The organism is Polaromonas sp. P2_G11 (genome assembly GCF_056403595.1).
Map to the genome: position 1 here is coordinate 1,232,182 of NZ_JBFUFE010000001.1, position 55,603 is coordinate 1,287,784.

Here is a 55,603-nt window from a genome sequence, read left to right on the forward strand (position 1 = left end):
GTTTAAGCCGTAAACAGGTTGTCAGTGGACGCGCGTGTCGAAGACCTGTTTGAGGGCCGCATGGTCAAGGATGCGGATGTGGCGCTTGTCGACTTCAAGGATGCCCTGTTGCTGGAAAGCGGAAAAGGTGCGGCTCACGGTCTCCAGTTTCATGCCCAGGTAGCTGCCGATTTCGGCACGCGACATGCGCAGGTGAAACTCGCTGGCCGAGTAGCCGCGTAACTTGAGCCGCTGCGACAGGTTAAGCAGGAAGGCGGCCAGCCGCTCTTCGGCGTTCATGCTGCCCAGCAGCATCATCAGGCTGTGTTCCTTGACGATCTCCCGGCTCATCAGCCGGCCGACGGCCTGCTGCATGTCGGCACTGGTCGCGGCCAGGCCGCTGATCTGGTCGTAGGGAATGGTGCAGACTTCAGTGTCTTCGAGCGCGGTGGAGTTGCTGGCATACGCGCCGTTGGCAATACCGTCCAGGCCCATCAGCTCACCGGCCATCTGGAAGCCGCTGACCTGCTCACGGCCGTCCGCGAGCGTGAGGCTGGATTTGAAGGTGCCGATGCGCACCGCATAAATGTTGCGGAAAGCCTGGCCCTCATGGTAGAGCGTCTGCCCCGCCTTGACCTTGATCCGGCTGAAGTGGAGATCGTCCAGTCCCCCCACATCGGCGGGCTTCATGCCGCAGGGCAGGCAAAGGTCGCGCAGATTGCAGTTCGAGCAGGGAGTCTTCAGCGGCAGGATGGCGGCGGAAGAAATGCCGCCGACGGATGAAGTGCCGCTGGTGGATGAACAGGCTACAGGCATGATGACTCCTTGGATTGGGAGGAAGAAACGGATTGATCCACACGCCGCGGCTGCGCAAGCATTGCCACGGTGTCCCCGAGTTGGTAAAACTCGGCGTGTTTATCGAGGAAGCAGGCAGCACCCGCAGCCAGGTAGCGCGCACGGTAGGCGGCCTCGGCATGGTTGCTGAGGATGATGAAAGGAATGTCTTGCGTGGTTTTGAGGATGGACTGCAGCACCTGCATGCCCGTGCCCTTCTCGAATTGCACGTCAAGCACCACCACATCGGGCTGCGTCGCCAGGATGCCCGAGACCGCAGACTCCGGCGTATCGGCCTGGCCCGCGACCACCACGCCCCGGGCGGTAAGCATTTCGGCAACGCTGCGGCGGCTCAGCGCGGAGTCGTCGGCCAGAAAGACCCGGGTGGGTGAAGCGGTGTGTTGCATGCCTCTACTGTCGCGCAGGCGGCGCGGCAGGGACATCGTCTTTTGCTGAAAGGCCGGCTCGGATAAGGCTGGTTCGCCGGCACCGGCGCTCCGATCCAGACTCGGAAATTTCCGAGCCTGTACCGACCAGCGCGCCCGCTTAATGCGCCATCAAAACCGGCAGCGTCATGCTTTTGAGGACGGTCCGGGATGCGCCGCCCAATACCCATTCATAGGCGCGGGCGCGGCCATAGCAGCCCATCACCAGCAAGTCCGCCTGCAGATCGAACGCGCGCGACAGCAGCAGGTCGCCCAGGTTCCCGGGTTCCGCGCCTTCCACATTTTCCCGGTGCCAGCTGGCCTGGACACCGTGGATCTTCAGGTAAGAGACGATATTCGGACCTGCGCCCGTAGCCGCCACGGCATCAACGCCCCAGCTCAGGATATGCACCGAGTTTGCGTTGCGCAGGATGGGCAGGGCCGCGGTCACCGCGCGTGCGGCTCCGCGGGTGGGCTTCCAGGCGATCACCACATTGCCCGGCAAACCCGGTTTTGCCGACGTGTAGGGCAGCACCAGTGCCGGCCGCCCGCTCAGGGCGATCACGGCCTCCGGAAAATCCGCCGGCATCAGTGTGGACCAGCCCTCGCCCGGGCCGTGCTGGCCCAGCACCAGCAAGTCGGCATAAAGCGCCTGTTCGGCAAAGGCCGACACCAGCGGAAATTCATGAACTTCAGCCCAGGTGGCCGACAACCCCGCGGGCCTGAGCTGCTCGAACACCGAACGTGCCCGCGCCAGTTCGGTGTCCTGCACGTTCTCCCGCCTCACGGCCAGGCCGACGCCGATGCCGGAGGCGACGGGAAGCGCCTCCGAGGCCGAAGGCGATGCATACAGCGCCGTGATGCCGGCGCCATGCTGCGCGGCAAGCCGGCAGGCAAATTCAAGGCGTTGCGCGAATTGCGGCGAGGCATCGGCGTGGACCAGCAGCTGTTTCAGTTCATTGCCCATGGAACACCTCCCGGTGCAGAGTTTGGATACCCTGACTGTAGGCAGATGCACCCAAGGCCGTATTGACCCTCGTCAACACCATGCTCTTTGCGCGGCCGCTTTCAGCGTTCAGCTGTCCAGCGGTTCGGCCAGCCCGTGCTTGATGGCGTAGCGGATCAGTTCGCTCTGGTTTTGCAGTCCCATTTTTTGCATGAGGTTGGTCTTGTGGGTGCTGACGGTCTTGACCGACAGGTTCAGCCGCGTGCCAATGTCCGTGAGAGAGACGCCGGCCACCAGCAGCTGCAGCACCTCGAACTCGCGGTTGGAAAGGCTCTCGTGCGGAACCGCCTGGCTACCGGGCATCGCGCCCAACGCAAGCTGTTCCGCCACCTCGGCGCTGATGAAGGCGCCGCCCGAAGCGACCTTGCGTATGGCCTGCTCCAGCTGGTCCGGTGCGCTCTCTTTGGTCAGGTAGCCGCTGGCGCCGTTCTTGATCGCGCGCACGGCGTACTGCAGCTCCTGGTGCATGCTCAGGACCAGGATGCGCAGCTGCGGTTTTTCGCCGCGAATCAGCTTGATGAGCTCCATGCCGCTGCGCCCCGGCATGGAGAGGTCCAGCACCAGCACGTCGAAGGCCAGCTCGCGCACGCGCTGCATGACTTCCGTTCCGTTGCCGGCCTCGCCGGCGACCTCCATGTCCTCGATGGAGGACACGATGCGCTTGAGCCCCTCCCGCACGATTGAATGGTCGTCGGCAATCACAATCCTGATCACGTGATGTCTCCTGTTTCGGGCACCGGGATGCTAACCCGTATGCGGGTGCCCTGGCCCGGCGCGGTGTCTATGTCCACCGTTCCCTGCAGCAAGCGGGCCCGCTCGTGCAGGCCCATCAGGCCCAGCGAACTGGGCTTGCGCGGCGCGTCCAGGGCGAATCCGGCACCGTCGTCGACCACTTCGAGAACCACGGCCGCGTCAGTCCTCGCGATGCGCACCTCGACTTGCGACGCACCCGCGTGCTTGGCCACGTTTACAAGCGACTCCTGCACGATGCGGAATACCGCCGTGGCATACGGTTCGGCCAGTTCAACGTCCTCGTCCAGCGACAGTTTGCATGCCACGGCATGGCGCTGGGTGAAGTTGTGGGTGAGCCATTGGATGGCCGGCACCAGGCCCAGGTCGTCCAGCAGCAGCGGCCGCAAATCCGACGCGATGCGGCGCGTGGCGGCCACCGTGGTGTCCAGCAAGCCAAGCATGTCGTCGAGTTTGGCCCGCACGGCACCCGCATCCGGGGACAAGGCTTCCCGAATCCAGGTGGCGTCCATTTTGATCGCTGTCAGTGACTGCGCGAGTTCGTCATGCAGCTCGCGCGCGATCCGTGTTTTCTCGCTCTCGCGGATGGCGTGGGCCGCCGAGGCGAAGGCGCTCAGTTCCTCGCTGGCGCGCACGCGCTCGGTCACGTCGCGCAGGATCACGGTGTAAAGCTTGCCGTGCGCGGTATCGAGCTGCGAGATCGAGGCTTCCAGGGGAAACTCTTCGCCGCTGGCCCTGAGCCCGTAAAGCACCGTGCCGTCTCCCATGCGCCGCGAGGTCGTGCCGGTCTGGCCGAAACGCCTGAGCTGCTCGCCGTGCGCGCCCTGGTGCCGCTGCGGGATCAGGCGCGTGAGAGGCTGGCCCAGCATCTCGCGCGTGGGCCAGCCGAATATTTTCTCGGCGGCCTTGTTGTAGAGGATCACGTGCTGTTCTTTGTCCACAGTGATGATGGCGTCCATGGCTGAATCCAGCAGGCCGGCCAGCCTCGCGTCCGCGCCCTCCAGCGCTTGCTTGCCGATACGGTCTCGCGCCGCGTCACGCCCGGCCAGCAGCCAGGCGATGCCGCAAGTGGCGGCGGCCAGCGCCGTAACCAGCGGCAGGCCCGGCAGCGACTGCGGGCTGGATGCCAGATGGACGGCGGCCAGCAGCGTAAGGGTTGCCATCACGGCCAGCGTGACGGCCATGGAACGCCGGCGCTTCGGCACTGCGTCACCTATGTGGGGGAACAAGGACATGGGGCAGCTTCGGGAGTGGAACCCGATCTTACCGCCCGGCCCTTTCTGCGGAAGCCGGCACAGGCCCCATCAGCAGCACCGTCAAGGCGCTGGAGGCCGCGCAAGCAAGCCAGAATACAAAAAAGGCGGCGGTCTGCAGCGCCAGCCGGGACAGCCCCGCGGGTTGCCCGTAACGCAGCATTTCCTCAGGGTCGAACAGTCCGAAGAGCAGCAGTTCCAGCAGGCAGGCCGACAGAAAGGCCGGCCAGGCGATGCCCAGTATCTTGTTGGCTGAAATCATGGTGTCTCCTCTTTGTGTTGCAGGCGATCAGGGGCGAGCCGTTTTGTCGGGTGTGGCCGCGTGGTTGCGCCCCTCCAGGGCAGGCGCCAGCGCCTTGGGTTGATGCAGCGCATTGGTTCGCGAGGCCCGCGCCGGCTCCTGTCCGCCTATCACGGCATCCGGATACTTGACGGCCAGAAAGGCTGTCACCACGCCTGCCACGACCACGGCGGCGGGCCCGGAAATCACCAGCCAGACATGGCCGTGCTTCCACCAGGGGGAGGCTTGGGTGGGAATGGTATTCATGAAAGGCCTTTCATCGCGGAACCAGGAACACGGACTTTTCTTCGACGTGGGCGCGCCCGCTCTCATCGCCGACACGGAACACGATGGCGTGCGAGCCGGCCGGCGCCGAGCCGTAGGGAATCTGCAGCCGCACCGCGACCCAGCGGGATTCGGTGGGTCCCACGCTGACCTCGGCCTCGGAGGCGACCGTCAGGCCCTCCAGTCCGGCAGCCGCAATCGTGTAGCGCTGCGGCTGCTCGGTGGCGTTCATGATCTGCAGGCGGTACACGTTTTCCAGCCGCCCACCGGCAACGATGCGCGACAGCGCCGCGCGGTCGCGCACCACGTCAACCTTCAGCGGCATGCGCGCCACCAGGCTCCACAGCAGCGCCAGGCACAGCACGCCCAGAAGCGTGGTGTAGACCAGCACGCGCGGCCGCAGCACCCGGCGCAGCATGCGCGAAGCGCTCCATTTCCCGGCCAGCGCGTTCTGGGTCGTGAAGCGGATCAGGCCTCGTGCATAACCCATCTTGTCCATCACGCCGTCACACACGTCCACGCAGGCGGCGCAGCCTATGCACTCATACTGCAGGCCCTCGCGAATGTCTATGCCCGTTGGACAGACCTGCACGCACAGGGTGCAATCGACGCATGCGCCCAGAGACAATGCCGAGGCGTCGGCGTGGCGCGACCTGGCGCCGCGCGGTTCACCCCGCGCGGGGTCGTAACTCACGATCAGCGTGTCCTTGTCGAACATCGCGCTCTGAAAACGCGCATAGGGGCACATGTATTTGCACACCTGCTCGCGCAGGAAACCGGCATTGCCGTAAGTGGCGAAACCGTAAAACAGGACCCAGAAGATTTCCCAGCCACCCATTTTGGTCTGCAGGAACTGCAGGATCAGCTCGCGGGCCGGCACGAAATAAGCGACAAAGGTAAAGCCGGTCCACATCGCCACACCTATCCAGAGGATGTGCTTGAACCACTTCTTGACCAGTTTTTCCAGGGAGAAAGGGGCGCCGTCCAGCCGCAACCTGGCCGTGCGGTCGCCCTCCACCTTGCGCTCTATCCAGAGGAAGATTTCGGTATAGACCGTCTGCGGGCAGGCAAAGCCGCACCACAGGCGGCCCGCCACCGCCGTGAACAGGAACAGCGACAAAGCGCTGGCGACCAGCAGGCCGGTCAGGTAGATGAAGTCCTGCGGGTACAGCACATAACCGAATAGATAAAAGCGCCGCGCCTCCAGGTCGAACAGCACCGCCTGGCGCTGCCCCCACTGTAGCCACGGCAAGCCGTAGAAAAACAGCTGGGTCAAGATGACGAATGCCCAGCGCCAGCGCGCGAAAAGCCCGCTCACGGAGCGCGGGTAGATTTTCTTTTGCGCCTCGTACAGCGACTCCCCTGCCGGCTCCGCCGCCGGCACGATGGGAATGATTTTTCGCAGTGGCAGCTGGGTCACTGTCGCCTCAAAGTTTTGCCGCAGCGGCTTTGTTGGAGAGTCCCCAGATGTAAGCTGTCAACACATGGATCTGCGCTTCCGTGAGCTTGCCGGCCTGCGCAGGCATCTCGTTGGTTTTGCCTTTGTTAACAATGTCAACGATGGCCTGCTCTCCCCAGCCGTGCAGCCAGATGTCGTCGGCAAGGTTGGGCGCGCCTATCGCGGTATTGCCCTTGCCGTCCATGCCGTGGCAGGCCGCGCAGGCGGTGAATTTGGATTTGCCGAGCTGCGCGCGCAGTGAATCGTGGGGACCACCGGAAAGGCTCAGCACATAATTCGCCACGTTCTTGACATCATCAGGCGTTCCTACAGCGGCCGCCATGGGCGGCATCTGACCCTTGCGACCCAAGGTCAAGGTTTCCCTGATTTTTTCGGTTGAGCCGCCGTGCAGCCAGTCGTTGTCAGCGAGGTTGGGAAAACCCTTGCTGCCGCGTGCGTCCGAGCCGTGGCACTGGGCGCAGTTGTTCATGAAGAGGCGCTCGCCCACCGCCATGGCATTGGCATCACCCGCGAGTTCGTCCGCGCCTTTGGCAGTGAAGCCGGCATACAGCGGCGCAAGTTCCTTGTTTGCGTTTTCCATCGCGGTGTTGTATTCGCCACGCGTGCTCCAGCCCATTTCGCCCGGGTAAGCACCAAGGCCCGGGTAGGCGACCAGGTAGAGCAAGGAATAGATCACGCTGATCACGAACAGCCACATCCACCAGCGCGGCATCGGGTTGTTGGACTCGCGCAGGTCTTCATCCCAGACGTGACCCGTCGTGTTGTCGCTGCGCTCGGGCATCTTTTTGCGGGCCGTGGCCCACAGCAGGACCAAGGCGCCGAGGATGCCGACCAGGGTCAGCGCGGCCACATACCAGGACCAGAAGTTGTCAGTGAAATCGCTCATACGTCACACCTGATGAGTTGTGCGGTAAAGAAAAAACCGGTGAAGAGGGTTTGCATGGCGCGGTTCCCCTAGTCCTGCAGGAAGGGGATCTTTGCGTCCTCTTCAAAGCGTTTGTGGTTGCGGCTGGAATAGGCCCACACCAGCAAGCCGACGAAGGTGGCAAAACACAGCAGGGTTGCGATGATGCGCAGCGTGTTGACGTCCATGGTGCTCTCCTTTACTTCAGGGCCTTGCCCATAACTTGCAGATAGGCCACCAGGGCATCCATTTCCGTCTTGCCCTTCACCACACCGGCGGCCTCGGCGATTTCGGCGTCGGTATAAGGCACCCCCACCCTGCGCAGTGCTGTCATGCGGGGCGCCATGTCGGCGGGGTCGACGGGTTTCTTCTCCAGCCAGCTATAGGCCGGCATGTTGGATTCAGGGACCAGGTCGCGCGGATTGTTCAGGTGGATACGGTGCCATTCGTCGGTGTACTTGCCGCCCACGCGGTGCAGGTCGGGCCCGGTGCGCTTGCTGCCCCACTGGAAGGGATGGTCGTAGACAAATTCCCCGGCCACCGAATAGTGACCATAGCGCAGCGTCTCTGCGCGAAACGGGCGAATCATCTGCGAGTGGCAGTTATAGCAACCTTCCCTCAGGTAGATGTCGCGGCCGGCTAGTTGCAACGCTCCATAGGGCTTGACGCCTTCGAGCGGCGCGGTGGTCGACTTCTGGAAGAACAGCGGCACGATTTCCACCAGGCCGCCGACGGCGATCACCAGCAGGATCAGGATGATCATCAGGAAGTTGTTGGTTTCGATCTTCTCGTGCGAGAAGCCGGCCGCAGAGGGAGTTTCGTCTTTCATGGGATGTACTTTCTTCTCTTGTTATGCGTGGGCCAGTGCGGGCACCAGCACCCGGACGGGGCGACCCTTGGCCACCGTCATGCAGACGTTCCAGGCCATCAGCAGCATGCCGCCCAGGTACAGCAGCCCGCCGAAGAAGCGCACCACATAGAAGGGATAGGTGGCCTTGACCGCTTCGACAAAGGTGTAGGTCAGGGTTCCGTCGGCGTTGACGGCGCGCCACATCAGGCCCTGCATCACGCCGGCGATCCACATGGCGGCGATGTACAGCACGATGCCCACGGTGGCGGTCCAGAAATGCACCTCGATGGCGCGCATCGAATACATCTGCTTTTGCCCGAACAGGCGGGGGATCAGGTAATACAGCGTGCCCATGGAAATCAGCCCCACCCAGCCGAGCGCGCCCGAATGCACGTGGCCCACGGTCCAGTCCGTGTAGTGCGAGAGCGCATTGACGGTCTTGATGGACATCAGCGGGCCCTCGAAGGTACTCATGCCGTAGAAGGACAGCGACACGATCAGGAAGCGCAGGATGGGGTCGTCGCGCAGCTTGTGCCAGGCGCCGGACAGCGTCATCACGCCGTTGATCATCCCGCCCCAGCTGGGCGCCAGCAGGATCAGCGAGAACACCATGCCCACCGATTGCGTCCAGTCAGGCAAGGCCGTGTAGTGCAGGTGATGCGGGCCCGCCCACATATAGGTGAAGATCAGCGCCCAGAAGTGGACGATGGACAGGCGGTAGCTGTAGACCGGCCGCTCCGCCTGCTTGGGGATGAAGTAATACATCATGCCCAGGAAGCCCGCGGTGAGGAAGAAACCCACTGCGTTGTGGCCGTACCACCACTGCACCATCGCGTCCTGCACGCCTGCATAAGCGGAATAGGATTTCATCCAGCCGGCCGGAATCTCCGCGCTATTGACCACATGCAGTACCGCTACCGCCAGAATGAAGGCGCCGTAAAACCAGTTGGCCACGTAGATGTGCCGGACCTTGCGGATTCCCAGCGTGCCGAAAAAGACGATGGCATAGGACACCCAGACCAGGGTGATGAGGATGTCGATGGGCCATTCGAGTTCGGCGTATTCCTTGCCGGTGGTGTAGCCCAGCGGCAGGCTGATCGCGGCGCCCAGGATGACCAGCTGCCAGCCCCAGAAAGTAAAGGCGGCCAGCCGCGGTGCAAACAGCGGCACGCTGCTGGTGCGCTGGACCACGTAGTAGCTGCTGCCGATCAATGCGCAGCCGCCGAAGGCGAAGATGACGGCATTGGTGTGCAGCGGCCTGAGCCGGCCATAGCTGAGCCAGGGAACGCCGAAATTCAGTTCAGGCCATGCCAGTTGGGCGGCGATGAACAGGCCCACCCCCATGCCCACCACGCCCCAGAGCACCGCCGCCAGTGAAAACTGGCGAACCACCGTGTCGTGATAGGCGATCCCTCGTGTCGTTTCTTCGTTCATGAAGCACCTTTTGTCTTGATGCTTCAAAGTGTCGATGCGGCGTGGGTCGCGCCATTTGATGCAAGTCAATCAGTGTGAAGAATGCGCTCGGCTTCCTGCTCAAGCGCCTCGAATTGACCTCGCCATACCGCCCAGCCCAGCGCTCCGATGATGAGCAACGCCAGTACTACAGACAGCGGAATCAGTAAAAACAGGATGTCCATTCAGTGTTCCGACACGCCGCGCGCCAGCCTCGCGGAATTGACGACCACCAGCAAGGAGCTCGCCGCCATGCCGAAGCCGGCCAGCCAGATCGGCATATAGCCCAAGATCGCCAACGGTACGCAGACCGCGTTGTAAACCGCTGCCCACAACAGGTTCTGCCGCACTACCGCCCGGGTGCGCCGCGCCTGCGCGACAAGGGCTGGCACCGTGAGCAGCCGGTTGCCGGTCATGATGAAATCCGACCTGGCCTGGGCCACCGGCACGGCCTGGCCCATGGCGACGGACACATCAGCCACGGCCAGCACCGGCCCGTCGTTCATGCCGTCGCCCACCATCATGACGCGATGGCCCTCGCGCTGAAGGCGGCGCACATGTTCCAGTTTGACCTCCGGCGTGCATTCGCCAAAGCACCATTCGATGCCGGCCCGGCGCGCAAGGTGAGCCACTGCCTGGCCAGTATCGCCCGAAAGCAGCTGCACGCGGACACCGAGTTTGAGCAAGTCGCCCACGGCCTGGGCCGCGTCGGGCCGCATCGCTTCGTCAAGCTCGAAACCCGCGAGGTAATGGTCACCGTCGGACAGATGGGCCTGCAGCACCGGCACATCACGCCCCGGTACAGGCACGCGGCAAAAAAAGGCCGACCCCAGGTAGAGGTAGTGTGGCTCGCTGCCATCCAACCGGGCGACCTTGCCGCGCAGGCCGCGACCTGTGATCTCCTCCACTTCACTGGCCACCCAATCCGTCGCGGGAAAACGGGCAGCGATGGCGCGTGAGACCGGATGCAACGAATGCCTGGCCAGCGCACCCGCCCAGTCACAGGCCTCGTCGCGATTCCCACCGGCAGGCACATGGACCATGACGACCTGCATGCGGTCTTCCGTCAGTGTGCCGGTTTTGTCGAAGATCACGGTGTCGATGGCCGCGCAGCTTTCCAGCGCCTGCAGCTTGCGCACCAGCACGCCACGCCGTGCCAACGCGCCCGCACCGGCCAGCATGGCCGCCGGCGTGGCCAGCGACAGGGCACAAGGGCAGGTCACGATGAGCACCGCAACCGCGACCGCCATCGCATGCGCCTGACCAAAAGGCCACCACCACACGGCTGCGACGGCGCTCGCCATCAGCACAGCCACCAGAAAAGGGCTGGCGATGCGGTCCACCAACTGCACCAGGCCGGGTTTTTCGACCGAGGCCTGCTCCATCAGGGCGACGATTTCGGCGTAACGGGTTTGCGGCCCAACCCGCTCAACGCGCACCAGCAACACCCCCGTGAGATTATGGCTGCCGGCGATGACGCCGTTGCCCACCCGCCGCAGCAAGGGTTTGGATTCGCCCGTCAGCAGCGACTGGTCAACGCGGCTCTCGCCACCCTCCACCGCCCCATCCGCGGGAAAGGCCTGCCCCGGCAGCACGCGAACCAGGTCGCCCGGCACGAGGCGGCGGACGGCCACCGCGCGGAAACTGCCGTCGGCTTCCTGTCGGTCCACGCTGTCCGGCAGCCGCCGCATGAGCGCGTCCAGCGCACCGGCGGTGCGGTCCCGCAGGCGCTGCTCCAGCAGCCGGCCCGAGAGCAGGAAAAACACAAACATGGGCACCGAGTCATAGGAGGCATGCTCGCCCCAGGCGCTGGCCGGGTCAAAGGTCGCGGCCGTGCTGGCCCCGAAGGCAATCAGCACGCCCAGCGCCACCGGTACGTCCATGCCTATGCGCAGGTTCCGCAGGTCGCGCAGCGCCGCCGAGAAAAAAGGCCAGCAGGAAAACAGCAACACCGGCAAGGTCAGCACCCAGGAGGCCCATCCCAGAAGCGCCTGGATGTCGGGCGTGATCTCACCGGCCGGCGCAAGGTAGGCCGGCGCGGCATACATCATGACCTGCATCATGCAAAAGCCCGCCACCAGCCAGCGCCACAGCATCACGCGCTGGGCCTGTACCCTGCGGCCGGCCAGCAGCAGGTCGCCCGCCGGCAAGGCGCCGTAGCCAGCTTGGCGCAATGCCGCCATCCAGAGAGACGGGCGTGTGGCTTGCGGCCGCCATTGAAGCCGCGCCGTGGCATTAACACCGTTGACTTCGACCGTATCCACGCCGGGCAGCCTGCGGAGCACCTCCTCGATCGTGAGCGCGCAGGCCGCGCAGTGCATGCCCTCGATCACCAGGCAGGACTCCCACCAACCTTCACGCCCCGGCACCGGCCGGCTGAAGCCTTCCCATTCGGCCGGCTCGTCCAGCGCGCTCCACGCGGCGGCGTCAGGCATGGCGGGCTGCGCCGGGCCGGCGGTCAGGAAGGGTGCGGCTTGCATGACGACAGCTTAGCCAGCGCAGAGTGCCGCGCCCTTGATATGGATCAATCCAGGGTCGCAGCGGCGCTCCTAGACTGCGGCACATCAACACAGGAGAACCACCATGTACAAGCGCATTCTTGTTGCCACCGACGGCTCCACGCTTTCCAAAAAAGCGGTCAGGGACGCCATCGAACTTGCCGCGTCCCTGGGCGCCGGCCTTGTGGCGCTCAACGTCGTGCCGCGTTATCCCATGAGCTACTTCGAAGGCGGCGCCACCATCTCGCCACAGGAAGTCGGCCGCATCGAAAAGGAATGGGCCGACAAGGGTCAGGCCGTCGCCGACGCGGTGCAGAAGTCTGCGGAGGCCGCAGGTGTCAAGGCCAAGGCCGTGATCGCCAAATCCGACCTCGTCGCCACCGCCATCCTGGCCGCGGCCAGAAAGAACAAGTGCGACCTCATCGTCATGGCATCACACGGCCGTAAAGGTCTCTCGCGCATCCTGCTCGGAAGCGAGACCCAGCAGGTACTCACGCACAGCACCATTCCCGTGCTCGTCCTGCGTTGAATCGGCGCCGAATCCCCGCTGAAAAAGCACTTGGAGAACACCATGAAAGTCCTTCTGGCCGTTGACGGCAGCAAGTTCACAAAAAAGGCCCTCGCCTTTCTGGTCACTCACGAAACCCTGATGGGGCCCGAGGCAGAGTTGATTGTGCTCAATGTACAGATCGCTGTTCCTCCTCGCGTCAAGTCCATGGTGGGCGCCGCCACGGTACATGCCTACCACCGCGATGAAGCCCAGAAAGTGCTGGAGCCCATAGAACGCTTTCTCAAACGCCACGGCATTACTTTCCGGGCCTCCTGGGTCACCGGTACGCCGGCCACACAAATCGCGCAGGCGGTGAAGCGTGAAAAGGTGCACATGCTGGTCATGGGCACGCACGGCCACGGGTTGCTGGGCCGCGCCCTGCTCGGCAGCGTCGCCCAACGCGTGGTGGCAGACGTCGACGTGCCGGTGCTGCTGGTCAAGTAACCACTCATCTTTTACGGAAGGCATGCCATGAACACACTGTCAAATACCCGCTCCCCCGTGTCGCCGCCGCGGGCCATTCCCACCACACGGCAGGCGCAAGGCGGTTTGGGCCTGGGGCTGCTGGTCGCGCTGGTGACGGGCTCCATCATCGGCAGCGGCATTTTCGGTCTGCCGCAAAACATGGCGGCTGGCGCTGGCGCTGGCGCCATCCTGATAGGCTGGCTGGTCACGGGCGCGGGCATGCTGGTGCTGGCGCGTGTCTACCAGATGCTGGCCCTGCGAAAGCCAGAGCTGGACAACGGTGTCTACGCCTATGCGCGCGCGCTGTCGGGTGACTACATCGGCTTTAACTCGGCCTGGGGTTACTGGATCAGCGCGTGGATCGGCAATGTCGGTTACCTGGTGGCCGCCTTCGGCGCGCTCGGATATTTCTTTCCGGCTTTTGGCGAGGGCAACACGCCCGCAGCCGTGGCCGGAGCATCGATAGTCCTGTGGGTCGTGCATGCGCTGGTGCTGCGCGGCATCAACACCGCCGCCTGGGTCAACGCAATTGTCACAGTCGCCAAGGTCATTCCCTTGCTGCTGTTCATCGTGCTGGCTGCCGCCGCTTTCCAGGCACCCACCTTCAGCCTGGACTTCTGGGGCGGCGCCAAACTCGGCTCGGTGCTCGACCAGGTCAAGAGCACCATGCTGGTGACGGTGTGGGTGTTCATCGGGATTGAAGGCGCCAGCGTCTATTCGGCGCGCGCGCGGCAGCGCAAGGACGTCGGCAAGGCCACGGTGATTGGTTTTCTGATCTGCCTGGCACTGTTGATGGCCGTCTCGTTGCTGTCCCTGGGCATCTTCACGCAGCCCGAACTTGCCGGATTGAAGAATCCCTCCATGGCCAGCGTGCTTGAGAAAGCCGTGGGCACCTGGGGCGCTGTGCTGATTTATGTCGGCCTCATCGTTTCCGTCGGCGGTGGCTTCCTGGCCTGGACATTGCTCGCCGCGGAGTCGCTCTTCACACCGGCCAACAGCGGCGTGATGCCCGAATGGCTAGGCCGCCAAAGCGGCAAGGGCGTTCCGGCCAATGCCTTGTGGCTGAGCAGTGCCATGGTTCAGATCTTCCTTATTGTCACGCTGGTTTCCAAGGCTTCCTACCTGGCCCTGATCTCGCTGTCGACCGCGATGATTTTGCTGCCCTACCTCTTCAGCGCGCTTTACGGCCTGAAGGTGCTGCTGCGCGGTGAGGGCCCAACGAGGGAAGCCAACGCCGGCGGGTCCCTGGACCTGCCGGTGGCCGCGCTCGCGTCGGTGTACTGCCTGTGGCTGCTGTATGCCGCCGGCGCCAAATACCTGTTACTGAGCGCCCTGCTCTATGCCCCCGGCGCGGCCCTGTACTTCATCGCCAAACGGCAGAGCAACAAACAGCCCTTTACCGCTGGCGAGAAAGCCATGCTCGCAGCCGTGCTCGCGCTCGCAGTGGTGGCCGGCTGGATGCTCGCCACCGGTCAGTTGAGTCTGTGATGGCCGGCGTTCATTCAGAAACGGGCCGGCTGCGCAAGGTGCTGGTCTGCAGGCCGGGCCTGGCGCACATGCGGTTGACACCCGCGAACTGCCGGGACATGCTGTTTGACGACGTGATGTGGGTCGCCCAGGCCAAAAACGATCACTTTGCGTTCACCAGCGCCATGACAGAGCAAGGCGTGCAAGTGCTGGAACTGCATGACCTGTTGGCGGTCACGCTCGGCAACCCCTTGGCGCGCGATCGGCTGCTGGACCGCGAACTTGCCGGCACTGACTTTGAAGCTGCGGGGGTGCTGCGGCCCTGGCTGCAGGAACTACCACCGGCTCGCCTGGCCGAGTTCCTGATCGGCGGGCTGACGCCGGCGGACCTGCCTTTCAAGCTGCCCGGCCTCACGGCCGCCTGCGCCAGCCCATCGGACCTGCTGCTCCCCGCCCTTCCCAACACCCTTTTCACTCGCGACAGCAGTTGCTGGATTGGCGACGGTGTGGCGCTGGGATCCATGTACTGGCCCGCTCGCCGTCAGGAAAGCCTGCTCATGGCGGCGATCTTCCGCTTCCACCCTGCGTACGCCGGCAAGGTGACTGAATGGTGGGGCGACCCGGAGCAGCCGCATCCGCAGGCCACGCTGGAGGGAGGCGATGTGATGACCTTGGGCCAGGGCCTGGTGCTGATCGGCATGGGCGAGCGGACCTCGCCGCAGGCCGTGACCCAGCTCGCGCGCAACCTGTTTGCCCGCGGCGCCGCAACCCGCGTGCTGGCTGCCCAGTTGCCCAAATCACGCGGCGCGATGCACCTGGACACGGTGCTGACCTTTTGCGACCGGGATCTGGTGACTGTGTTCCCGGATATTGTGCAGGCCGTACGTGTGTTCAGCCTCAGACCCGGCGATGAACCAGGCTCACTCGACGTCAGGGCGGAAGCCGAACCATTTCTCGACGTCCTCGCACAAGCCCTGGGCCTGCCGAAGTTGCGGGTCGTCGCCACCGGCGGCAACGCCTACGAGGCGGAACGCGAACAGTGGGACGACGGCAATAACGTGCTGGCGCTGTCGCCCGGTGTGGTCATGGCCTACAACCGCAACACCCACACCAACACCTTGCTGCGCAAGGCCGGCGTCGAAGTCATCACCATCCCCAGCGGTGAGCTGGGGCGTGGCCGCGGCGGCAGCCACTGCATGTCCTGCCCGATTGAGCGCGACGCCGCCTGATCCTTTCCCGCCATTGAGGCATCCACGAAAGACGGCCATTCATGAGCTTCAATCTTCACAACCGCAGCCTGCTGGACCTCAAGGATTTCTCCCCGCGGGACATCCGTTTCCTGCTGGACCTGGCCGCCGAGCTCAAGCGCTCCAAATATGCAGGAAACGAGCTCGCCCGCCTCAAGGGCAAAAACATCGCGCTGATTTTCGAGAAAGCCTCCACCCGCACGCGCTGCGCCTTCGAAGTCGCAGTGCACGACCAGGGTGGCCATGTGACCTACATCGACCCGGTCAGTTCGCAGCTGGGGCACAAGGAGTCTCTCAAGGACACTGCCCGGGTGTTGGGCAGGCTATATGACGGCATCGAGTACCGCGGCTTTCACCAGACGGTGGTGGAAGAAATCGCGCGCTTCTCGCACGTCCCGGTCTGGAACGGGCTCACGGATGAGTCGCACCCGACCCAGGTGCTGGCAGACCTGCTGACGATGCAGGAGTTCGGCGAAAAGCCGCTGCACGAACTGTCCTTTTGCTACCTGGGCGACGCCCGCTTCAACATGGGCTGTTCGCTGCTGGTGGGCGGCACGCAGATGGGCATGGACGTGCGCATCGCCGCTCCCGCGGCACTGATGCCACCGCCCGAACTGGTGAGCGAAATGCGAGAACTGGCCAGGACAACAGGCGCGCGCATCACCCTCAGCAACGATCCAACCGAAGCGGTCAAGGGCGCGGACTTTCTCTACACCGACGTCTGGGTGTCCATGGGTGAGCCCGACGACACCTGGAAACTGCGCATCGAGCAACTACTGCCCTTCCAGGTCAACAGCGCCCTGATGAAGGCCACCGGCAAGCCGAGGACCCGCTTCATGCATTGCCTGCCGGCCTTTCACAACCTGGATACTGAAGTGGGACGTCAGATCCACGAGCGCTACGGCCTCAGCGAAATCGAGGTGACCGATGAGGTCTTTGAGTCCGATGCGTCCGTTGTGTTTACGCAGGCGGAAAACCGCATGCACACCATCAAGGCCGTACTCGTGGCCACCCTCGCATGAAGCTGGTCGTGGCGCTGGGCGGCAATGCCTTGCTGCGCCGGGGCCAGTCACTCAGCGCGCAGCACCTGCTGGAAAACATCCAGGGCGTGGCGGCCCAATTGGCCCGCGTCGCACTGCAGCATGAATTGGTGGTGACGCATGGCAACGGGCCGCAAATAGGCCTGCTGGCCCTGCAGAACTCGGCCTACGCGGCAGTGGCGCCCTATCCACTCGATATCCTGGGCGCGCAAACCGAAGGCATGATCGGCTACCTGCTGGAGCAGGAACTCGCCAACCATCTTCCACCCGGGCGCCCCGTGGTCACCCTGCTCACGCGCGTGGAAGTCGATCCAGCCGACCCGGCTTTCGGGAAACCCACCAAACCTATAGGGCCTGTCTATACGGAAGAAGAAGCAGGACGGCTTGCGCAAGCCATGCACTGGCATGTTGCGCCGGACGGGGCAGGCTTCAGGCGCGTCGTGGCTTCGCCTCTCCCAACATGTGTGCTGGGCATGGACCCGATCCGCTGGCTGCTGCAGCATGAGGCGGTGGTGATCGCCGCGGGTGGTGGCGGCATCCCGGTGGTGCGCGCTGCCGGCGGGCGTTCTCTTCAAGGCATCGACGCCGTGATCGACAAGGACCTGACAGGCGCCCTGCTCGCGCACGAACTGGGGGCCGACTGCCTGGTGATTGCCACTGACGTGGATGCGGTCTATCTTGACTGGGGAACGCCGTCGCAGCGCGCCGTTGGCAAGGTGAGGCCGCAGGAACTGCTAGACCATAGCTTCCCTGCAGGCTCCATGGGCCCCAAAGTGCAGGCCGCCACCGGTTTTGTGTCCAAGTCCGGCAAGAAGGCGCTCATAGGCTCACTGACCCAAATCGAGGAGATGCTGGCGGGCCGGGCCGGTACCGAGGTCAGCCCCCACGGAGACACCGCGGACTAAGACCCGGTTATTACAGCCAATGCGTGGAGCGCAGCAAATCGATTGGCCTGCGCCTGGAAGCCCCACCGTCCGTCGCGAATCCATCCACATTGACCCGCATCAACATGCGGCTCCCAAAAATCGCCACCATGGATGACGTTTCAACTCACATGAGGCATTCACCATGTTCAAGCGAATCCTGATTCCTGTGGATGGCAGCGACACTTCCAACAAGGCCCTTGTCGCCGGCCTGGCGATGGCGCGCGAGACCAGTGCCAGCGTACGGCTGCTGCACGCCTTCAATGAGGCAGCTTATCTGGGCGGAGTCGACCCCTATGGCACCTGGTCGGCTGATCTGGTTGGCATGATGCGCGAGAGCGGCGCCAAGGTCCTGACGGATGCCACGGCCATCGCCGAATCGGCCGGGGTCACGGCAAGCCAGGTGCTTTGTGATGAACCGGGCAAGCGCCTGGGAGAGTCGGTGGCAGAGGCGGCCAGGCTCTGGGGCGCCGATCTCATCGTGGTCGGCTCCCACGGCCGACGCGGCCTGGGGCGGGTGCTGCTGGGCAGTGGCGCCGAGCAGATCCTGAGGCTGGCGCCGGTGCCTGTTCTGGTCGTCCGCGATTCACCGTCAGCGCAGGCTTAAACGAAAAATAGCTGCAAGGCATGAAAAACGTGCGCGAATAGCTATCAAAACAATAGCACTCCTCGGAGCGGAATATCGTCGCCATGTCGACCACGCGCCAGGCCGGGCGTCAGCTTTCATTTGACGCGCTGGCGGCCTGCCGTTGTTGTTCTCTGTCTGCCAGCAAGTCGACAAAGGCACGGACCTTCGCGGGACGAAAGCGCGCGGCCGGAAACACGGCATGGATGCCGCCAGAAGGCAGGCGCCATTGCGGCAGGACCTGTATGAGACGGCCGGCCGCAAGATCACCCGCTACCGCATAGTCCGGCAGCACCGAAAGCCCCGCGCCGTGGAACACGGCTTCGCGCACGGCAAGCGTGGCGTCGAGAAAAATCGAGGCCTGCACGCTAACGGCCTGGCGCTCACCCTCGTTGAGCGAGAAATTCCATGTCAGGTGGTCGCGAAGAGCGGTGTTGGCGATGAAGGGAAGGCCGGCGATCTCTTGCGGGGCGGTCAGCCGCGCCAATTGCGGCTTCATGGCCGGCGACGCCACGAGCAGTTGCCGGAAAGAACCAATTTTTCGCGCCTGCAGGCTGGTTTCAGCAAGCCAGCCGACACGTATCGCCAGTTCGATGTTGCCCGACATGAGGTCCAGCGTCTGGTCGGTGAGGACGGCATCGACCTTGCACGCGGAGTAGCGCCGGGTAAAGGCGGCGATGGCAGGCACCACCACGCCGACACCATAGTCGAAAGGCGCGGTGAGCCGCAGCATGCCGGACGGCTCCGCCGAGGTTTCGGCAAGGTCGTCGAAGGCGTCCCCGGCCTCGCGCAGAATCAGTGCGCAACGCAGGTAGAAGGCTTGCCCCAGTTCGGTGGGCTGCACCTTGCGTGTGGTGCGGACGAGCAGCGATGTCCGGAATTCACGCTCCAGCCGCGCAACCTGCTGGCTGACCACGGCCTTGGTGATCCCCAAGCGATCCGCAGCCGCGGTGAAGGAGCCGGTTTCCACCACCGCCGCAAAGTAGGCCAGGCGCCTCAGGTTTCCCAGTCCGCCGAGGCCGCCCTCGTCTTGATTGTTTGCTTTAAACATACATTGTGTTTATCAGAGATGTATTTAACAGTCAATGGATAGTGCCTACGATCACAGCCAGTGAGCAAAAAACCCATGACCAAAACCCTCCATTACCTGTTCGACCCGCTGTGCGGCTGGTGCTACGGCGCCATGCCGGCGCTCTCCGCATTGGCTGAAACTCCCGCTGTCCGCATCGAACTGCTGCCGACCGGGCTGTTCGCGGGCGAGGGCGCACGGCCCATGAACAGTGACTTCGCCGCCTATGCCTGGTCCAACGACCAGCGCATCGAGCGCCTGACGGGGCAAGGCTTCAGCGAGCAGTATCGCGAGCGGGTTCTCGGTGACCACCAACGGCTGTTTGACAGCGGCCCCGCCACGCTGGCGCTCACGGCCGTGTCATTGACGGCACCGGCTCGGGAACTGGAAGCCCTCAAGGCGATCCAGACTGCACGCTATGTGGATGGCCAGGACACGACCTCGCTGGAAACGCTGGCCGCCCTTCTGCAAGGGCTGGGGCTTGAGCAGGCCGCCGCAATGGTGGACAAGCCTGATGAAGATCTTCTCTCGGCCAACCGGGCCCGCATGGATCGCGCCCAGGCCTTGATGCGGGAGTTCGGCGCACACGGCGTGCCTACGCTGGTAGCCGAATCCGGCGCGCAGCGCTGGGTCTTGAATAACGCCGATTTTTATTCCAACCCGAGCGCGCTGGCAGGCGAGCTCGAGGCTGCTTGAGCCCGGCACCGCCTCCACCCCCACAACCCATTTCAGTTAACTGTTCAAGAAGAAGGAAAAACCATGACAACACGAAGAGAAGCAATCAAAACTGTAGCCGGCGCGGCTGTCGCGACGGCCATCTTAGGAGTGAAAAGCGCTATGGCTGCAAATACCAACCTGACCTGGAAACACTTTCCCGCCGGCGAACACGGATTCTTCCGTGCCCCGGTGCTGATCTCCGGCGAACGCGAGGCTGTCCTCATCGACGGGGGCTTTACGCTTCCCGACGGCAAGGCATTGGCCGAGGCCATCAAGGCCACCGGCAAAAAGCTCACGACCATCTACATCAGCCAGAGCGATCCCGACTACTACTTCAGCCTGGCGCCCATCAAGGCGGCGTTTCCCGACGCCAAGGTGATTGCGGCACCGGCCACGATCACGGCCATCAAGGGCAACGTGGAAAAGAAACTGGCAACCTGGGGCCCCCAGCTCAAGGAGAACGGCCCACAGGCGCTGGCGGACATCGTGATGCCCGAAGCCTTCGACGGCCGGTCGCTCACGCTGGAAGGCCAGACCCTCGAAATCGCCGATGCCGATGGCTTGGCCAACCGCCGCTACATCTGGGTGCCTTCGCTGAACGCCATCTTCGGCGGCGTGCTGCTGTTCTCCGGTGTTCACGTGTGGACCGCCGACACGCAGGGCGCCGAGGGCCGTGCCACATGGGTGAAGGCGCTTGACGCCATGGCCGCGCGCAAACCCGCGGTGGTGGTCCCCGGCCACATGGCGGTCACGGCGGCGGTGGACGCAAGCGCGATCAAATACACGCGCGACTACCTCGTGGCTTTCGAGGAAGAGCTGGCCAAGGCCGCGGACAGCGCCGCCCTCATCGCGGCGATGACCAAGCGTTATCCGAATGCCGGCATGGGCGTGGCCCTGCAGATCGGCGCCAAAGTCGCCAAGGGCGAGATGAAGTGGGGTTGAGGCCATGATGTCGAATATCGACATCGTCCGTGCCCACTACGCGGCGTCGGCCCAGGGAAACATCCAGGAGATGATGGCCCATGTCTCGCCCCAGGTACGCTGGACCGAGATGGCAGGCTTCCCCTGCGCGGGCACCTGGGTCGGGCCTCAAGCGGTTGTCGACAACGTCTTTGCCGTGCTGGGCAGGGACTGGATCGGCTATCGCTTCGAACTGCAAAGCCTCATCGACGGTGGTGACCACATCCTCGGGGTGGGGACCTACCACGGCACTTACCGCGCCACGGGAAAGGACATGCAGGCCCGTGTGGCCCATGTCTGGCACCTGCGGGACGGGAAGGTCGTGGCCTTTGAGCAGTTCACGGACACGCTGCTAGTCCGTCAGGCGATGAGCTGATCATCCGGACGCCTGCAAACGAAAAGCCCACTCTCCTCTCGAAGAGTGGGCCTCCATCGACAAAGACTGTTCGTATTTAGAACGGGATATCGTCGTCCATGTCGTCAAAGCCGCTGGCGGCCTTGGCTGCCGGGGCGGGCCGCGGTGCGGCGGCCTGTGGACGTGCCGCAGGTGCGGACTGGCGCGGCGCTTCATAACCGCCGCCGTCATCACCGCCGGGGCCGCCCATGCCCTGACGGCTGCCCAGCATCTGCATCTGGTCGGCACGGATTTCGGTGGTGTACTTTTCCTGGCCGTCCTTGTCGGTCCACTTGCGCGTGCGCAGGCTGCCTTCGACATAGACCTGCGAGCCTTTGCGCAGGTACTGGCCAACGATTTCAGCCAGACGGCCGTTGAACACCACGCGGTGCCATTCGGTGGCCTCCTTCATTTCACCCGTCTGCTTGTCCTTCCACTTGTCAGTGGTGGCAATGGTGACGTTGGCGACCTGGTCACCGCTGGGGAAGCTGCGCATTTCGGGGTCCCGGCCCAGATTGCCGACGACGATAACTTTATTGACGGATGCCATGGGGTGTTCTCCTGATCTAACTTAGAGTTTAACTGGCTGGCCCGGTGCGGCGCCGTGGCCGCCTGTAACAGCGGCGGGCCCGTGCCGGCCAGGCGCTGTCATGGGCCAGGCGACCAATAGCCATAGCAGCATCAGGCCGCCGCACACCGCAAAAAGCCCCTCAGCCCCCTGCGTTTTTGTGATCCAGCCGCCGACGGCCCCGCCGGCAAAAAACCCCAGCGACTGCAAGGTGTTGTAAACCCCGAGCGCAGCGCCGCGGGCATGGGCTGGCGCCACCCGGGAGGCCAGGCTGGGCTGGGTGGCTTCGAGGACGTTGAAACCGCAAAAAAACAGGAACAGCAGCACGGCCAGAATGCCCAGACTGGCCGGCGCCGAGGTAGACGATGCCACCCAAAGCAAGCCCAGCTGAACCAGCAGGACCAGGCCGACAGCCCCCAGGAACACGGCACGCAGATAGCCCCGTTTTTCCAGCGGAAACAGCGTAGCTCCCATCACCCCAAAAGAGGCCAGCACCGCCGGCAGGTAGACCTGCCAATGCGCGGCCTTGTCGAGCCCGGCATTCACCAGCAAAGCCGGGATCGCCACCCACATGGCCAGCTGCACGGCATGCAGCACGAACACGCCGAAATTCAGCCGCAGCAGCGCGGTGTCCTTCAGCACCTCCGCCACGCTGCCGCGCGGCCGGTTGACGTGCTCCACCGGTTCGGGTGGCACCCACCAGACGACCACGGCAATGCCGCCCAGTGCCAGCGCGCCAGTCAGGGCAAACAGCCCGTGCAGGCCGATAGCGCCGGCGAGCAGGGGTGCGGCCAGCAGCGAAAGCGCAAACATCAGGGCAATGCTGCCGCCCACCAGCGCCATGGCCTTGGTACGCACTTCGTCGCGGGTGGAATCGGCCAGCAGCGCCGTAACGGCAGCCGAAATGGCCCCCGCCCCCTGCAACGACCGGCCGGCGATCAGCCAGTTCAGGTCGGGCGCCCAGGCGGCGATCAGGCTGCCAAGCGCAAAAATGACCAGGCCGGAAACAATGACACGCTTGCGCCCCCACCAGTCCGAAGCGATCCCAAAGGGAATTTGCAGGATGCCCTGCGTCAGGCCATAAATACCCATGGCCAGGCCAATCCGGGCCGGGTCATCGCCCCCCGGGTATTTGGCCGCCTCCAGCGCAAACACCGGCAGCACCAAAAAGAGGCCGAGCATGCGAAGCGCAAAGATCGACGCCAGCGAAACGCTGGCGCGCCGCTCGGTAGCGGTCATGGGAAACGACATGGGGGCTGTAGGCGCAGTCAAGGGGATTAAAAGGGCAAAAGCGGCCAAAAAATAGCTAGAAAAGCTCCAAAACAGGGCAATAACCCGGGATTGACCGACTGGGAGCGGCAAGCCCACGGCAGCCCGTGGCTTGCCCAGCCGGCTATTGTGCTTGAAACGGTGCTTCGGTCTATGATGGAGAGTTTTGCGGCTGCCACATCTTGAACTCTCCTGACGACAGCAAATACCTTGCCAAAGTGCTCGCGGCCCAGCGGATCAGCATCCGCGGCGCGCGCACGCACAACCTTAAAAATATCGATCTCGATATTCCGCGCAACCAGCTGGTGGTGATTACCGGCTTGAGCGGTTCGGGCAAGTCGTCTCTCGCCTTTGACACGCTGTACGCCGAAGGCCAGCGCCGCTACGTTGAGAGCCTCTCCACCTATGCGCGGCAGTTCCTGCAGCTCATGGACAAGCCCGACGTGGACATGATCGAAGGCCTGTCGCCTGCGATCTCCATCGAACAGAAGGCCACCTCGCACAACCCGCGCTCCACCGTGGGTACGGTCACTGAAATCCACGATTACCTGCGCCTGCTGTTTGCGCGGGCCGGCACGCCATATTGCCCAAACCACGACCTGCCGCTGCAGGCCCAAAGCGTCAGCGAAATGGTCGACACGGTGCTGGCCCTGCCCGAAGACACCAAGCTGATGATCCTGGCGCCGGTGGCGCGCGACCGCAAGGGCGAATTCGTGGACGTGTTTGCCGAGATGCAGTCGCAAGGCTATGTGCGCTTTCGCGTCGACGGCACGGCCTATGAGTTTGACGACCTGCCCAAGCTCAAAAAAACCGAGAAGCACAACATCGATGTGGTGATTGACCGCATCAAGGTTCGCGCGGACCTGCAGCAACGCCTGGCCGAAAGCTTTGAGGCCGCGCTTCGCCTGGCCGACGGCAAAGCGATTGCCATGGAAATGGACACCGCCAAAGAGCACCTCTTCAGCGCGAAGTTTTCCTGCCCGGTGTGCGACTACTCGCTAAGCGAAATGGAGCCACGGCTCTTCTCTTTCAACTCACCCGTCGGCGCCTGCCCCACCTGTGACGGCCTGGGCCATATGGAATTTTTCGACCCGGCGCGCGTGGTGGCCTTTCCGTCGCTGAGCCTGGCCAGCGGCGCCGTCAAGGGCTGGGACCGGCGCAATGGCTACTACTTCTCGATGCTTGAGAGCCTGGCAAAGCACTACAAATTCGACATCGACGCTGCCTTTGAGAACCTGCCCGACAACGTGCGGCAGGTTGTTCTGTACGGCTCGGGCGAGGAAGAAATCAAGTTCAGCTACGTGATGGATTCGGGCAACTTTGCCGGCAAGAAGATCGCAAAGAAGCATCCTTTCGAAGGCGTCATCACCAACTTCGAGCGGCGCTACCGCGAAACCGACTCTGCCGCCGTGCGCGAAGAACTGTCCCGCTATCGCAGTGTGCAGCCCTGCCCTGACTGCGAAGGGACGCGCCTGCGCACCGAGGCACGCCACGTGTACCTGGTGAGCGCGCCTGAAGACGGCGTTGACGCATCGGTGACCGATGGCACCAAGCCTGGGCGCAAGGCGATCTATGAAATCAGCCACTCAACGTTACGCGAGAGTTTCGGGTATTTCAACACGCTGAAAATGCAGGGCGCCAAGGCCGAAATTGCAGCCAAGGTAGTGCGCGAGATCGGCCTGCGCCTGAAGTTCCTCAACGACGTGGGCCTCAACTACCTCAGCCTGGATCGCAGCGCGGAGACACTGTCGGGTGGCGAGTCCCAGCGCATCCGCCTGGCCTCGCAGATCGGTTCGGGCCTGACCGGCGTGATGTACGTGCTCGACGAACCCAGCATCGGCCTGCACCAGCGCGACAACGACCGCCTGATCGGCACGCTCAAGCATTTGCGCGACATCGGCAACAGCGTGCTGGTGGTCGAGCACGACGAAGACATGATCCGCGCGGCCGACCATGTGATCGACATGGGACCGGGTGCCGGCATCCACGGCGGGCGCGTGATGGCGCAAGGCACATTTGACGAAGTCAAGAACAACCCCGACTCGCTCACGGGCCAGTACCTGGCGCAAACACTGAAGATCGCCGTACCCAAACGCCGCACGCCCTGGCTGCCGACGGTCAAGGCGGTGGAAGCGGCGGAGAAAAAGAAAGCCTCGCGCTTTCCGCAAAGCCCGGCGGCCGAGCGCCGCGCCGCGCGCGAAGCGATCCACCAGGCCACGCTGGGCGACATGCAGGCCTTGCGCGTCGTCAACGCCACCGGCCATAACCTCAAAGGCGTGAGCGTCGAATTCCCGGTGGGCCTGTTGACCTGCGTAACCGGTGTCTCCGGCTCTGGGAAGTCCACACTGGTCAACGACACGTTGTATGCGGCCGTGGCGCGCACGCTGTACCGCGCCCATGAAGAGCCTGCGCCGCACGAAGCGATAGAAGGCATCGAGCATTTCGACAAGGTCATCAACGTTGACCAGTCGCCCATCGGCCGCACGCCGCGCAGCAACCCGGCCACCTACACCGGCCTCTTCACACCGATCCGCGAGCTGATGGCCGAAATGAATACCGCGCGCGAGCGCGGCTACGGCGCCGGGCGATTCAGCTTCAACGTGGCCGGCGGCCGCTGCGAAGCCTGCCAGGGCGACGGCGTGGTCAAGGTCGAAATGCACTTCCTGCCCGACGTGTACGTGCCCTGCGATGTCTGCAAGGGCATGCGCTACAACCGCGAAACACTGGAAGTGCAATACAAGGGCAAGAACATCGCGCAGATCCTGGACCTGACCGTCGAGGTGGCCGCCGAGTTCTTCAAGGCGGTGCCGACGATTGCGCGCAAGCTGCACACCCTGCTCGACGTGGGCCTTTCCTACATCAAGCTGGGCCAGGCCGCGACCACGCTCTCGGGCGGCGAGGCACAGCGCGTCAAGCTTGCGCTGGAATTGAGCAAACGCGACACCGGCCGCACGCTGTACATCCTCGATGAACCGACGACCGGCCTGCACTTTGCCGACATCGATTTGCTGCTCAAGGTATTGCACCAGCTGCGCGACGCGGGCAACACGATTGTGGTGATCGAGCACAACCTGGATGTCATCAAGACGGCCGACTGGCTGATCGACATGGGCCCCGAGGGTGGCGCCGGCGGTGGCACGGTGGTGGGCGTGGGTACGCCGGAAGACATCGCTGCCAATTCGGCCAGCCATACCGGGCGGTACCTGGCGCGCCTGCTCTGAGTTTCCCTGCCACGTCCAGGTGCCTGCCGCGCCCGGACGCGGCCTTCTTTTCACGGAATCCCGGTTTGAACAGCTCCACCTTCTTCACCCAGCGCAAGGTCGTTTTTCTGCTGGCCTCCTTGTGCTGCCTGCTCTGGGGCAGCGCCTATCCGGCCATCAAGAACGGCTATGCGCTGTTTCATATTGCGGCCGACGACATTCCCTCCAAGCTGGTGTTTGCGGGCTGGCGCTTTATTTTTGCCGGCCTGGTGCTGCTGGTGTTTGCGGTCATCAGCAAGAAGCCGGTGTTCCAGCTGGACCGCCGCACCTTCGGCCAGGTGACGCTGGTGGGCCTCACGCAGACGAGCCTGCAGTATGTGTTCTTCTACATCGGCCTGGCGTACGCCACCGGCGTGAAGAGCTCGATCATGAATGCAACGGGCACCTTCTTCAGCGTGCTGCTGGCGCATTACATCTACAAGAATGACCGGCTCAGCTTCAACAAGGTGCTGGGCTGCATGGTGGGCTTTGCCGGCGTGATGGTGGTGAACTTCAGCGAAGGCCTATTGACCTTCGACTTCACGCTGCTGGGCGAAGGCTTTGTGGTGATCGCCGCTTTTGTGCTGTCGGCCGCCAGTATTTACGGCAAGAAGGTGTCGCAGCGCGTGGATTCGGTGGTACTGACAGGCTGGCAATTGGCCATAGGCGGCCTGGCGCTGCTGCTGATCGGTGTTGCTACCGGCGGAACATTGAGGGGTTTCACGCTTCAGTCCACCCTGTTGATGGTTTACCTCGTGGTGCTGTCGTCCGCGGCGTTCTCGCTGTGGACGATTTTGCTGAAGTACAACCGCGTGAGCATGATCACGGTGTTCAATTTCATGGTGCCGATTTTTGGGACACTGCTGTCGGCGGTGTTTCTGGATGAGCGCTTCCTGGAGTGGAAAAACGGCCTGGCCTTGTTGCTGGTTTGTTATGGGATCTGGCTGGTGACGAAAGAAGAGAAAGTTAGCGGCTGAGCCTGGGTTTTGCGCGCATGCGGCCCCCGGCAGCGATGGCGATGGCGATTGCGATGACAACCAGCACCGCCGCAACCGCGAACGTGACCTGCATGCCGGTGGCAACAGCCCCGGCACCCGCGGTCGTGATGTCCGGCGCTGAGGCAAACGCGAACACGGCCCCCATCGCGGAGGCCCCGGTCATGAGCCCCAGATTGCGCGACAGGTTGAGCATGCCGGAAATGACACCCCGCTGGTCCGAAGGAATATCCGTCATGACAGCGGTGTTGTTGGCGGCCTGGAACAGCTGATATCCCGGGGTCAGGATAAAGATGGCGGCCACGTAGCCCGCAACACCGAACATCGCTGGAAGCGCGGCCAGCGCCGCCGCGCCGGTGGCCACGGCGATGAGCCCGGCGACGGCCATGAACGGCGCACCCAGGCGGTCCACCATGCGGCCGGCCGGGACGCCGCTCAATGCTGAAATGACGGGGCCGACCGACATGACGATACCGACCAGCGCGGCGTTGAGCCCGAGACCACGGGACAGATAAAACGGCCCGACCACAAGCGTCGCCATCATCACGGTCGCAACGAGCGTGTTCATGGCGAGGCTTGCGCTCAAGCCTGGAGCGCGGAACGTCGCGAGCCGGACCAGAGGGGATTTCGCTCTCGATTCGACGAGCACGAAAAAGCTGGCGCCGATAACAGCCGCCAGCAGCAGCGCCATGTTGATCGGACCGAAATGGCCGCGCCCCGTTGTCATGGCCAAGGCGTAGGCCGCGAGTGTCAAGGCCAGCAGCAGTGTGCCCAGGCGATCAAAGCGGGGACGATCTGCCTTCCGCTCCTTGCGATCAACGGGCAAGTAGCGATGCACCAGGAAAAAAGTCAGGATTCCCAGCGGTACGTTGACGAAGAACAGGGCCTGCCAGCCCGATACAGCAATCAGGACACCGCCCAGCGATGGCCCCAGCGCGGTGCCGACCGCAGACATGGTGCCGAGCAGCCCCATGGCACTGCCGGTTCTGGCCTTAGGAACCGCCTCGCCGACAAACGCCATAGTGAGCGCCATCATCACGGCCGCCCCCAGGCCTTGCACAGCCCGGGCGGCAACCAGCAGCCAGAGCGTCGGCGCGATGCCGCACAGGACCGAGGCCACCGAGAACAGGAAGATGCCAGCCAGCAGCAACCGCCGGCGCCCCATCAGGTCCCCCAGCCGTCCGGCACTGACGATCAGGGCGGTGATGGACAGCAGGTAAGCCAGGACCACCCACTGCACTTCCTGAAAAGAGGCGTTGAACGCCTGGGCCAGCGCCGGCAAACCCACGTTGGCGATGCTGGTGCCGAGCGAGGACAGCAGCATGGACAGTGAAAGGCTGGCCAGCACCCATCGGACCGGCGGCGCCGGTTCCGCGTTGGCGTTTGTTGATGGAACAGTGGGTGCAATGGGAGTGGTCAAGATAGTCCAGTGGGCAAAGTGGGCAAGCGGGTAAACAGGTAGAGGGGGTCGTGGTTCCCCGAAATGGAGCTCTCTGGGAGCGTAGTTCTTTACCTGGCATGGCGGAAGACGCATCATTTGCACTTTATGAGTGCGTTTAACGCCATCTCATGGCCAAATTGCGCTATGGTCGATGCATGGCTGCGCCCGATTTCAACCTTCTTGTCACCCTGGATGTGCTGCTCGCGGAAGGCAGCGTGGCGGGCGCAGCCCGGCGCCTGCGGCTGAGCCCGTCAGCGATGAGCCGGGCGCTGGCCCGATTGCGCGAAACAACCGGCGACCCGCTGCTGGTCAGGGCTGGACGCGGCCTTGTTCCCACACCGCGGGCCGTCGAACTCCGTGAGCGCGTCAGTCAGCTTGTGCAAGACGCAGAAGCGGTGCTGCGCCCCGCCAAAAAGCTCAAGCTCAAACAGCTGGTCCGCACGTTCACGCTGCGCACGCGCGAAGGTTTTGTGGAGAACTTCGGGCCAGAGCTTATTGCACGCGTCGCGAATGAAGCACCCGGCGTACGGCTGTGCTTCGTACAGAAGCTCGACAAGGACAGCACACAGCTTCGCGACGGGACCGTCGACCTTGAAACCGGCGTGGTGGGAAAGACGGCGGCACCGGAGCTGCGGGTGCAGGCCTTGTTCCGGGACCGGTTCGTCGGCGTCGTGCGAATGGGACACCCGCTGGGCGAGGGAGAGATCACGCCCGCCCGCTACGCCGCCGGCAGGCATATCGACGTCTCGCGGCGGGGCCAGGGCAAGGGGCCGGTGGATGAAGCCTTGCACCCATTCGGGCTCGAAAGGGAGATCGCCACCATCGTCGGCGGCTTTGCGGCGGCACTGGCACTGGCCCGGTCTTCCGACTTGATCGCCACGGTTCCCGAACGGCATACCGGGAACCTGCGCGCCGGAATGCACAGTTTTGCGCTGCCGGTCTCCACGCCGGAGATCACGGTGTCATTGCTCTGGCATCCGCGGCTGGATGCGGATCCTGGGCATCGGTGGCTACGGGGGTGTGTTCGGGAGGTTTGTGTGAGGCGGCCCCTCGCCTGATCGAGCGGTTGGTGATGTTGTGGCCGAGCTCTTTGCTGAGTCTTGCTGGCCGGGGGTTGCCCGGCATGCAACTCACTTTCTTTTGCTTCGCCAAAAGAAAGTAAGCAAAGAAAAGGCGACCCTGGTTCCTGCGTCCCTTCGCTACGCTACGGGCAACCTGCGGTGCTCGGGCCAGCCGGGGTCAAAAACAACTCGCCTGCGGCTCAAACAAGTTTTTGCCCTGATCCGTCTGGACCTCCGCTCCTCGGTGCATCCACAAGGGGTAATCGGGAACGGGGACCGAATACCAAAGACAAATACCAACAAGGACTCGCCGTGGCGAGTCCTTGTTTCTTCAGGTATTCGGGTTCTTATCTTCGGCTGCTGGTATTCCTTCTCTTCACCCCTTCTGTATGCGCCGAGGAGCGCAGGGCCAGGCGGATCAGGGATCGCGATTGTCTGAGCGAAGCGAGTTCGAGCGAGACCCCGCCTGAACCGAGCACCGCAGGTTGCCCGTAGCGCAGCGGAGGGACGCAGACAGCAGGGTCGCCTTTTCTTTTGCTTACTTTGCTTTTGGCGAAGCAAAAGAAAAGTGAGTAGCTGCCGGGCTACCCCCGGCCAGCAGCTCTCAGCAAAGAGCACCCCGTCGGAACGGGAGCCGACCGCCCCGTCAAGCCCCTCCAGCCAGGAGCGCCGCATTCCCCCCCGCCGCCGTCGTATTCACAGTGACAGTCTGCTCAGCACAAAAGCGATACAGGTAATGCGGCCCACCCGCCTTGGGGCCCGTGCCGGACAGGCCTTCTCCGCCGAAAGGTTGCACCCCCACCACCGCACCGATCATGTTGCGGTTCACATAAATATTGCCTACGTGGGCGCTGGCCGCGAGTGCCTGTGCGCGCGAGTCGATGCGGGTCTGGATACCGAGCGTGAGGCCGTAGCCCAGTGCGTTGATCTGCGCGATCACGGCCTCCGGCGTGGCCAGCTCGCCGCTGCCCCAGCGCACGATCTGCAGCACGGGGCCGAAGATTTCGTCTTTCACTTCGGCCAGGCTGCGTACTTCAAAGGCTGCGGGGGGAATGACATTTGCTATCGAATCAGGAGCTGCTTGCGCTCGTCCTGCATGGCTTACAAGCATTTTTGACGTTGAATTCAGGCGCTGAAGATGCTTCTGGATGTTGTCAAAGGCTTCGCGGTCGATCACCGGACCGACATCCGTCGCCAGGTCGGCTGTCTCGCCCACCACCAGCTCCTGCGCGGCGCCCTTGATCATCTCGATCACGTGGTCGGCAATGCCCTCATGCACACACAGCAGGCGCAGCGCCGAGCAGCGCTGGCCGGCGGAGCGGAACGCACTCTGCACCACCGCGTCGGCCACCTGCTCGGGCAGGGCCGTGCTGTCCACCAGCATGGCGTTGATGCCGCCGGTCTCGGCAATCAGCGGGACGATGGGGCCGTCTTTGGCGGCCAGCGCGCGGTTGATGATCTTGGCGACCTGGGTGGAGCCGGTAAACACCACGCCGGCGACTTGCGGCGCTGCCACCAGCGCGGCGCCCACGGTTTCACCGGCGCCATGCGCCAGTTGCAGCGCGCCTTCGGGCACGCCGGCCTGGTGCAGCAACTTCACAGCCTCCCAAGCCACGCCGGGGGTTTGCTCGGCGGGCTTGGCCATTACAGCGTTGCCGGTGGCCAGTGCCGCCGCAACCTGGCCGGTGAAGATGGCCAGCGGGAAATTCCAGGGGCTGATGCAGACCCAGACGCCGCGCGCCGACAGGCGCAGCTCATTGGTTTCACCTGTGGGGCCGGGCAGCGCGACCGGCTGCATGATGCGTTCGGCCTCGCCCGCGTAGTAGCGCAGGAAGTCCACCGCCTCGCGCACTTCAGACACCGCATCGCCCCAGGTCTTGAAGGCCTCTTTCACCAGCAATGCGCAGAACTTCGGCATCTGCTGCTCCATCGCGGCGGCAGCGCGGCGCAAGATGGCCGCGCGCTCGGCAATGGGCACGTTGCTCCACTTTTGATAGCTGCTTGCGCACGTCGCTATTGCGCTGGCGGCCGATTTGGCATCAAACTCAGGCACGACGGGGACCGGGGTGGTGGCCAACGCGGCCAGCAGCGGTGCGCGCATGCTCTGGACCGTGAGGTCCAGCCCCAGGCTGTTGGGCCGGCCGGGGCCGTATAGGGCCGGCGGCAGCGGCAAAGACGATTCGGGCTCCAGGCGCATCGGTGAGGTCAGCAGCTCGCCCATGCCGACCGACTCGTCGGCCAGCTGGTGCACAAAGGACGAGTTGGCGCCGTTCTCAAGCAGGCGGCGCACCAGGTAAGCAAGCAGGTCGCGGTGGGCGCCCACGGGCGCGTACACGCGGCAGCTGATCAGCGGGTTCTTCAGCACCTCGCGGAAAACGCCCTCGCCCATGCCGTGCAGGCGCTGCAGCTCGAAGGGAACTGCGTTGCGCGACGCCATCTGCAAAATCGCGGCAATGGTGGCGGCGTTGTGGCCGGCAAACTGCGGGTAAATGGCGTCGGGCGCGGCCAGCAAAGCCTGCGCACAGGCCAGGTACGACACATCGGTGTGGTGCTTGTGCGTGAACACCGGGTAGTGCGGCAAGCCCATCTCTTGTGCGCGCTTGATTTCCGAATCCCAGTACGCACCCTTGACCAGGCGGCACATCAGGCGCAGCCTGTATTTGCGGGCGACGGTGGCGATGTGCTCAATCAACTCCAGCGCGCGGGTCTGGTAGGCCTGCATGGCCAAGCCAAAGCCCTGCCACTGCGGGTGGTGCTTTGCCACCAGCGCAGCCAGGGCTTCAAACACATCCAGCGAGAGCTCGAGCCTGTCGACCTCTTCGGCGTCGATGGTGAGGTTGATATTGGCCCGGGCCGACAGCTCGCACAGCCCCCAGACGCGCGGTACCAGCTCGGCCATCACGCGTTCGCGCTGGGCGTCTTCGTAGCGCGGGTGCAGCGCGCTGAGCTTGATGGATATACCGTCGTTTTGCTCGGTAGCACCCATTGGACGAGCGCCAGCAGCTATTGATTTGATAGCGTTTGTGTAACTGGCGAGATAGCGCAGCGCGTCGGCATCGGTACGCGCACCCTCGCCCAGCATGTCGTAGCTGAAACGCAGGTTGGGGATTTTTTTGCGGCTGTCATCGGCCTCGGCCATCGCATCGGCAATGGTTTGCCCGAGCACAAACTGCCGGCCGAGCAGCTGCACGGCACGCAAGGTCGCCGCCACCACCGTGCGCGCGCCCAGCTTGCTCATGATGTGGGCCTGGCCGCCTTCCGGCAGGAATTTCTTGGACATGGCGATGGCCGAGGCCGACAGGCGAGCCATTACACCGTCGCCAGCGCTGTCGAAATCGGCGCGGCCGAGCTGGTCAGCCGTCAGGGCAATCGCGGTTTCGGCGTCCGGCACACGCAACAAGGCTTCGGCCAGCCGCATCAGGGCCAAGCCCTCCGCGCTGGAGATCGGGTATTCCTTGAGCAGGCTTTCCATCGCCCAGAACGGCGGCGGGTTGTCACGCACGGCCTGCACCCAGGGCTGGGCGGAGTGCGCCGCAGCCGCCCAGTCGAGCGCCCCGGCGAAGCGCTGCAGGTGCGCCGCCACGATGTCGGCTTCGGGGCGGTACGGGAAGGGCAGGCGCGGAGATGCAGGCTTCAAGTGATTCATGGAGGTTTTCACGGTAAATGGCGGTTATTCAGTCAATACGATGATGTTCTGTTGAATTCAGCAGAATTTCCCGCTAAATTTGTGCAATTCACCGAATAATTCACTATCCATGTTTGAAGCCTCACCCGAAATTGACCGCATTGACCTGAAAATCCTGAATGTCCTGCAGCAGGACGGCCGGATTTCCAACCTCAAGCTCGCCGAGAGCGTGGCTCTGTCGCCCACGGCCGTGCTGGCCCGCGTGCAGCGTTTGAGCCGGGACGGCTACATCCTGGGTTATGAAGCCCTGCTCAATCCCCTCAAGCTGGGCGCCGGAATGATGGTGTTTGTCGAAGTGCTGCTGGACCGCACCACGCCCAACGTGTTTGAAGCCTTCAAGGCGGCCGTACAGGTCCACCCGGAAATCTCCGAATGCCACATGGTGGCCGGCGGCTTTGACTATCTGCTCAAAACCCGCATGGCCGACATGGTGGCCTACCGCTCTTTTGCCGGCACCGTGCTCTGGCAGCTGCCGGGTGTGCGCGAAACCCGCACTTACGCCGTAATGGAAGAGGTGAAAAATACCACCCGGCTGGCGCTGGGGGTCTAGGCCGGGCATCTGCTGCCCGCCTGAAAAGGCCGCGTTAGCGGCACTTTTCTCACGGATTCCCGCTCAAATCCAGTCGCACCCGGACTAACCGCGTTGCCAAGCCGTGCGCATTGGACTACCTTGCAGTGCACATATGCAAGAAGTTGCATATGCAGATGGTGAAAAAACCATTACCACGAAAAAAACGGAGGCCCCTGATGAAAAACAAGCCATGGTGGCGTTTGGCCGTGTTGGTGGGAGTGCTTGTCGCCGCGGCGGCGCAGTCGGCGGAAATCGGCGTGACGGATACCGAAATACGCGTCGGGCAATTCGCCGCCCAGACCGGCCCCGCCGCCGAGCTGGGCAAGCGCATGCAACTGGGCATATTGGCGCACTTCAATGCCGTCAACGCCGCCGGCGGCATCAACGGCCGCACCCTCAAGCTGGTTTCGCGGGACGACGGTTATGAACCTGAAAAGGCTGCTGCCGCGGTCAAGGCCCTGATCGAAGAAGACAGGGTGTTCGCGCTGATCGGTTCGGTCGGCACACCCACCACCCTGGCCGCGGTGCCGGCCATCAACGCGGCAGGCATACCGCTGATTGGCCCGTTCACAGGCGCGCAGGGCCTGCGCGAGCCTTTCAACCGAAACCTGTTCCACGTGCGCGCCAGTTACTTTGACGAGACCGAGCGCATCGTGCAGCACCTGAGCACCGTCGGCATCACCAAAATCGCCGTCTTCTACCAGAACGATTCTTACGGCAAGGCCGGGCTGGAAGGCGTGATGCGGGCGCTGACCCGGCGCAACCTCAAGCCGGCTGCCAGCGTCACGGTCGAGCGCAACAGCGTGGATGTTGCCGCACCGCTGGCAGAAATACTCAAGGTCACGCCTGAGGCTGTGATCCAGATCAGTGCCTACAAATCCTGCGCCGCGCTGATCAGGCAGGCACGGGCCAAGGCCTACGGTGGCCAGTTTTTCAATGTGAGCTTTGTCGGCTCGAAGGCGCTCGCTGAAGAGTTGGGCGACACCGGGGCGGGCGTGACGATTTCGCAGGTGATGCCCTTCCCTTACACACCCTCATCGGCCATCGTGCGTGAATACCAGCAACGCATGGCTGAGGGCGGCCACAAGGACTTTGACTTCTCCAGCATGGAAGGCTTTCTGGTGGCCAAGGTCTTTACCGAAGGCCTGCGCCGGGCTGCGGGGAAGAACCTGACCCGTGAGAGCCTGGTGACGGCGCTGGAGTCCATGCGCGACTACAACATGGGCGGCTTCACGGTGAACTACAGCCCCCAAAGTCACGAGGGCTCCCGCTTCACCGATCTCACCATCATCGGGCGCGGCGGAAAATTCATGCGCTGACGGCATCGAAACTTGCAAAACGGCCCATGCTGGCAATAATGCGGGCTCATCCCCTGTTTGCCATTCACCAGGAACACCCATGAAGCTTTCTACCCCCTTTCCAGCCGCCCTTGCCGCTTTCACGCTGGCCCTGTCCGCCGGGGTTTCTGCACAGACCACCAAACCGGGCCTGTGGGAAATGACGAGCAAAATGCAGTCAAGCTCCGGCGAGATGGAAAAAGCCATGGCCAACATGGAAAAGCAGCTGGCCAGCATGTCGCCCGAGCAGCGCAAGCAGATGCAGGACATGATGGGCAAACAGGGCATGTCCATGGGGCCCGGCGCCGGCGGTGGCATGACCATGAAGGTGTGCGTTACCAAGGAAATGGCCGAGCGCAACGAGCTGCCGCAGCAACAACAGGGCGACTGCAAGAGCACCCAGTCGCCGCGCAGCGGCAACACCATGAAGTTTGCCTACACCTGCACGCAGCCACCGTCCAGCGGCGAAGGCGTAATGACCTTCAACGGCGACACCGCCTACACGATGAAGATGAACACCACGACCACCGTCAAAGGCAAGCCCGAGAAGATGACCATGGATGCTGCAGGCAAATGGCTGTCGGCTGATTGCGGCAATATCAAACCCATCGCTCCTCCCAAGAAATAGAAACGCCCCCCGAAGCAGGGCATGTCTTCACCAGCAGGGGCCGCGGAACCGGCTTTGCCGGGCCGCAGGCGCAGCGGCCCCCTCGGGGGGCAGGAAGCTACACGGAGTGAGCGACCGTGGGGGCTATCTCCCCCCAAAAATCGCGGTGCCTACGCGCACCATGGTGCTGCCCGAATGGATCGCCGCCTCCAGGTCAGCGGTCATGCCCATTGACAAGGTATCCATGGGTGCAAGCAACGCACCTGACGCGTTGATTTCGTCAAAAATGGCTTTTGTCCGCGCGTGGACAGCGCAAGCAGCTACAAAATCGATAGCAGGCTCCGGTATCGCCATCAAGCCGCGCAAGGTGAGGTTCGGCAGCTGCACAACCGCCTGCGCCAGCGCCAGGACATCCTCAGGCGCCACGCCCGACTTGTTGGCGCCACCATCCACGTTGACCTGCAGGCAGATCTGGAGCGGCGGCAAATCGGGCGGTCGCTGCTCGCTCAGCCGCTGGGCGATTTTGGGGCGATCTACCGACTGCACCCAGTCAAAATGCTCAGCCACGAGACGGGTCTTGTTGCTCTGAACCGGGCCAATGCAATGCCACTCCAGCGTAATCCCAGGGCCCTGTGCCTCGGCGCCTTGCCAGGCGCGGAGGGCGGCAATTTTCTCTACGCCCTCAGTGATGTAGTTTTCGCCGAAGGCACGCTGCCCATCCGACGCGGCGTCGATCACGGCGTCCGCACCAAAGGTTTTGGAGACCGCCAGCAGCCGCACGCTCGCCGGATTGCGCCCGGCGGCTACGCAGGCCGTGGTTATCCGGTCACGGACAAGCTGGAGATTGCGCACAATCGTGGTCATAATCGAACTGTAAACTTAGTTTGAAAACCATTTTCAAAGGGTCCCGGGATGGATATCACGCAGTTGCTGGCTTTTAGTGTCAAGAACAAGGCGTCTGACTTGCATTTGTCGGCAGGCTTGCCGCCCATGATCCGGGTTCACGGCGACGTGCGGCGCATCAACATCGATCCGCTGGACCACAAGCAGGTGCATTCCATGGTGTATGACATCATGAACGACACCCAGCGCAAAACATATGAAGAATTCCTGGAGGTCGACTTCTCGTTCGAAATCGACGGCCTCGCCCGCTTTCGCGTCAATGCCTTCAACCAGAATCGCGGCGCCGGTGCGGTGCTGCGGACCATTCCATCCAAAATCCTGACACTGGAACAGCTCAACGCCCCCAAGATTTTTGGCGACCTGGCCATGAAACCGCGCGGCATGGTGCTGGTCACCGGCCCCACCGGCTCGGGCAAATCGACCACACTGGCCGCCATGGTCAACTACCTGAACGAAAACGAGTACGGCCACATCCTGACGGTGGAAGACCCGATCGAATTCGTGCACGAATCCAAAAAATGCCTGATCAACCAGCGCGAGGTCGGCCCACACACCCTGAGCTTTAACGCCGCGCTGAAATCGGCCCTGCGGGAAGATCCGGACGCCATCCTGGTGGGTGAAATGCGTGACCTGGAAACCATCCGGCTGGCCATGTCGGCCGCTGAAACGGGCCACCTTGTCTTCGGCACGCTGCATACTTCCAGCGCCGCGAAAACCATCGACCGGATCATCGACGTGTTTCCGGCCGAGGAAAAGGAAATGATCCGTTCCATGCTGTCCGAGTCGTTGCAGGCCGTGATTTCGCAAACACTGTGCAAAACCAAGGATGGTGCGGGCCGCGTGGCCGCACACGAGATCATGCTGGGCACCAGCGCCATCCGCAATTTGATCCGCGAGGCCAAGGTCGCCCAGATGTATTCATCCATCCAGACCGGCAACAGTGTGGGCATGCAGACGCTGGACCAGAACCTGACCGAGCTGGTGAAGCGCAATGTGATTTCTGCTGCCGAAGCCCGCGGCAAGGCAAAAATCCCGGAAAACTTCCCCGGCTAGAAGCTATGGCCCCCACGCTTGTCACTTCGAGCCTACGGCGCGCTGCCCCTTTCCTTACGTATGAGGCCGCTGCGCCTGCGGCCCGGCAAAGCCGGTTCCGCGGCCCCTGCTTGATTGAAGAGAGAACCACCGTCACCGATCCTGCCGAGTTTCCGGCAACGACAGAGTTTGTTTGAAAGGAGTCGCAAATGGAACGCGACCAGGCCAGTAAATTCATCAATGATCTGCTGAAACTCATGGTCAGCCGTAATGGCAGTGACCTGTTCATCACAGGCGACTTCCCACCGGCCATGAAAGTCGACGGCAAGGTGACCAAAGTGTCGCCGCAGCCGCTGAACGCCGGCCACACGCTCGCCCTTGCCCGTTCCATCATGAACGACAAGCAGGCCGCCGAATTCGAACGCACCAAGGAATGCAATTTCGCCATCTCGCCGCCCGGCGTGGGCCGCTTCCGTGTCAATGCGTTCATCCAGCAGGGCAAGGTCGGCATGGTGATGCGGACGATTCCCGCCGTGCTGCCCACCATCGACGGGCTGGGCGTGCCCCAGGTGCTCAAGGAAGTGGTGATGAGCAAGCGCGGCCTGACCATTTTGGTGGGCTCTACCGGTTCGGGTAAATCCACCACGCTGGCGGCCATGGTCGACTGGCGCAACGAGCAGTCGTTCGGCCACATCATCACGATTGAAGACCCGGTGGAATTTGTCCATGCGCACAAGAACTGCGTGATCACGCAACGTGAAGTGGGCCTGGACACCGACAGCTGGGAAGCGGCCCTCAAAAACACGTTGCGCCAGGCGCCCGACGTGATCCTGATGGGCGAGATCCGCGATCGCGAAACCATGGAACATGCCATCGCATTCGCGGAAACCGGCCACCTGTGCCTGGCCACCTTGCACGCCAACAGCGCCAACCAGGCGCTGGACCGCGTGATCAACTTTTTCCCCGAAGAGCGCCGCACCCAGTTGCTGATGGACCTCTCGCTCAACCTCAAGGCCATGATTTCGCAGCGGCTGGTGCCCAAGCAGGACGGCAAGGGCCGTTTTGCGGCGGTGGAGGTCATGCTCAACTCGCCGCTGATCTCCGATCTGATCTTCAAGGGCGAAGTCTCCGAAATCAAGGAGATCATGAAAAAAAGCCGCAACCTGGGCATGCAGACTTTCGACCAGGCGCTGTACGACGCCTTCGAGAGCCACTTCATCACCTACGAAGATGCCCTGCGCAACGCCGACTCGGTGAACGACCTGCGCCTGCAGATCAAGCTCAACTCGCAACGCGCCAAGTCCGTCGACCTGGCGGCCGGCACCGAAAACTTCGCTATCGTTTAAGCCGCTGAACTGCCGGCGTTGTTCCGGCCAAGGGCTGAGTTGGAAGGGCTAAAGGCCGCGAAGCAGGCCTGAAGGTAATCGATAGTGGCCCGGATTTTGGGAGCCCGATGGCGTTCGGCCAGAATCACCGCATCAATAGAATAGACATCGCTCACCGTGTGCCGGGCCAGCACGGGCTTTAACCGGCCTTGCGCCACCAGCTCGCGGCCGATAACGTCGTTGATCCGGGCAATGCCGGCTCCCGCCAAGGCAAGTGAAACCACCGCAGCGCTGCTATTGACGCGCAACTGCCCCTGCACCGCGAGTGGGGTGACGACCGCGTTTTCTTCGAAGGTCCATTGATTGTGGGTAATCGAAGTGGTATTTGATATCAGACTGTGCAATTGAAGATCTGCCGGCGCACGCGGAACGCCATGCTTCTTGAGATACACGGGTGAGGCGTACAAAGCACGCCCATGGCTTCCAAGATTACGGGCAATGGCCGTCTGCGCAGGTGCAACACCCGCCCTCACGACGATATCCATCGCCTCATCGGCCATGCTGACAAGGCGATCATCCAGATGCAGGTCCAGCTTCAATTCCGGGTGCAAGGCCCGCAGCTTGCCCAGCCGGGGAATCAGTACATATTCAGCAAGAATCTGGCTGATGCTCAAGCGCACCGTACCCACCACTGAGCGGCTTCTGCTGGCGAAGCTGTTTTGCAATTGCCTGTGTTCGGTAAGGATGCGCTGGGCATATTCGAGGAAGACCTCACCTTCGTCAGTGAGAGAGAGGCTGTGAGTGGTCCGGTGCATCAGCCGCAGGCCGCATTGAGCCTCCATGCGCGCGAGCGAACGCGACATATGGCTGGCCGCAACGTTGCGGTCCCTCGCTACTGTCGAGAGCGACTGGGCAGATGCAAGCTGCGCAAACAGCGAGAAGTCGTCAAGGCTGAGGTTTTTCATGCTTGTGCAGATTTGACACGAGCATTATGCATTCGGGGGGATTTCCAGCCGACGCCATCCTGGGCACAGTTCACTTCGCACGGACATGTTGCGCCGTCGCTCTTCAAAGGATTTTTATGCCCATCTCCATCCAGCTATCGCAGGGACTTTTAACGCCGGCCGGCGAGCGCGAGGTTTTCTCCAGAGTTGCAGGCGCCTTGCTGCAGGTACACGGCCTCAGCGGAAACGCCTTCATGACTCCCGCAGTCATTGGGCATGTCGACATTTACCCTGAAGAGCACAGCTATGCCGGCGGCAAACCCCAGTCGCTTGCGGTCATAGAGGTTAAGGTCCCTTCTGTCACCTTCCCCGATCAGTCGGTGAAAGACAACTTCGTCAAGGCGGCAACAGACATCATTGACGAGCTCAAGGCGGGAAAACACCCGAGAGCGCGCACCTTCGTCAACGTGACCTATGCGGTGGAGGGCGCCTGGGGAATTGCCGGCAAAGCCTATACCAACGCCGACCTGGGAATGGCCATTGGAGCTGCCGCGGGCTAGGCAAGCGCGGGAACTCACCCTGCCCCCATTCACCTCCGTCTCTCCGCACAGCACACCAACCGATTAAACCCACAGGAAACTTCATGCCTCTCGTACGAATTGACCTTCCTGACACCACGCCGGACGAAGAGCTTTCGGCCGTGTCGGGCCTTGTGCATCAAGCCCTGGTAGACACTTTCAATGTGCCGGGGCCGGATCGCTTCCAGACGCTCACGCGTCATGCACCGCGCCAGCTCATTTGCTCCGAAGAATTCCTTGGGGTCACGCACTCCGCCCACGTGGTTTTTATTCAAATATTCTGCGCCCCCGGCCGATCGCTGGACATGAAGAAGGCGCTCTTCTCGGAAATCGGAAAACAAATCTCGTCGAATTGCAGCTTTAGTCCGGCCGACGTCATCATCAATCTGGTTGAGACGTCGCGTGAGAACTGGTCTTTTGGAAACGGCATGATGCAATTCAGTTAAAAGGGGCAGGACAGCCTGTTTTGCACACCCCCCAACGCGCTGAGATGCGCCATGAATGTGAAGCTGCTCCTTCATGGGAAAACAGGGAGGTTCACTGGGCAAAGCGCGCAATCAAGCCATAATCATTGCTGCAAAACCCCCTTGCCCGACGGGCCTCAAGAGATTTAACTGTGTCATCAATTCACCCCAAAACCTACGAAACTTCCGATTCACGTACTGTCGCCTTCCTGGGCCTCGGTGTCATGGGCTTCCCGATGGCCGGGCACCTGGCGCTGGCGGGCCACGACGTCACGGTCTACAACCGCAGCGCCGCCAAGGCTGCCTCCTGGACGAGCGAGTTCAAGGGCCGTGCAGCCGCCACACCGCGCGAGGCGGCTGCAGGCGCAGACGTCATTTTCTGTTGCGTGGGCAATGATGCCGACCTGCGCAGCGTGGTACTGGGTAACGATGGAGCGCTGGCCGGCATGAAACCGGGCGCCATCTTCGTGGACCACACCACGGCCTCGGCCGATGTGGCGCGTGAACTCTCCGCCGCGGCCTCCAAGATCGACCTGCACTTCATAGATGCACCCGTCTCGGGTGGCCAGGCTGGTGCGCAAAATGGCGCGCTCACAGTGATGTGCGGCGGAGACGCCGCAGCATTTGAGGCCGTGAAACCAGTGGGCATGGCTTTTTCAAAAGCCTTCACGCTGATGGGCCCAAGCGGCGCGGGGCAACTTACCAAGATGGTCAACCAGATTTGCATTGCTGGCCTGGTACAGGGCCTGAGCGAAGCGGTGGCGTTTGGCCAGAAGGCCGGTCTGGATGTCAACCAGGTCCTGGACGTGATTGGCAAGGGCGCAGCGCAAAGCTGGCAGCTCGACAACCGCGGCAAAACCATGGTGGCCGACAAGTTTGACTTCGGGTTTGCCGTGGACTGGATGCGCAAGGACCTGGGCCTGGTACTGGACGAAGCCAAGCGCAACGGTGCGCGCCTGCCTGTGACGGCCCTGGTCGACCAGTTTTATGCCGACGTACAAGCCATGGGCGGCCAGCGCTGGGACACATCGAGCCTGATCAAGCGCCTGAAATAGAAACTGGGCCAACCGGAAAAATCGGGTGGAAAGCAGAGCGGCAATGCTGCCGAGGCCAGCACTGCCCGCCCCTAACTAACGTCAACTCCCGGCGGGTTTGGCGCCTGCGGGTGGCTCGACGGGTTTTGACGGCAGCATGCGTGCCAGCTCTTCCTCGCTGATGATTTCAAACATGCGGATGACTTTTTGCACACCCGGAGTGGAGCGGACCACTTCGGTGGCGCGATCCGCCTCGCGCTGTGTAACACGCCCCATCAGGTAGGTCGTACCACGCTCGGTCACCACCTTGAAGGCGTTCAACGACAGGTCACGGGCATCCACCAGCATCGCCTTGACACGGCCGGTGACGAGGGTGTCGGACGAGCGCTGTGTCAGGGTGGCGTTGCCCATCACGGCCAGTTCATTGACCACCGAGGTCACATTCTCCACACGCGAAACGATCTGCTCGACCAGCTGCTTGTCTTGCGCGCTGGGCACTTCACCCGTCAGCAACACCTGGCGGTTGTAGCTGGTCAAGTTGACATGCACACGGTCGCCCACGTTGCTGCGAATCCGGCTGGCCGCCCGCAATTCAATGCCCTCGTCTTCCAGCTGCGCACCCGACGTGCGGCGGTCGGTGGCAACAAGCGCCCCCCCGGCCATGCCACCTACCACCAAAGGAAAGCAGGCTGTCAGGGCACTGCCAAGCAAGACCGACGTACCAACGGCCAGAGTGAGTCGTTTCAACGGGGCATATGTCATACAGAGGTCTCCTGATCGCCAAGTAACTGGGTGTCCACACCATCGCAAATGCAATGGAGGACAAGAAGGTGCACTTCCTGGATACGCGCGGTCCGCTCATGCGGCACGCAGATATGCACATCGGTTTCGCGCAGGGCATGGGTCATCTTGCCGCCCCCGCGCCCCGTCAGCGCCACCACGGTCATCTCGCGCTCATGGGCGGCTTCGATGGCGGCCAGCACATTGGCCGAATTGCCGCTGGTGCTGATGGCCAGCAATACGTCGCCGGCGCCGCCCAGGGCACGCACTTGCTTCGAGAAGATGACCGTGAAGTCGTAGTCGTTGGCAATGGCGGTGAGGATGGAGCTGTCGGTCGTCAGCGCAATCGCACCCAGCTCCGGCCGCTCGCGCTCATAGCGCCCCACAAACTCCGCAGCGAAGTGCTGGGCATCCGCTGCCGAGCCACCATTGCCGCAGGCCAGGACTTTGCCGCCACTGGTGACGCTGGCCAGGATGGCCTGCACGGCGGCCGCAATCGGTTTGGACAGGACCTGTGCCGCCTGGTATTTCAGGTCGGCACTGTCAATGAACTGCTGTTCGATACGTTGTTCAAGCATGGGGTCAATGATAGCGGGTCGGACTGCTCCGCCGGTCCCGGAGGGGTTTGCGCAGGCTGGCAATGGATGGTTACAAATTCCGCCATTCCCGGCGTTCAGGACGCGTCGAAAGCCCCGGGCAGCCATTCAATGTCAGGGGCCGCCCCGTCGTCCTGCGGCCCGTTGACCAGGACCACGTCGAATCGACAAGGCGGTGGGCTGGCGAAACGCATGAGATAGTGCCTCGCGGCAAAGATGATTCGCTGTTGCTTGGCCGGGCTGATGCTGGCGCCGGCGCCGCCGTGCGAGACGCCCGTGCGCTGGCGCACTTCCACAAACACCAGAGTACCGTCAGGTGCGCGCATGACCAGGTCGATCTCGCCGCCGCCGCGGCCCGGCGTCCGATAATTGGTATCGACCAACACCAGTCCGGCCTTGGCGAGGTAGGCGCGCGCGGCAGCTTCCGCAGCATCACCCCTCGACTTGGTGGTAACCTGCCCAGGCGAGGCTGGGGCCTGAAGGGCCGTCGCTTTTGACGCCGTCCCGGCAACCTGTTTTCTGGAAAACCACATTGAACGCTTCCTTCGACCTGGCACTGAATGCGGCACGCGCCGCAGCAGGCATGCAGCATTATCCGGAAAGTGCGCTCTATGTGGTGGCGACCCCGATCGGGAACCTGGCCGACATCAGCCTGCGCGCCCTGCAAGTACTGCAGCTGGTAGACGCCATAGCCTGCGAAGACAAGCGGCATTCTCAACCCCTGCTGCGGCAGTACGGCATCGACAAACCCCTGCTGGCGGTGCACGAACACAATGAAGCTGAGGCCGCAGGTCTGGTGATCGAACGCCTGCAGCGGGGTGAGCGCGTGGCCTATATCAGCGACGCCGGCACGCCGGCCGTGAGCGATCCCGGCGCCCGCCTGGTCGCCGCCGTTCGTGCCGCTGGACTGGCCATCATGCCCCTGCCGGGTGCCAGCAGCGTCACTGCGGTGCTCAGCGTGGCCGGGCTGAGCAGCCCGGGCGGTGACACCGGGTTCGTATTCGCCGGTTTCCTGCCGAGCAAGGCCGGTGAACGCGACCAGGCCATCCAGCAGCTGCAAACCGATGCCCGGGCCATCGTGATTCTGGAGGCGCCACACCGCATCGAGGCGCTTGCGAAAGCACTGGCGGTGCTGCAAGGCCGCCTGGTCACCGTTGGCCGTGAGCTGACCAAGCAATTTGAGGAAATTGCGACCGTGCCGGCGCAGGATTTTTCCGGCTGGCTGGCCGCTGGCGCCCAGCGTACGCGCGGTGAATTTGCACTGGTACTGCATCCTTGCGCCGCTGCGGATAACCCCGAAGATGGCACACGGGTGCTGCAGTTGTTGCTGGCGGAGTTGCCGCTCAAGACTGCTGTAAAAGTCGCGGCAGAAATCACCGGCGTGGGACGTAACGAGCTCTATGACACCGCACTCAAGCTGAAAAAAGAATGAACCCCAACGCCGACGAACTCTGGCACGCACCACGCTGGGCGCTTGCCGCCTTGTTGGCTGTGCTCGGGATGCTCGGTCCGTTTTCCATCGACACCTACATTCCCGCCTTTTCCGGCATGGCGCAGTCGCTGGGAGCATCACCGGTAGAAATGCAACAGACGCTGTCGGCCTACCTGTTCGGTTTTGCTTTCATGAACTTGTTTCACGGTGCGCTGGCCGACAGTTTTGGCCGTCGGCCGGTGGTGTTGTGGGGAATCGCGCTATTCACTCTGGCGTCGGCCGGTTGCGCGCTTTCGCAAAGCATCGGGCAGCTGGTTTTTTTCCGGGCCATGCAGGGCTTGTCGACAGGTGCGGGCATTGTGGTGTCGCGCGCCGTCATACGCGACATGTACCCGCCGGCTCAGGCCCAACAGGTCATGAGCCAGGTCACCATCTATTTCGGAGTGGCCCCAGCCCTTGCGCCCATCGTCGGCGGCTGGCTTTTTGTGCATCTGGGCTGGCACAGCATCTTCTGGTTTCTGACGGGAGTGGGTGTGATCCTGTGGGCTACCAACTTCCGGTTCTTGCCCGAGACACTTCCGCCGCTGGAACGCCAGCCGTTTGAAGTCAGGCATCTGATGCGGGGCTACTGGCAGTTGGGTTCCAGCCCCCGCTTTTTATTGCTGGCGCTGGCCAGCGGCGTGCCATTCAACGGCATGTTTTTGTATGTGCTGTCAGCGCCCGCTTTTTTGGGGGAACACCTGGCACTGCAGCCTACCGAATTTTTCTGGTTTTTCATCCTGACAATCTCCGGCATCATGTCCGGCGCGTGGCTGAGCGGCCGCCTGGCAGGAAAAATCGCCCCCAAGCAGCAAATACGGCACGGCTTTGTCATCATGCTGGTCACCTCGGTGCTTAACCTGATTGCCAACATGCTGTTCGCCCCGCATGCTTCGTGGTCCCTCTTTCCGATCGCAGTGTTTGCATTCGGCTGGGCACTGATGGTGCCGGTTGTCACGCTGCTGGTGCTGGACCTTTATCCTGAACGGCGCGGCATGGCTTCTTCCCTTCAGGCCTTCGTGGGCTCAACCGCCAACGGCATTGTTGCCGGTGTCATCGCCCCGCTCACAATGCACTCCACCCGGGCATTGGCGGCAGTCTCGCTCGGGATGATGTGCATCGGGTTGGTTGCCTGGGTGTATCTGCATCACCGGTGGCCGGATATCGGCCGCTCCGCAACACCCGACTAGCGTGCAATACGCCTTTTAACGATCATTGACTCGCATGGGAAATTCCATGCCCTGCCCGATGCGTTGCACCACGTTGTTGCCGTCCAGATAAGCCCAGAAAAACATGGGCTGATCACTGTCTCGCCAGCGGTAAGTCATGATGTCGCCGGACCATGACGCTACACGGTCAATCTTTGCTGGCCGGCCAAATTCGCGTTCCATATCCGAGCGCATCCACTTGCCCGGCTGGATTCTTGAAAACTCTGCTGGCGTCAGGACCTCGCGGACGCTGATGACCCTGCCGGCGGCATCCAGATCTACCATCGTGGCGAACTGACCAAGCGGCTGGCCCGAATACTGCAGCCGGGTTCCCGCATCCAGCGGCACCACCCGGGACGGCGTTCCGCGAAGCGCGATGACGTTCTCGCGGGTCATGCCGGGCTTTATCGCTGTCAACGCGCAGCCGGCGGCACACAGCACCGCGACAACAAGACCGGAAACTAATTTAAATGCCCTCACGGTTACTCCTGCCTGAAATTTAATTGATTACGAGACTTGGGACTCAATCGCGGCCAGAACGTTCCCCGTGACACCTGCCCAACCGATCTTCCCTGCGCGGGCCGAATCACGGATTGTTGCATCATGCCGCACCCGCTGAAGGCGCCCGGACTGCCGCTGTCGTTGTTTCTGGCGCCCATGATGCAGGGCAACGGCTCGAAGCCGGGATTCAACGGATTGGACCAGGCCTCAAGCAAACTCGCCGACTCGTTTTGTACTGAGCCCGCCTGGGGGCCGAGGTGTTTGGTGTCCATGCACCCGCGCGCACTCAGGCTTTGTGCTGCCGCGCAAAAATTTTGGCCAGATCCAGGAAATTCTTTTCGGCCGGCGAATTACTGTCTTCCCGGCTCACCAGCGTGATAGGTGCCACCAGCGCGGGCCTGGCATTGGTGATACGGCAGTACACCACGCTCTCACGGTGAAAATCCTTCATGGATGCGGGAACCACGGAAACGCCCGCGCCCGCCGCGACCAGGCTGATATTGGTCAGCATGCGCTCCACCTCCAAGGCGATCCTGAGCGTGAAGCCCGCCTGTTCACAGGCTTCGATCAGATCCGAATACATGCCCGGTGCGCCGTGTCTGCGCACCAGAATGAACTGCTCATCAGCCAGGGATTTCAGATCAATGGCCGGCATCTTGCCCTTGGCGGCGCCCGCCACCAGCGCGTGACCCACCGGCAGAATCAGCAGCATCTCCTCTTCGAGCAAGGAAAAAAAGCTCACGCCACGCGGATGGCTTACGGGCGTGCGCAAAATCGCGACATTGACCTTGCCCCTGTCTATGCCCTCGGTCAGCTCGGCCGCATTGGCTTCCCTCAAATCCAGATGCACACCGGGATAAGCGCTGCGGTAGGCCCGGATAATCCCCGGAATAAGGGGATGGGCAGCGGCCGAACTGGTAAAGCCGATGGCCAGCGTGCCTTCAAAGCCCTGTGCGGCGCGCGCCGCGCGCGCCGATGCCTGCTCAACACTGCGCAGGATGGCCTGGGCTTCCTGCACAAATACGGCGCCCCCGGCCGTCAGCGCAGCGCCCTTGGGGTGGCGGCGGAACAATTCGAAACCCAGCTCTTCCTCCAGCAGCCGGATCTGGTGGCTCAAGGGCGGCTGCTGCATGTTCAAGCGCTCGGCGGCACGCGTGAAATGCTGCTCCTCGGCAACCATCAGGAAATAGCGCAGGTGTCTCAGCTCCATGGCGTCGGCCCATCTTTTTTAGGTATTGGAGGTCTTATTTCCGGATTTTATGCATATGCCCTCGACGGCGCGTGACGCCTTCGCGTCTTTACACGCGCCGTCCATCCGCAAAAAACAACCGTATGGCGCGGCTCCCGGGCTACGGTAGCCAAGCCGCCCGTAGACTGGGCGATAGATGATCAGAATTAGAAAAATACTTTGCCATCCCATTGCACAGATGGCTCTCGCCTTTGCCGCCGGCATGCTGTTGGGGAATTTTTTCCCCTCAGCCGGCGCGCTGATGAAGCCCCTAAGCGACGGCTTTCTGCGCCTGATCGGCATGCTGATCGGCGTGCTGATCTTTTGCCTGGTGGTGTCCGGTATCGCCAGCATGCGCAACCGGCTGCAGGCCACGCAGGTGGGCATCAAGGCCATCATCTACTTCGAGGCCATGACCTTGATCTCGCTGCTGGCGGGCATGCTGGGCGCCTTGCAGCTGGCGCCCGGGAAGGGTTTCGCGCCGGGTTTTACGGCTGACATCGCACAGCGCGTTGCACCTGCGCCGGCCACGGAAAGTACGACCGACTTTTTGCTCAACATCATCCCCCCGACATTTGCCAGCGCCTTCACCGGCAACAACAACCTGCAGATCCTGCTGCTGGCGCTCCTGTCGGGCATTGCACTGACGCGCGCGGGTGAACGCGGCCGCAGCCTGCTGGAGCTCATCGAAGCGACGCAACAGGTGTTGCAGGGCATGGTCGGCATGGTCCTGAAGCTGGCGCCACTTGCTGCCTTCGGTGCTGTGGCCTTCATGATAGGCCGTTACGGGACATCTTCGGTGCTACCGCTGCTGCAGTTTCTCGGCGCGATTTATCTCGTCAGCATCCTGTTTGTCTGCGTCGTGATGGGTCTACTGGCGCGCGCCGCTGGTTGCAACATCTTTCGCCTGGTCGCCTATGTGAAGGAAGAGCTGCTGCTGGTCTTCTTCACCGCTTCATCGATAGCCGCTTTGCCAGGCTTGGTCGGAAAAATGGAAAGAATGGGCTGCGCCAAATCGGTGGTGCGCTTGATGCTGCCGACCGGCTTCAGTTTCAACCTGAACGGCAGCAACATCTATATCGCCATGGCGGCGATCTTCCTGGCGCAGGTGGCGCATGTCGAACTGGGTTTCTGGCCGCTGCTGTCACTGCTGGGCATCGCGATGCTGACTTCCAAGAGCGCCGCCAGCGTCGCCGGTTCGGCCTTCGTCGCGCTGACAGCGACGTTGGCCAGCCAGAATCTCATTCCGGTCGCGGGCATAGTCTTGTTGCTGGGCATAGAGCGTTTGATGAAATGCCGCTCCCTCACCAACATGCTCGGCAATTGTGTGGCCTGCGTCGTTGTGTGCGCCTGGGAAAAAGCGCTGGACCGCCAAGCCATGCATCAGGCTCTGTCGGGCAGGGACCCCTCCTCGCCCGCCGTCGCCGACCAGATCTGATACAGGCGTTCGCCCAGGCATTCCGCGCGGCCTTCGAACAGGGCGTTCAGGCTCTCGGACCGCTCCAGCCTGCGGTATAGCGCGGCCCGCTCCGCATAGTCGTCGGCCATGCGGATGGCGGCGGCGACATAGTCCTCCACACTGGCGACAATGCTCCAGTCGGGCAGGCCCAAGCGCCGGAACAGCGCTTCATCAATGTGCTCGAACACCTCAGGCCCCGTCTTGCACACGCCGGGCAGGCCGACCGTCACCGCGTCGGTGATGCCGTTGGTATTGCCGAAAGGAAAGGGGCTCAGAAACATGTCGCAGCGATTGAAGATGGCGAGGTAATCCGGGTAGGGCTGGTGCGCGTAGATTTCGGCGTCCGGCAGGTAGCGGCGAATCACCCTTCGCACTTGCGGATAGATCAGGCCGGTTGCCTGTCCAATCAGGAAATGAAACCGTATCTGCTTGCGTGAGCCCGCGCGTATTTTCTGGCAGGTCACCAGGAATTTCGGATTGATCTTCATGGTGGTCGCGGCCACGGCGATGTTGACGACCACCGAGTCCTGCCGTTGTGGCCGTGCCAGCGAGACTTCGATGGCCGACGGGCGGTAAGGCTGCCCGTCCTTTGGCAAGCGCAACAGGGTTTCGCTGAAGCAGGCGGGGTCGCCGACAAAGTCTTCTTCCACGCTGATGTAATCGATACGGTCGGAATGCGTGGTGGCGGGATGGCCCAGCGCGGCCACCTGCACGGGCGCCAGGCGCTGATTGGCCGCGAACATGGTGATGGGAAACATGCCGACGCTGGGCATGTAAAACACGGCAGGCCTGAGGGAGCCGGCCAGCGCGTGCAGCTGGCGCAGACAGGCGATCATGTCATTGGGCGCAGCGAAATCAATCACCTCGTCAAACACCGCCCGGCCCAGTTCGTCGATGTTGCAGGGGTAAGCAATGGCCACCAGGCGAAAATGCCTGCGCGCGGCCTCCAAAGTCCGGGAATGCGTGCGGTAAATCGAATGCCCGCCGGAGAACCACTCGAGCAGTACCAGCATGATGGGCTTGTCCGCACTTTGCGCGGCGAGCGCGAGCGCGGGCGCAGCGCGCCCCAGGCCCAGCGCCTCGAGCTTCTTGCGAACCAGCCGGTTGATGGGGCGCTTGATCTCATGGCGGTCGGCCAGGTCGGCGTAGCTGCAGTGCATGTACACGTCATGCAGGATGCCTACCGGCAGGGTGTCCAGGCTTTCGATTTCTTCGAGGTGGGCAGGCAGCCAGGCCAGCAGCGCCTCCCGCTTGGAATGCGCGGCTGGCGAGCCGAGGAAGCGCGGCGACAACAGGGCCACGAACAGCGCGGCAGCCAGCTTTTTGTTCTGGCGCCACAGCAATTCCACATCCAGCGGGATTTCCGATTCGGGCGAATACAGGATGCAGAACTTCACGAGGTCCCGCTCGCTTACGTGGAACTCCGGCGCGCCGGAACCCAGATAGTTGAGCGACCTCAGGATGTGGTCGCAATGGACAAAGGCGCTGGCGGCGAACAGCGCCGACAACCAGCGCTGGAAGTTGATGAGCTGGCCGAAGCCGCCGGGCGAGACATGAAAGGTCGGATCGGAAAACAGGGCCGAGATGGCGCTGGTGAGGCGGGTCAGGCCGTGCGCGTCACGCTCCTGCGCACCTATGGCGGTCGACAGGCTGAGCGCGAAGTTGCCGTCCAGGTTGCCGTAGTTCCTGTCTATGAGCAGCAGCAGCTTGACCAGCTCTCGCGCAGCCGGCTCCTGCTGGCGGGAGTAGCACAGGTATTCGAAGTTCTCCAGCGAAAAAGTATCGTCAGCCATGGTGCCCTTGTCGATGGCCCCGTCAGGCCGACAGCGCCAGTATCGCCGCTGCCGCCGTGAAACTCATTGGACCAGCCCGGAAAAGGTGCGGTCCAGGTTGTACTGGGCACGCGCGAGCTTGTCCTGCTGCGCCTTGAGCCAGGCGGCGTCCTGCTCTAACCGGCTCTTCTCGGCCACCAGCATCCTGACCGTCTCCGTGCGCTGCGGGCCACCCAGGCCTTTGCTCGAGGCCAGCATGTTCTGCGCGGTCAACGACGTTCGATAGCGCTCCTGCGTCAGCGGGAATTCAGTCTGCGGGAAGCTAAAGGCTTTTACCGCCTCGGCATACAGTTGCTTGACGACGTCAAAGGGGATTTCGGCGGGTTTGAGCTTGTTGGCGCGGCCGTAGTTGACCAGATCCGAGGCGAAATGGTGGCCGACACGGAAAGGGACGTCGGCGTCGCGCTGCAGGATATCGGCCAGCTCGGTGGTGGTGGAGTACTCGGCGTCGACTTCCTGCAGCGCGCGGTTGCGATCAATGACGAGATTGTTCATCAGGTCGGCCAGCTTCACGAAGGCATTGGTCGTGAGGTCCAGGGTTTTCTCGACCTGATCGCGCTTGTAGTCGGGCATGCCGGGCGTGACGTTGTGCGCCTCCAGCTGGTAGGTGAAGGCGTTACCCACCACCTCGCTGGCCTGCAACCGCAGCCCGTTAAGAGCATAGGGATTGCGTTTTTGCGGCATGATGCTGCTGGTTCCGATGAGCCTCCCTTCCTGGATGGTGATCCAGGGAGCGGTCTGGTGGTACTGGGTGTGCATGTCCTGTACCAGCACGCCTATCATCAGCGCCGCGTTGCTGCACAGGCCCACCAATTCCACGCCCTGGTCGAGCGCGCCGAGCTGAGCCGCGTCGTAGGAATTTTCCACCGCACCGTCAAAACCCAGCAGCTCCGCCAGGCGTTGGCGATTCACCGGAAAGCTCGAGGTACCGAGCGCACCCGCGCCCAGCGGGCTCATATTGAGGCGCGCATAGGCTTCTTTCAGGCGCGCGCTGTCGCGCCCGAAGACCGAGGCAAAGGCCAGCAGGTAGTGCGCGTAAGTGGTGGGCTGGGCCTGCACGCCATTGGTATAGGCCGGAACGATGGTGTCCAGGTTCTTCTCCGCCACGGCCAGCAGCTGCGCCTTCGATTGGATCATCGCGTCCATCAGAGCCAGCGCGCGCTCCCGCTGCATCAGGCGCCGCGTGGTGGACAGAATGTCCTGGCGGCTGCGGCCGGAATGCATGCGCGAACCATCGGGGCCGGCCAACGCCAGGATCAGCGGCTCGTATTGCAGGTAATCCCCAGGGCGTTTCGCGCCCGGCTGGTTGCCGTCCCTGATCACTTGGTCGACCGCCCGCGCAATCTTTCTGCCGAGCTCTGGCGGGACGATTTTTGTCTCGACCACCATCACGGTTGAGGCCTTGTTCATCTCGCCGAGAAAATGGAAGTTGTCGTGCTCGGCTTGCCCGGCTTTCTTGTCGGCAGCGACAGCCAAAGCGGACAGCGATACCAGCAACAAAGGAACCAGCAACAGCCGACCGGCGCGGCGTGGAATGGAGCCAGTGAACGCCGCGAGGGACGCGGACTCAAGGCGTTGCATCTTCTTTGCCTGCAGCGGATGCATTGAGATTGGCATTGGACGACACCACGGAAATGGTGAGCCTGTCCGTTCCGCCGTTGGAGGTCGGGGATGCAGTGTCGCCGGCAAGGGGCGCCATCCAGTCGCTGCCAGTCATTTCCGATTGCAGCGCAGCGGTCGCCGCGGCCGAATCCGCGCTGGTCAGGCTGCTGACCATCTTGCCGCCGAGATTGCGCAGCACAACCCCGGAACCGGTGGCGGCAATTGTCGTAGCGTCCGAAGACTGGCTGAAGGGCTGCCCACTCGGCGCACTGGCGCTGATGAGCAGAACGCCGTTCTCCACCTGCAGCTTGTTGGTGCCGCCGTCTATGCGCACCCCGTAGCTGCCACCGGAGCCCGATACGAGCAGATTTCCATTACCACCCGTGCTGATGGTATTGAAGGCATTGGCGCTGCTGCCAACGATGGACAGCCCCTCGCCGGAGCCGGCTGTCGCAGCCTTGATGTCGATGTCACCGCTGCCCGACGTGATACTGACGCCGTTGGCAGCTCCCGAGGCCGCAGTGCGCAGGAGGACTGCCGGCGCCGCAGACGCCGCGCTGTTGCTGCCCGTGATCGAGAGCTTGCCCGACACCGTGGAAATGGCGGCGGAACTGGTCGCCGTCGACGGGTAAATGGTGACGCCGCTGCCATAGGTGGAGCTGCCAGCCACACTCACTGAACCGCCTCCAGTGGCGCGTATGACATTGTTACCAGTCAGCACGCCCACCCCGTCGCCATAAACACTGCTCCCGGTGATCGCGAGCGCGCCGTTCTCGACACTGACCAGGGCCTTTCCGCCACCATAGATGCTGACGCCATTGCCCTGGTCGGCTGCGCTGCCGACCAGCGTCACGTTGCCCGAACCGGTGGTCTGGATGCGATTGGCGACGTTCTGGATGGCGATACCGTGGTCGAGCTCCCCGGCGTTCGGCGAATGGAAGTTGCCGACCAGCGTGATGTTGCCGCCTTGCGAAGAGATGTTGTTGACCGAGTTGGTGCTGGATGCGCTACCGCCCAGGGAGATAGCGTCCGAGGTACCTATGGAATCGCCCCTGAAGGTGATGTCACCGCTCACGGTAGTGACGTTGACGCCGTTCGCGTTCCCGGTGGAGTTCAGGAAGATACCGTAGCCGCCGAAACTGCTCGTGCTGTTGCCGTTGACGGCAATAGCGCCGCTGCCGGTGGTAATGTTGATGGCCGCATTGGCACCGGACGGCGCGATGTCAACGCCACGCCCCGAATAGCTGGTGCCGTCGAGCGTCAGCGCGCCCGACTGCGTGCCCAGATTGATGCTGGCGTAGGCGCCGCTGGCGTCCAGCGACACGGCCTTGAATGAGCCGGTAGTGGGATTGACCACACTGTTGTTGGCCAGCAGCTTGAGTGCGCCGGCTGTGCTGTTGATGTTGATCTGCGAGGCGGTGGCCGCGCTCGTACCGACGCCGGAGCTTAGCAAACCCAGCGCCGGCGTCGTGCCGCCCGAAGTGTTGCCGGTCACCGTGATGTTGCCGTCCGAAAAGATGCTGATGGAAGATCCGGAACCCGTCGAGTTGAGCACCGTGCCGTAACTGCCGGTGCTGCTACCACGCAGCGTGATGGCACCGCTGGTCGTTGCATTGAGTACTACGGCGCCATTGCCGGAAGCCGCCAGGTAGACGCCGCGGCCGGCACCGGCAAAGCCGTTGTCATTGGCCTGGATAGTCAGATTGCCACTGCCGACGCTGAGTTTTTGGGTAGAGGTGCTGGCCGTCGAGCAGATCAGCACGCCAAAACCGGAGGTTGCGTTGCCGCTGATCGTCAAATTGCCGGAACCGCTTGCAGCCATGGTGTTGTTGGTGCTGAAAATACGCGTGCCGTTGCCGCTGCCCAGGTTGGTGCTGTCCACCGTGATGGAGCCAGCGCCGCTGGTCTGTACGTTACTGCCTCCCGTAAGCACAAAGGCGTCGCCGGTCCCGGTGGCACTGGCGACGTTGGCCAGGATGGAGATGTTGCCGCCGCCGGCATTGAGCGTGGAGCCGGATATATTCACCGCGCTGCTGCTGGAGCTTGTCGAGGTGGAGGCGCCGCGTATCGTGATGTTGCCGCCGCTGGTGCTCAGCGAAGCGCCGCTGGTGATCGCCACGCCCGAGGCGCTGCTCTGGTTGGTGCTGGCGTAGCCGGTCAGCGGGTTGCTGCCGCCGCTGATGGTGATGGCCCCGCCGTTGGTGGTAATGGTGCTACCCGTCAAGGCCACAGAGCCGTTGCCGGTGTCACCGTAATTGGAGACCAGCGAGACGTTGAGGCTTTTGCCGGTGCCGTTGGAAATGGTGCGGCCGCTGCCGATGATGATGTTGCGGTGCGCCTGCAGGGTCAGAGAGGCATTTCCCACACCCTTGACGTTGTCCAGCACGTTGATGTCGCCCGAGGTTCCGCCGACCGCAGAGGTTTGGACGATCACGTTGGCG

At 62.9% G+C, this 55,603-nt stretch carries 54 protein-coding genes (2 of these 54 running past the window's edge); 25 read left to right on the forward strand and 29 right to left on the reverse strand.

Features of this window, described 5'->3' with window-relative positions; translation table 11 throughout:
- On the forward strand, positions 1-6 hold the end of the coding sequence (locus AC1DWQ_RS05950) for a fatty acid desaturase (RefSeq protein ID WP_477668795.1). Its footprint begins 1,083 nt before the window's first position; 6 of the gene's 1,089 nt are visible here — the last part of the coding sequence; its start codon lies off the left edge, out of view; its stop codon occupies positions 4-6.
- Positions 7-21: 15 nt separating this feature from the next.
- Here AC1DWQ_RS05950 and AC1DWQ_RS05955 read toward each other — a convergent pair whose 3' ends face one another.
- From AC1DWQ_RS05955 to AC1DWQ_RS06020, 14 genes are all read right to left on the reverse strand, one after another.
- Complete coding sequence (locus AC1DWQ_RS05955) at positions 22-795, reverse strand: helix-turn-helix domain-containing protein (protein ID WP_477668796.1); 774 nt, start codon at positions 793-795, stop codon at positions 22-24.
- On the reverse strand, positions 786-1,220 hold the full coding sequence (locus AC1DWQ_RS05960) for a response regulator (protein WP_477668797.1): 435 nt from the start codon (positions 1,218-1,220) through the stop codon (positions 786-788). The genes AC1DWQ_RS05955 and AC1DWQ_RS05960 overlap by 10 nt, the downstream gene beginning before the upstream one ends.
- A gap of 139 nt (positions 1,221-1,359) precedes the next feature.
- Positions 1,360-2,205 carry a universal stress protein gene (locus tag AC1DWQ_RS05965; protein ID WP_477668798.1) on the reverse strand — a complete coding sequence of 282 codons (846 nt, stop codon included), beginning with the start codon at positions 2,203-2,205 and terminating at the stop codon, positions 1,360-1,362.
- 108 nt (positions 2,206-2,313) lie between these two features.
- Positions 2,314-2,958 carry a response regulator gene (locus AC1DWQ_RS05970; RefSeq protein ID WP_477668799.1) on the reverse strand — a complete coding sequence of 215 codons (645 nt, stop codon included), beginning with the start codon at positions 2,956-2,958 and terminating at the stop codon, positions 2,314-2,316.
- Positions 2,955-4,229 carry a PAS domain-containing sensor histidine kinase gene (locus AC1DWQ_RS05975; protein ID WP_477668800.1) on the reverse strand — a complete coding sequence of 425 codons (1,275 nt, stop codon included), beginning with the start codon at positions 4,227-4,229 and terminating at the stop codon, positions 2,955-2,957. The genes AC1DWQ_RS05970 and AC1DWQ_RS05975 overlap by 4 nt, the downstream gene beginning before the upstream one ends.
- A gap of 28 nt (positions 4,230-4,257) precedes the next feature.
- Positions 4,258-4,509, reverse strand: a complete 252-nt coding sequence (locus AC1DWQ_RS05980) for a hypothetical protein (RefSeq protein ID WP_457281521.1) — start codon at positions 4,507-4,509, stop codon at positions 4,258-4,260.
- A 27-nt stretch (positions 4,510-4,536) separates the two neighbouring features.
- Complete coding sequence (locus AC1DWQ_RS05985) at positions 4,537-4,794, reverse strand: nitrogen fixation protein FixH (RefSeq protein WP_477668801.1); 258 nt, start codon at positions 4,792-4,794, stop codon at positions 4,537-4,539.
- Between the two features lie 10 nt (positions 4,795-4,804).
- Positions 4,805-6,232 (reverse strand): cytochrome c oxidase accessory protein CcoG, encoded by a 1,428-nt coding sequence (ccoG, locus tag AC1DWQ_RS05990; protein WP_477668802.1) that lies wholly within the window; start codon positions 6,230-6,232, stop codon positions 4,805-4,807.
- 7 nt (positions 6,233-6,239) lie between these two features.
- Positions 6,240-7,157, reverse strand: coding sequence for a cytochrome-c oxidase, cbb3-type subunit III (ccoP, locus tag AC1DWQ_RS05995; RefSeq protein WP_477668803.1), 918 nt, complete (start codon positions 7,155-7,157; stop codon positions 6,240-6,242).
- A gap of 68 nt (positions 7,158-7,225) precedes the next feature.
- Positions 7,226-7,363 carry a cbb3-type cytochrome oxidase subunit 3 gene (locus tag AC1DWQ_RS06000; protein WP_477668804.1) on the reverse strand — a complete coding sequence of 46 codons (138 nt, stop codon included), beginning with the start codon at positions 7,361-7,363 and terminating at the stop codon, positions 7,226-7,228.
- Positions 7,364-7,374: 11 nt separating this feature from the next.
- Positions 7,375-8,004, reverse strand: a complete 630-nt coding sequence (gene ccoO / locus AC1DWQ_RS06005; RefSeq protein WP_457281526.1) for a cytochrome-c oxidase, cbb3-type subunit II — start codon at positions 8,002-8,004, stop codon at positions 7,375-7,377.
- A 21-nt stretch (positions 8,005-8,025) separates the two neighbouring features.
- Positions 8,026-9,459 carry a cytochrome-c oxidase, cbb3-type subunit I gene (ccoN, locus tag AC1DWQ_RS06010; RefSeq protein ID WP_477668805.1) on the reverse strand — a complete coding sequence of 478 codons (1,434 nt, stop codon included), beginning with the start codon at positions 9,457-9,459 and terminating at the stop codon, positions 8,026-8,028.
- A 65-nt stretch (positions 9,460-9,524) separates the two neighbouring features.
- Complete coding sequence (gene ccoS / locus AC1DWQ_RS06015) at positions 9,525-9,662, reverse strand: cbb3-type cytochrome oxidase assembly protein CcoS (RefSeq protein WP_431095040.1); 138 nt, start codon at positions 9,660-9,662, stop codon at positions 9,525-9,527.
- The gene (locus AC1DWQ_RS06020; protein ID WP_477668806.1) at positions 9,663-11,957 is read right to left on the reverse strand and encodes a heavy metal translocating P-type ATPase; all 2,295 of its coding nucleotides are present in this window, start codon (positions 11,955-11,957) and stop codon (positions 9,663-9,665) included. It lies immediately after the preceding gene.
- Between the two features lie 103 nt (positions 11,958-12,060).
- On the opposite strand from AC1DWQ_RS06020, the gene AC1DWQ_RS06025 reads away from it, so the two are divergent.
- The 7 genes from AC1DWQ_RS06025 (at position 12,061) to AC1DWQ_RS06055 (ending at position 18,274) form a co-directional block, all read left to right on the forward strand.
- Positions 12,061-12,504 (forward strand): universal stress protein, encoded by a 444-nt coding sequence (locus AC1DWQ_RS06025; RefSeq protein ID WP_477668807.1) that lies wholly within the window; start codon positions 12,061-12,063, stop codon positions 12,502-12,504.
- 42 nt (positions 12,505-12,546) lie between these two features.
- Positions 12,547-12,969, forward strand: a complete 423-nt coding sequence (locus tag AC1DWQ_RS06030; RefSeq protein WP_477668808.1) for a universal stress protein — start codon at positions 12,547-12,549, stop codon at positions 12,967-12,969.
- 27 nt (positions 12,970-12,996) lie between these two features.
- On the forward strand, positions 12,997-14,478 hold the full coding sequence (arcD, locus tag AC1DWQ_RS06035; RefSeq protein WP_477668809.1) for an arginine-ornithine antiporter: 1,482 nt from the start codon (positions 12,997-12,999) through the stop codon (positions 14,476-14,478).
- Positions 14,478-15,686, forward strand: a complete 1,209-nt coding sequence (locus AC1DWQ_RS06040) for an arginine deiminase (protein WP_477668810.1) — start codon at positions 14,478-14,480, stop codon at positions 15,684-15,686. The genes arcD and AC1DWQ_RS06040 overlap by 1 nt, the downstream gene beginning before the upstream one ends.
- A 41-nt stretch (positions 15,687-15,727) precedes the next feature.
- Complete coding sequence (gene argF / locus AC1DWQ_RS06045) at positions 15,728-16,726, forward strand: ornithine carbamoyltransferase (protein WP_477668811.1); 999 nt, start codon at positions 15,728-15,730, stop codon at positions 16,724-16,726.
- Complete coding sequence (gene arcC / locus AC1DWQ_RS06050) at positions 16,723-17,649, forward strand: carbamate kinase (RefSeq protein WP_477668812.1); 927 nt, start codon at positions 16,723-16,725, stop codon at positions 17,647-17,649. The genes argF and arcC overlap by 4 nt, the downstream gene beginning before the upstream one ends.
- A 163-nt stretch (positions 17,650-17,812) precedes the next feature.
- Positions 17,813-18,274 carry a universal stress protein gene (locus AC1DWQ_RS06055; RefSeq protein ID WP_477668813.1) on the forward strand — a complete coding sequence of 154 codons (462 nt, stop codon included), beginning with the start codon at positions 17,813-17,815 and terminating at the stop codon, positions 18,272-18,274.
- A gap of 109 nt (positions 18,275-18,383) precedes the next feature.
- Here the strand turns inward: AC1DWQ_RS06055 and AC1DWQ_RS06060 are convergent, their stop codons facing one another.
- Positions 18,384-19,343: a LysR family transcriptional regulator gene (locus AC1DWQ_RS06060; protein ID WP_477668814.1), complete on the reverse strand. Its 960-nt coding sequence runs from the start codon at positions 19,341-19,343 to the stop codon at positions 18,384-18,386.
- A 75-nt stretch (positions 19,344-19,418) separates the two neighbouring features.
- Here AC1DWQ_RS06060 and AC1DWQ_RS06065 point away from each other — a divergent pair, with 75 nt between their 5' ends.
- From AC1DWQ_RS06065 to AC1DWQ_RS06075, 3 genes are all read left to right on the forward strand, one after another.
- On the forward strand, positions 19,419-20,057 hold the full coding sequence (locus AC1DWQ_RS06065) for a DsbA family protein (RefSeq protein ID WP_477668815.1): 639 nt from the start codon (positions 19,419-19,421) through the stop codon (positions 20,055-20,057).
- 63 nt (positions 20,058-20,120) lie between these two features.
- Positions 20,121-21,020: an MBL fold metallo-hydrolase gene (locus AC1DWQ_RS06070; protein ID WP_477668816.1), complete on the forward strand. Its 900-nt coding sequence runs from the start codon at positions 20,121-20,123 to the stop codon at positions 21,018-21,020.
- 4 nt (positions 21,021-21,024) lie between these two features.
- Entirely contained in the window at positions 21,025-21,414 is a 390-nt protein-coding gene (locus tag AC1DWQ_RS06075) for a nuclear transport factor 2 family protein (protein WP_477668817.1), read from the forward strand.
- 76 nt (positions 21,415-21,490) lie between these two features.
- Here the strand turns inward: AC1DWQ_RS06075 and ssb are convergent, their stop codons facing one another.
- Together ssb and AC1DWQ_RS06085 are read right to left on the reverse strand one after the other, a co-directional pair.
- Positions 21,491-21,982: a single-stranded DNA-binding protein gene (ssb, locus tag AC1DWQ_RS06080; protein WP_477668818.1), complete on the reverse strand. Its 492-nt coding sequence runs from the start codon at positions 21,980-21,982 to the stop codon at positions 21,491-21,493.
- A 21-nt stretch (positions 21,983-22,003) separates the two neighbouring features.
- Positions 22,004-23,239 carry an MFS transporter gene (locus AC1DWQ_RS06085; protein WP_477668819.1) on the reverse strand — a complete coding sequence of 412 codons (1,236 nt, stop codon included), beginning with the start codon at positions 23,237-23,239 and terminating at the stop codon, positions 22,004-22,006.
- Between the two features lie 212 nt (positions 23,240-23,451).
- On the opposite strand from AC1DWQ_RS06085, the gene uvrA reads away from it, so the two are divergent.
- Positions 23,452-26,490, forward strand: a complete 3,039-nt coding sequence (gene uvrA / locus AC1DWQ_RS06090) for an excinuclease ABC subunit UvrA (RefSeq protein ID WP_477668820.1) — start codon at positions 23,452-23,454, stop codon at positions 26,488-26,490.
- A gap of 65 nt (positions 26,491-26,555) precedes the next feature.
- The gene (locus AC1DWQ_RS06095) at positions 26,556-27,485 is read left to right on the forward strand and encodes a DMT family transporter (protein ID WP_477668821.1); all 930 of its coding nucleotides are present in this window, start codon (positions 26,556-26,558) and stop codon (positions 27,483-27,485) included.
- Here the strand turns inward: AC1DWQ_RS06095 and AC1DWQ_RS06100 are convergent.
- The gene (locus tag AC1DWQ_RS06100) at positions 27,475-28,923 is read right to left on the reverse strand and encodes an MFS transporter (protein WP_477668822.1); all 1,449 of its coding nucleotides are present in this window, start codon (positions 28,921-28,923) and stop codon (positions 27,475-27,477) included. The genes AC1DWQ_RS06095 and AC1DWQ_RS06100 overlap by 11 nt on opposite strands.
- A gap of 176 nt (positions 28,924-29,099) precedes the next feature.
- Between AC1DWQ_RS06100 and AC1DWQ_RS06105 the strand changes: the two genes are divergently transcribed.
- Positions 29,100-30,002, forward strand: a complete 903-nt coding sequence (locus AC1DWQ_RS06105) for a LysR family transcriptional regulator (RefSeq protein WP_477668935.1) — start codon at positions 29,100-29,102, stop codon at positions 30,000-30,002.
- Positions 30,003-30,651: 649 nt separating this feature from the next.
- On the opposite strand, the gene AC1DWQ_RS06110 is transcribed toward AC1DWQ_RS06105, so the two are convergent.
- Complete coding sequence (locus AC1DWQ_RS06110; RefSeq protein ID WP_477668823.1) at positions 30,652-33,651, reverse strand: L-glutamate gamma-semialdehyde dehydrogenase; 3,000 nt, start codon at positions 33,649-33,651, stop codon at positions 30,652-30,654.
- Positions 33,652-33,760: 109 nt separating this feature from the next.
- Between AC1DWQ_RS06110 and AC1DWQ_RS06115 the strand changes: the two genes are divergently transcribed.
- From AC1DWQ_RS06115 to AC1DWQ_RS06125, 3 genes are all read left to right on the forward strand, one after another.
- Positions 33,761-34,240 (forward strand): Lrp/AsnC ligand binding domain-containing protein, encoded by a 480-nt coding sequence (locus AC1DWQ_RS06115; protein ID WP_457281549.1) that lies wholly within the window; start codon positions 33,761-33,763, stop codon positions 34,238-34,240.
- Between the two features lie 197 nt (positions 34,241-34,437).
- Positions 34,438-35,580, forward strand: a complete 1,143-nt coding sequence (locus AC1DWQ_RS06120; protein WP_477668824.1) for an ABC transporter substrate-binding protein — start codon at positions 34,438-34,440, stop codon at positions 35,578-35,580.
- Positions 35,581-35,659: 79 nt separating this feature from the next.
- The gene (locus tag AC1DWQ_RS06125; protein ID WP_477668825.1) at positions 35,660-36,226 is read left to right on the forward strand and encodes a DUF3617 domain-containing protein; all 567 of its coding nucleotides are present in this window, start codon (positions 35,660-35,662) and stop codon (positions 36,224-36,226) included.
- A gap of 123 nt (positions 36,227-36,349) precedes the next feature.
- Here the strand turns inward: AC1DWQ_RS06125 and AC1DWQ_RS06130 are convergent, their stop codons facing one another.
- Positions 36,350-37,069, reverse strand: coding sequence for a YggS family pyridoxal phosphate-dependent enzyme (locus AC1DWQ_RS06130; RefSeq protein ID WP_477668826.1), 720 nt, complete (start codon positions 37,067-37,069; stop codon positions 36,350-36,352).
- Between the two features lie 48 nt (positions 37,070-37,117).
- Between AC1DWQ_RS06130 and AC1DWQ_RS06135 the strand changes: the two genes are divergently transcribed.
- Together AC1DWQ_RS06135 and AC1DWQ_RS06140 are read left to right on the forward strand one after the other, a co-directional pair.
- Complete coding sequence (locus AC1DWQ_RS06135; protein ID WP_457281553.1) at positions 37,118-38,161, forward strand: type IV pilus twitching motility protein PilT; 1,044 nt, start codon at positions 37,118-37,120, stop codon at positions 38,159-38,161.
- Between the two features lie 188 nt (positions 38,162-38,349).
- The gene (locus AC1DWQ_RS06140; protein ID WP_457281554.1) at positions 38,350-39,486 is read left to right on the forward strand and encodes a PilT/PilU family type 4a pilus ATPase; all 1,137 of its coding nucleotides are present in this window, start codon (positions 38,350-38,352) and stop codon (positions 39,484-39,486) included.
- Here the strand turns inward: AC1DWQ_RS06140 and AC1DWQ_RS06145 are convergent.
- Positions 39,483-40,430, reverse strand: coding sequence for a LysR family transcriptional regulator (locus tag AC1DWQ_RS06145; RefSeq protein ID WP_477668827.1), 948 nt, complete (start codon positions 40,428-40,430; stop codon positions 39,483-39,485). The two genes, AC1DWQ_RS06140 and AC1DWQ_RS06145, sit on opposite strands and share 4 nt — an antisense overlap.
- Before the next feature lie 116 nt (positions 40,431-40,546).
- Here AC1DWQ_RS06145 and AC1DWQ_RS06150 point away from each other — a divergent pair, with 116 nt between their 5' ends.
- The 3 genes from AC1DWQ_RS06150 (at position 40,547) to AC1DWQ_RS06160 (ending at position 42,506) form a co-directional block, all read left to right on the forward strand.
- Entirely contained in the window at positions 40,547-40,969 is a 423-nt protein-coding gene (locus AC1DWQ_RS06150) for a 4-oxalocrotonate tautomerase (RefSeq protein ID WP_477668828.1), read from the forward strand.
- Positions 40,970-41,052: 83 nt separating this feature from the next.
- On the forward strand, positions 41,053-41,433 hold the full coding sequence (locus AC1DWQ_RS06155; RefSeq protein WP_477668829.1) for a tautomerase family protein: 381 nt from the start codon (positions 41,053-41,055) through the stop codon (positions 41,431-41,433).
- 170 nt (positions 41,434-41,603) lie between these two features.
- A complete protein-coding gene (locus AC1DWQ_RS06160) occupies positions 41,604-42,506 on the forward strand; it encodes an NAD(P)-dependent oxidoreductase (RefSeq protein WP_477668830.1) in 903 nt (300 codons plus the stop codon).
- A gap of 81 nt (positions 42,507-42,587) precedes the next feature.
- Here AC1DWQ_RS06160 and AC1DWQ_RS06165 read toward each other — a convergent pair whose 3' ends face one another.
- The 3 genes from AC1DWQ_RS06165 to AC1DWQ_RS06175 form a co-directional block, all read right to left on the reverse strand.
- Entirely contained in the window at positions 42,588-43,247 is a 660-nt protein-coding gene (locus AC1DWQ_RS06165; protein ID WP_477668831.1) for a BON domain-containing protein, read from the reverse strand.
- Positions 43,244-43,843 carry a phosphoheptose isomerase gene (locus tag AC1DWQ_RS06170; protein WP_431098788.1) on the reverse strand — a complete coding sequence of 200 codons (600 nt, stop codon included), beginning with the start codon at positions 43,841-43,843 and terminating at the stop codon, positions 43,244-43,246. The genes AC1DWQ_RS06165 and AC1DWQ_RS06170 overlap by 4 nt, the downstream gene beginning before the upstream one ends.
- Positions 43,844-43,938: 95 nt before the next feature.
- A complete protein-coding gene (locus AC1DWQ_RS06175) occupies positions 43,939-44,394 on the reverse strand; it encodes a YraN family protein (RefSeq protein ID WP_477668832.1) in 456 nt (151 codons plus the stop codon).
- A 50-nt stretch (positions 44,395-44,444) separates the two neighbouring features.
- Between AC1DWQ_RS06175 and rsmI the strand changes: the two genes are divergently transcribed.
- Positions 44,445-45,293, forward strand: coding sequence for a 16S rRNA (cytidine(1402)-2'-O)-methyltransferase (rsmI, locus tag AC1DWQ_RS06180; protein WP_477668936.1), 849 nt, complete (start codon positions 44,445-44,447; stop codon positions 45,291-45,293).
- A complete protein-coding gene (locus AC1DWQ_RS06185) occupies positions 45,290-46,522 on the forward strand; it encodes a multidrug effflux MFS transporter (protein WP_477668833.1) in 1,233 nt (410 codons plus the stop codon). The genes rsmI and AC1DWQ_RS06185 overlap by 4 nt, the downstream gene beginning before the upstream one ends.
- A gap of 15 nt (positions 46,523-46,537) precedes the next feature.
- Here AC1DWQ_RS06185 and AC1DWQ_RS06190 read toward each other — a convergent pair whose 3' ends face one another.
- Both AC1DWQ_RS06190 and AC1DWQ_RS06195 read right to left on the reverse strand, forming a co-directional pair.
- Positions 46,538-47,020, reverse strand: coding sequence for a hypothetical protein (locus AC1DWQ_RS06190; RefSeq protein WP_477668834.1), 483 nt, complete (start codon positions 47,018-47,020; stop codon positions 46,538-46,540).
- Between the two features lie 307 nt (positions 47,021-47,327).
- On the reverse strand, positions 47,328-48,251 hold the full coding sequence (locus AC1DWQ_RS06195; RefSeq protein ID WP_477668835.1) for a LysR substrate-binding domain-containing protein: 924 nt from the start codon (positions 48,249-48,251) through the stop codon (positions 47,328-47,330).
- A gap of 217 nt (positions 48,252-48,468) precedes the next feature.
- Here AC1DWQ_RS06195 and AC1DWQ_RS06200 point away from each other — a divergent pair, with 217 nt between their 5' ends.
- On the forward strand, positions 48,469-49,707 hold the full coding sequence (locus AC1DWQ_RS06200) for a cation:dicarboxylate symporter family transporter (RefSeq protein WP_477668836.1): 1,239 nt from the start codon (positions 48,469-48,471) through the stop codon (positions 49,705-49,707).
- On the opposite strand, the gene AC1DWQ_RS06205 is transcribed toward AC1DWQ_RS06200, so the two are convergent.
- The 3 genes from AC1DWQ_RS06205 to AC1DWQ_RS06215 all read right to left on the reverse strand — a co-directional run.
- The gene (locus AC1DWQ_RS06205) at positions 49,653-51,521 is read right to left on the reverse strand and encodes a peptide transporter (RefSeq protein WP_477668837.1); all 1,869 of its coding nucleotides are present in this window, start codon (positions 51,519-51,521) and stop codon (positions 49,653-49,655) included. The genes AC1DWQ_RS06200 and AC1DWQ_RS06205 overlap by 55 nt on opposite strands.
- Positions 51,522-51,584: 63 nt before the next feature.
- Positions 51,585-53,141 (reverse strand): lyase family protein, encoded by a 1,557-nt coding sequence (locus AC1DWQ_RS06210; protein WP_477668838.1) that lies wholly within the window; start codon positions 53,139-53,141, stop codon positions 51,585-51,587.
- A protein-coding gene (locus AC1DWQ_RS06215) for a beta strand repeat-containing protein (protein WP_477668839.1) crosses the window boundary here: on the reverse strand, positions 53,128-55,603 show its 3' portion. The gene runs 1,421 nt beyond the window's last position; 2,476 of the gene's 3,897 nt are visible here — the last part of the coding sequence; its start codon lies off the right edge, out of view — the gene reads right to left on this strand; it ends in the stop codon at positions 53,128-53,130. The genes AC1DWQ_RS06210 and AC1DWQ_RS06215 overlap by 14 nt, the downstream gene beginning before the upstream one ends.

What these genes read in the sequence shown, in the direction of transcription:
- ccoN (WP_477668805.1), bottom strand. Translation starts at nt 9,459, where the DNA reads ATGAACGAAGAAACGACACGAGGGATCGCCTATCACGACACGGTGGTT.
- arcC (WP_477668812.1), top strand. Translation starts at nt 16,723, where the DNA reads ATGAAGCTGGTCGTGGCGCTGGGCGGCAATGCCTTGCTGCGCCGGGGC.
- ssb (WP_477668818.1), bottom strand. Translation starts at nt 21,982, where the DNA reads ATGGCATCCGTCAATAAAGTTATCGTCGTCGGCAATCTGGGCCGGGAC.
- ccoO (WP_457281526.1), bottom strand. Translation starts at nt 8,004, where the DNA reads ATGAAAGACGAAACTCCCTCTGCGGCCGGCTTCTCGCACGAGAAGATC.
- AC1DWQ_RS06195 (WP_477668835.1), bottom strand. Translation starts at nt 48,251, where the DNA reads ATGGAGCTGAGACACCTGCGCTATTTCCTGATGGTTGCCGAGGAGCAG.
- AC1DWQ_RS06040 (WP_477668810.1), top strand. Translation starts at nt 14,478, where the DNA reads ATGGCCGGCGTTCATTCAGAAACGGGCCGGCTGCGCAAGGTGCTGGTC.
- AC1DWQ_RS05960 (WP_477668797.1), bottom strand. Translation starts at nt 1,220, where the DNA reads ATGCAACACACCGCTTCACCCACCCGGGTCTTTCTGGCCGACGACTCC.
- AC1DWQ_RS06130 (WP_477668826.1), bottom strand. Translation starts at nt 37,069, where the DNA reads ATGACCACGATTGTGCGCAATCTCCAGCTTGTCCGTGACCGGATAACC.
- AC1DWQ_RS06020 (WP_477668806.1), bottom strand. Translation starts at nt 11,957, where the DNA reads ATGCAAGCCGCACCCTTCCTGACCGCCGGCCCGGCGCAGCCCGCCATG.
- AC1DWQ_RS06065 (WP_477668815.1), top strand. Translation starts at nt 19,419, where the DNA reads ATGACCAAAACCCTCCATTACCTGTTCGACCCGCTGTGCGGCTGGTGC.
- AC1DWQ_RS06155 (WP_477668829.1), top strand. Translation starts at nt 41,053, where the DNA reads ATGCCTCTCGTACGAATTGACCTTCCTGACACCACGCCGGACGAAGAG.
- ccoS (WP_431095040.1), bottom strand. Translation starts at nt 9,662, where the DNA reads ATGGACATCCTGTTTTTACTGATTCCGCTGTCTGTAGTACTGGCGTTG.
- AC1DWQ_RS06135 (WP_457281553.1), top strand. Translation starts at nt 37,118, where the DNA reads ATGGATATCACGCAGTTGCTGGCTTTTAGTGTCAAGAACAAGGCGTCT.
- AC1DWQ_RS06115 (WP_457281549.1), top strand. Translation starts at nt 33,761, where the DNA reads ATGTTTGAAGCCTCACCCGAAATTGACCGCATTGACCTGAAAATCCTG.
- AC1DWQ_RS06000 (WP_477668804.1), bottom strand. Translation starts at nt 7,363, where the DNA reads ATGGACGTCAACACGCTGCGCATCATCGCAACCCTGCTGTGTTTTGCC.
- AC1DWQ_RS06075 (WP_477668817.1), top strand. Translation starts at nt 21,025, where the DNA reads ATGATGTCGAATATCGACATCGTCCGTGCCCACTACGCGGCGTCGGCC.
- AC1DWQ_RS06030 (WP_477668808.1), top strand. Translation starts at nt 12,547, where the DNA reads ATGAAAGTCCTTCTGGCCGTTGACGGCAGCAAGTTCACAAAAAAGGCC.
- AC1DWQ_RS06120 (WP_477668824.1), top strand. Translation starts at nt 34,438, where the DNA reads ATGAAAAACAAGCCATGGTGGCGTTTGGCCGTGTTGGTGGGAGTGCTT.
- rsmI (WP_477668936.1), top strand. Translation starts at nt 44,445, where the DNA reads ATGCAGCATTATCCGGAAAGTGCGCTCTATGTGGTGGCGACCCCGATC.
- AC1DWQ_RS06105 (WP_477668935.1), top strand. Translation starts at nt 29,100, where the DNA reads ATGGCTGCGCCCGATTTCAACCTTCTTGTCACCCTGGATGTGCTGCTC.
- AC1DWQ_RS06110 (WP_477668823.1), bottom strand. Translation starts at nt 33,651, where the DNA reads ATGAATCACTTGAAGCCTGCATCTCCGCGCCTGCCCTTCCCGTACCGC.
- AC1DWQ_RS06060 (WP_477668814.1), bottom strand. Translation starts at nt 19,343, where the DNA reads ATGTTTAAAGCAAACAATCAAGACGAGGGCGGCCTCGGCGGACTGGGA.
- AC1DWQ_RS06185 (WP_477668833.1), top strand. Translation starts at nt 45,290, where the DNA reads ATGAACCCCAACGCCGACGAACTCTGGCACGCACCACGCTGGGCGCTT.
- AC1DWQ_RS06085 (WP_477668819.1), bottom strand. Translation starts at nt 23,239, where the DNA reads ATGACCGCTACCGAGCGGCGCGCCAGCGTTTCGCTGGCGTCGATCTTT.
- AC1DWQ_RS06025 (WP_477668807.1), top strand. Translation starts at nt 12,061, where the DNA reads ATGTACAAGCGCATTCTTGTTGCCACCGACGGCTCCACGCTTTCCAAA.
- AC1DWQ_RS05975 (WP_477668800.1), bottom strand. Translation starts at nt 4,229, where the DNA reads ATGTCCTTGTTCCCCCACATAGGTGACGCAGTGCCGAAGCGCCGGCGT.
- AC1DWQ_RS05985 (WP_477668801.1), bottom strand. Translation starts at nt 4,794, where the DNA reads ATGAATACCATTCCCACCCAAGCCTCCCCCTGGTGGAAGCACGGCCAT.
- AC1DWQ_RS06200 (WP_477668836.1), top strand. Translation starts at nt 48,469, where the DNA reads ATGGCTCTCGCCTTTGCCGCCGGCATGCTGTTGGGGAATTTTTTCCCC.
- AC1DWQ_RS06140 (WP_457281554.1), top strand. Translation starts at nt 38,350, where the DNA reads ATGGAACGCGACCAGGCCAGTAAATTCATCAATGATCTGCTGAAACTC.
- AC1DWQ_RS06145 (WP_477668827.1), bottom strand. Translation starts at nt 40,430, where the DNA reads ATGAAAAACCTCAGCCTTGACGACTTCTCGCTGTTTGCGCAGCTTGCA.
- AC1DWQ_RS06210 (WP_477668838.1), bottom strand. Translation starts at nt 53,141, where the DNA reads ATGCAACGCCTTGAGTCCGCGTCCCTCGCGGCGTTCACTGGCTCCATT.
- AC1DWQ_RS05980 (WP_457281521.1), bottom strand. Translation starts at nt 4,509, where the DNA reads ATGATTTCAGCCAACAAGATACTGGGCATCGCCTGGCCGGCCTTTCTG.
- AC1DWQ_RS06055 (WP_477668813.1), top strand. Translation starts at nt 17,813, where the DNA reads ATGTTCAAGCGAATCCTGATTCCTGTGGATGGCAGCGACACTTCCAAC.
- arcD (WP_477668809.1), top strand. Translation starts at nt 12,997, where the DNA reads ATGAACACACTGTCAAATACCCGCTCCCCCGTGTCGCCGCCGCGGGCC.
- AC1DWQ_RS06175 (WP_477668832.1), bottom strand. Translation starts at nt 44,394, where the DNA reads ATGTGGTTTTCCAGAAAACAGGTTGCCGGGACGGCGTCAAAAGCGACG.
- AC1DWQ_RS06070 (WP_477668816.1), top strand. Translation starts at nt 20,121, where the DNA reads ATGACAACACGAAGAGAAGCAATCAAAACTGTAGCCGGCGCGGCTGTC.
- AC1DWQ_RS06125 (WP_477668825.1), top strand. Translation starts at nt 35,660, where the DNA reads ATGAAGCTTTCTACCCCCTTTCCAGCCGCCCTTGCCGCTTTCACGCTG.
- AC1DWQ_RS06165 (WP_477668831.1), bottom strand. Translation starts at nt 43,247, where the DNA reads ATGACATATGCCCCGTTGAAACGACTCACTCTGGCCGTTGGTACGTCG.
- AC1DWQ_RS06150 (WP_477668828.1), top strand. Translation starts at nt 40,547, where the DNA reads ATGCCCATCTCCATCCAGCTATCGCAGGGACTTTTAACGCCGGCCGGC.
- AC1DWQ_RS05955 (WP_477668796.1), bottom strand. Translation starts at nt 795, where the DNA reads ATGCCTGTAGCCTGTTCATCCACCAGCGGCACTTCATCCGTCGGCGGC.
- AC1DWQ_RS06170 (WP_431098788.1), bottom strand. Translation starts at nt 43,843, where the DNA reads ATGCTTGAACAACGTATCGAACAGCAGTTCATTGACAGTGCCGACCTG.
- ccoP (WP_477668803.1), bottom strand. Translation starts at nt 7,157, where the DNA reads ATGAGCGATTTCACTGACAACTTCTGGTCCTGGTATGTGGCCGCGCTG.
- AC1DWQ_RS05965 (WP_477668798.1), bottom strand. Translation starts at nt 2,205, where the DNA reads ATGGGCAATGAACTGAAACAGCTGCTGGTCCACGCCGATGCCTCGCCG.
- AC1DWQ_RS06205 (WP_477668837.1), bottom strand. Translation starts at nt 51,521, where the DNA reads ATGGCTGACGATACTTTTTCGCTGGAGAACTTCGAATACCTGTGCTAC.
- argF (WP_477668811.1), top strand. Translation starts at nt 15,728, where the DNA reads ATGAGCTTCAATCTTCACAACCGCAGCCTGCTGGACCTCAAGGATTTC.